51 protein-coding genes, 3 tRNA genes and 5 pseudogenes (1 of these 59 running past the window's edge) are annotated in these 56,270 nt (G+C 66.2%); 24 read left to right on the top strand and 35 right to left on the bottom strand.

The genetic code is table 11. The annotated features are described in order from the left end of the window. Positions 1-163 carry the 3' portion of a DNA-directed RNA polymerase subunit omega gene (gene rpoZ / locus OR16_RS29925; protein ID WP_006162413.1) on the top strand. 41 nt of this gene lie to the left of the window's left edge, so only the last 163 of its 204 coding nucleotides appear in the window; its start codon lies beyond the left edge, outside the window; its stop codon occupies positions 161-163. A 257-nt stretch (positions 164-420) separates the two neighbouring features. Beyond that, positions 421-2,838 carry a RelA/SpoT family protein gene (locus OR16_RS29920; RefSeq protein WP_006162412.1) on the top strand — a complete coding sequence of 806 codons (2,418 nt, stop codon included), beginning with the start codon at positions 421-423 and terminating at the stop codon, positions 2,836-2,838. 94 nt (positions 2,839-2,932) lie between these two features. Here OR16_RS29920 and greB read toward each other — a convergent pair whose 3' ends face one another. After that, entirely contained in the window at positions 2,933-3,502 is a 570-nt protein-coding gene (gene greB, locus OR16_RS29915; protein WP_006162411.1) for a transcription elongation factor GreB, read from the bottom strand. A 123-nt stretch (positions 3,503-3,625) separates the two neighbouring features. On the opposite strand from greB, the gene OR16_RS29910 reads away from it, so the two are divergent. The 4 genes from OR16_RS29910 to OR16_RS29895 all read left to right on the top strand — a co-directional run bounded on the left by OR16_RS29910 (position 3,626) and on the right by OR16_RS29895 (position 5,546). After that, positions 3,626-3,702, top strand: a tRNA-Arg gene (locus OR16_RS29910). Positions 3,703-4,189: 487 nt separating this feature from the next. Next, positions 4,190-4,831: a DUF1266 domain-containing protein gene (locus OR16_RS44185; RefSeq protein ID WP_237717278.1), complete on the top strand. Its 642-nt coding sequence runs from the start codon at positions 4,190-4,192 to the stop codon at positions 4,829-4,831. 109 nt (positions 4,832-4,940) lie between these two features. Beyond that, positions 4,941-5,222 carry a hypothetical protein gene (locus OR16_RS29900; RefSeq protein ID WP_006162409.1) on the top strand — a complete coding sequence of 94 codons (282 nt, stop codon included), beginning with the start codon at positions 4,941-4,943 and terminating at the stop codon, positions 5,220-5,222. Positions 5,223-5,470: 248 nt separating this feature from the next. After that, positions 5,471-5,546: transfer RNA gene (locus OR16_RS29895), tRNA-Met, on the top strand. A 129-nt stretch (positions 5,547-5,675) separates the two neighbouring features. Here the strand turns inward: OR16_RS29895 and OR16_RS29890 are convergent. Together OR16_RS29890 and OR16_RS29885 are read right to left on the bottom strand one after the other, a co-directional pair. After that, complete coding sequence (locus tag OR16_RS29890) at positions 5,676-6,134, bottom strand: hypothetical protein (RefSeq protein WP_006162408.1); 459 nt, start codon at positions 6,132-6,134, stop codon at positions 5,676-5,678. Between the two features lie 123 nt (positions 6,135-6,257). Then, positions 6,258-6,545, bottom strand: a complete 288-nt coding sequence (locus OR16_RS29885; protein WP_006162407.1) for a hypothetical protein — start codon at positions 6,543-6,545, stop codon at positions 6,258-6,260. 250 nt (positions 6,546-6,795) lie between these two features. Here OR16_RS29885 and OR16_RS29880 point away from each other — a divergent pair, with 250 nt between their 5' ends. After that, on the top strand, positions 6,796-7,479 hold the full coding sequence (locus OR16_RS29880) for a Fe2+-dependent dioxygenase (protein ID WP_006162406.1): 684 nt from the start codon (positions 6,796-6,798) through the stop codon (positions 7,477-7,479). 138 nt (positions 7,480-7,617) lie between these two features. Here the strand turns inward: OR16_RS29880 and OR16_RS29875 are convergent, their stop codons facing one another. Continuing rightward, positions 7,618-7,920, bottom strand: coding sequence for a hypothetical protein (locus OR16_RS29875; RefSeq protein WP_006162405.1), 303 nt, complete (start codon positions 7,918-7,920; stop codon positions 7,618-7,620). Positions 7,921-8,169: 249 nt separating this feature from the next. On the opposite strand from OR16_RS29875, the gene OR16_RS29870 reads away from it, so the two are divergent. Both OR16_RS29870 and OR16_RS29865 read left to right on the top strand, forming a co-directional pair. Next, positions 8,170-8,481: a hypothetical protein gene (locus OR16_RS29870; RefSeq protein ID WP_006162404.1), complete on the top strand. Its 312-nt coding sequence runs from the start codon at positions 8,170-8,172 to the stop codon at positions 8,479-8,481. 203 nt (positions 8,482-8,684) lie between these two features. Then, positions 8,685-9,412: pseudogene (locus OR16_RS29865) on the top strand (aspartyl/asparaginyl beta-hydroxylase domain-containing protein). An 89-nt stretch (positions 9,413-9,501) separates the two neighbouring features. Here the strand turns inward: OR16_RS29865 and OR16_RS29860 are convergent. The 3 genes from OR16_RS29860 to OR16_RS29850 form a co-directional block, all read right to left on the bottom strand. Then, positions 9,502-10,977, bottom strand: coding sequence for a sensor domain-containing diguanylate cyclase (locus OR16_RS29860; protein WP_006162403.1), 1,476 nt, complete (start codon positions 10,975-10,977; stop codon positions 9,502-9,504). Positions 10,978-11,169: 192 nt separating this feature from the next. Continuing rightward, complete coding sequence (locus tag OR16_RS29855; RefSeq protein WP_006162402.1) at positions 11,170-11,571, bottom strand: hypothetical protein; 402 nt, start codon at positions 11,569-11,571, stop codon at positions 11,170-11,172. Between the two features lie 174 nt (positions 11,572-11,745). Further along, complete coding sequence (locus OR16_RS29850) at positions 11,746-13,188, bottom strand: PLP-dependent aminotransferase family protein (RefSeq protein ID WP_006162401.1); 1,443 nt, start codon at positions 13,186-13,188, stop codon at positions 11,746-11,748. Between the two features lie 174 nt (positions 13,189-13,362). On the opposite strand from OR16_RS29850, the gene OR16_RS29845 reads away from it, so the two are divergent. Then, positions 13,363-13,728 carry a hypothetical protein gene (locus tag OR16_RS29845; RefSeq protein ID WP_006162400.1) on the top strand — a complete coding sequence of 122 codons (366 nt, stop codon included), beginning with the start codon at positions 13,363-13,365 and terminating at the stop codon, positions 13,726-13,728. Between the two features lie 26 nt (positions 13,729-13,754). On the opposite strand, the gene OR16_RS29840 is transcribed toward OR16_RS29845, so the two are convergent. Then, positions 13,755-14,060: a single-stranded DNA-binding protein gene (locus OR16_RS29840; RefSeq protein ID WP_006162399.1), complete on the bottom strand. Its 306-nt coding sequence runs from the start codon at positions 14,058-14,060 to the stop codon at positions 13,755-13,757. A gap of 187 nt (positions 14,061-14,247) precedes the next feature. Here OR16_RS29840 and OR16_RS29835 point away from each other — a divergent pair, with 187 nt between their 5' ends. Continuing rightward, entirely contained in the window at positions 14,248-15,870 is a 1,623-nt protein-coding gene (locus OR16_RS29835) for an NAD(P)/FAD-dependent oxidoreductase (protein ID WP_006162398.1), read from the top strand. 16 nt (positions 15,871-15,886) lie between these two features. On the opposite strand, the pseudogene OR16_RS29830 reads toward OR16_RS29835, so the two are convergent. Then, a pseudogene (locus OR16_RS29830) lies at positions 15,887-17,153 on the bottom strand (TIGR03862 family flavoprotein). Positions 17,154-17,289: 136 nt separating this feature from the next. Between OR16_RS29830 and OR16_RS29825 the strand changes: the two are divergent. Both OR16_RS29825 and OR16_RS29820 read left to right on the top strand, forming a co-directional pair. Further along, positions 17,290-17,682, top strand: coding sequence for a hypothetical protein (locus tag OR16_RS29825; protein ID WP_006162396.1), 393 nt, complete (start codon positions 17,290-17,292; stop codon positions 17,680-17,682). Between the two features lie 62 nt (positions 17,683-17,744). After that, positions 17,745-18,311: a DUF1415 domain-containing protein gene (locus OR16_RS29820; RefSeq protein ID WP_006162395.1), complete on the top strand. Its 567-nt coding sequence runs from the start codon at positions 17,745-17,747 to the stop codon at positions 18,309-18,311. Between the two features lie 31 nt (positions 18,312-18,342). Here OR16_RS29820 and OR16_RS29815 read toward each other — a convergent pair whose 3' ends face one another. Both OR16_RS29815 and OR16_RS29810 read right to left on the bottom strand, forming a co-directional pair. Beyond that, positions 18,343-19,230, bottom strand: coding sequence for a class I SAM-dependent methyltransferase (locus OR16_RS29815; protein WP_006162394.1), 888 nt, complete (start codon positions 19,228-19,230; stop codon positions 18,343-18,345). A gap of 160 nt (positions 19,231-19,390) precedes the next feature. Next, positions 19,391-20,344, bottom strand: coding sequence for a bestrophin family protein (locus tag OR16_RS29810; RefSeq protein ID WP_043421689.1), 954 nt, complete (start codon positions 20,342-20,344; stop codon positions 19,391-19,393). 345 nt (positions 20,345-20,689) lie between these two features. Here OR16_RS29810 and OR16_RS47870 point away from each other — a divergent pair, with 345 nt between their 5' ends. From OR16_RS47870 to OR16_RS29795, 4 genes and pseudogenes are all read left to right on the top strand, one after another. Next, positions 20,690-21,715: a FapA family protein gene (locus OR16_RS47870; RefSeq protein WP_337459881.1), complete on the top strand. Its 1,026-nt coding sequence runs from the start codon at positions 20,690-20,692 to the stop codon at positions 21,713-21,715. After that, the gene (locus tag OR16_RS47865; protein ID WP_337459880.1) at positions 21,712-22,320 is read left to right on the top strand and encodes a FapA family protein; all 609 of its coding nucleotides are present in this window, start codon (positions 21,712-21,714) and stop codon (positions 22,318-22,320) included. The genes OR16_RS47870 and OR16_RS47865 overlap by 4 nt, the downstream gene beginning before the upstream one ends. Positions 22,321-22,607: 287 nt before the next feature. Beyond that, the gene (locus OR16_RS29800) at positions 22,608-23,117 is read left to right on the top strand and encodes a response regulator transcription factor (protein ID WP_100228009.1); all 510 of its coding nucleotides are present in this window, start codon (positions 22,608-22,610) and stop codon (positions 23,115-23,117) included. Positions 23,118-23,420: 303 nt separating this feature from the next. Further along, a pseudogene (locus tag OR16_RS29795) lies at positions 23,421-25,447 on the top strand (gamma-glutamyltransferase family protein). Positions 25,448-25,711: 264 nt separating this feature from the next. Here the strand turns inward: OR16_RS29795 and OR16_RS29790 are convergent. Together OR16_RS29790 and OR16_RS29785 are read right to left on the bottom strand one after the other, a co-directional pair. Beyond that, entirely contained in the window at positions 25,712-26,347 is a 636-nt protein-coding gene (locus OR16_RS29790; protein ID WP_006162391.1) for a hypothetical protein, read from the bottom strand. A 483-nt stretch (positions 26,348-26,830) separates the two neighbouring features. After that, positions 26,831-27,700 (bottom strand): hypothetical protein, encoded by an 870-nt coding sequence (locus tag OR16_RS29785; protein ID WP_006162390.1) that lies wholly within the window; start codon positions 27,698-27,700, stop codon positions 26,831-26,833. A 655-nt stretch (positions 27,701-28,355) separates the two neighbouring features. On the opposite strand from OR16_RS29785, the gene OR16_RS44975 reads away from it, so the two are divergent. From OR16_RS44975 to OR16_RS48505, 3 genes and pseudogenes are all read left to right on the top strand, one after another. After that, positions 28,356-29,849 carry a DUF1254 domain-containing protein gene (locus OR16_RS44975; RefSeq protein ID WP_202801116.1) on the top strand — a complete coding sequence of 498 codons (1,494 nt, stop codon included), beginning with the start codon at positions 28,356-28,358 and terminating at the stop codon, positions 29,847-29,849. Between the two features lie 102 nt (positions 29,850-29,951). Next, positions 29,952-31,079, top strand: a pseudogene (locus OR16_RS29775) (DUF1254 domain-containing protein); the annotation flags it as partial. After that, the gene (locus OR16_RS48505) at positions 31,039-31,215 is read left to right on the top strand and encodes a DUF1214 domain-containing protein (protein WP_423739694.1); all 177 of its coding nucleotides are present in this window, start codon (positions 31,039-31,041) and stop codon (positions 31,213-31,215) included. The pseudogene OR16_RS29775 and the gene OR16_RS48505, both read left to right, overlap by 41 nt. A gap of 114 nt (positions 31,216-31,329) precedes the next feature. Here the strand turns inward: OR16_RS48505 and OR16_RS29770 are convergent, their stop codons facing one another. The 18 genes and pseudogenes from OR16_RS29770 to OR16_RS29685 form a co-directional block, all read right to left on the bottom strand. Continuing rightward, positions 31,330-31,695 carry a hypothetical protein gene (locus OR16_RS29770; protein WP_043421727.1) on the bottom strand — a complete coding sequence of 122 codons (366 nt, stop codon included), beginning with the start codon at positions 31,693-31,695 and terminating at the stop codon, positions 31,330-31,332. Positions 31,696-32,075: 380 nt separating this feature from the next. After that, positions 32,076-32,151 (bottom strand) — tRNA-Thr (locus OR16_RS29765). Positions 32,152-32,277: 126 nt separating this feature from the next. Further along, positions 32,278-33,726: an amino acid permease gene (locus OR16_RS29760; protein ID WP_006162386.1), complete on the bottom strand. Its 1,449-nt coding sequence runs from the start codon at positions 33,724-33,726 to the stop codon at positions 32,278-32,280. A gap of 100 nt (positions 33,727-33,826) precedes the next feature. Then, positions 33,827-34,849, bottom strand: a complete 1,023-nt coding sequence (locus OR16_RS29755; protein ID WP_006162385.1) for an amidohydrolase family protein — start codon at positions 34,847-34,849, stop codon at positions 33,827-33,829. Then, entirely contained in the window at positions 34,846-35,394 is a 549-nt protein-coding gene (locus OR16_RS29750; protein WP_006162384.1) for a 3-hydroxyanthranilate 3,4-dioxygenase, read from the bottom strand. The genes OR16_RS29755 and OR16_RS29750 overlap by 4 nt, the downstream gene beginning before the upstream one ends. Before the next feature lie 49 nt (positions 35,395-35,443). Continuing rightward, the gene (locus tag OR16_RS29745) at positions 35,444-35,866 is read right to left on the bottom strand and encodes a RidA family protein (protein WP_006162383.1); all 423 of its coding nucleotides are present in this window, start codon (positions 35,864-35,866) and stop codon (positions 35,444-35,446) included. Between the two features lie 16 nt (positions 35,867-35,882). After that, a complete protein-coding gene (locus OR16_RS29740; RefSeq protein ID WP_006162382.1) occupies positions 35,883-36,653 on the bottom strand; it encodes a 2-keto-4-pentenoate hydratase in 771 nt (256 codons plus the stop codon). Then, a pseudogene (dmpG, locus tag OR16_RS29735) lies at positions 36,650-37,526 on the bottom strand (4-hydroxy-2-oxovalerate aldolase); the annotation flags it as partial. The gene OR16_RS29740 and the pseudogene dmpG, both read right to left, overlap by 4 nt. Further along, positions 37,454-38,407, bottom strand: coding sequence for an acetaldehyde dehydrogenase (acetylating) (locus tag OR16_RS29730; RefSeq protein WP_050983150.1), 954 nt, complete (start codon positions 38,405-38,407; stop codon positions 37,454-37,456). The pseudogene dmpG and the gene OR16_RS29730, both read right to left, overlap by 73 nt. Positions 38,408-38,881: 474 nt before the next feature. Further along, complete coding sequence (locus OR16_RS29725; protein WP_006162379.1) at positions 38,882-40,351, bottom strand: 2-hydroxymuconic semialdehyde dehydrogenase; 1,470 nt, start codon at positions 40,349-40,351, stop codon at positions 38,882-38,884. Positions 40,352-40,528: 177 nt separating this feature from the next. Next, positions 40,529-41,497 carry a LysR substrate-binding domain-containing protein gene (locus tag OR16_RS29720; protein WP_006162378.1) on the bottom strand — a complete coding sequence of 323 codons (969 nt, stop codon included), beginning with the start codon at positions 41,495-41,497 and terminating at the stop codon, positions 40,529-40,531. A 131-nt stretch (positions 41,498-41,628) separates the two neighbouring features. After that, positions 41,629-42,702: a Bug family tripartite tricarboxylate transporter substrate binding protein gene (locus OR16_RS29715; protein ID WP_237717274.1), complete on the bottom strand. Its 1,074-nt coding sequence runs from the start codon at positions 42,700-42,702 to the stop codon at positions 41,629-41,631. 73 nt (positions 42,703-42,775) lie between these two features. Beyond that, positions 42,776-43,360 (bottom strand): malonic semialdehyde reductase, encoded by a 585-nt coding sequence (locus OR16_RS29710; protein ID WP_006162376.1) that lies wholly within the window; start codon positions 43,358-43,360, stop codon positions 42,776-42,778. Beyond that, positions 43,357-43,770 carry a RidA family protein gene (locus OR16_RS29705; protein WP_006162375.1) on the bottom strand — a complete coding sequence of 138 codons (414 nt, stop codon included), beginning with the start codon at positions 43,768-43,770 and terminating at the stop codon, positions 43,357-43,359. Before OR16_RS29705 ends, OR16_RS29710 begins: the two co-directional genes overlap by 4 nt. Beyond that, a complete protein-coding gene (locus tag OR16_RS29700) occupies positions 43,767-44,681 on the bottom strand; it encodes a dihydrodipicolinate synthase family protein (RefSeq protein ID WP_006162374.1) in 915 nt (304 codons plus the stop codon). The genes OR16_RS29705 and OR16_RS29700 overlap by 4 nt, the downstream gene beginning before the upstream one ends. A gap of 54 nt (positions 44,682-44,735) precedes the next feature. Next, a complete protein-coding gene (locus OR16_RS29695) occupies positions 44,736-45,704 on the bottom strand; it encodes an alpha/beta hydrolase (protein ID WP_006162373.1) in 969 nt (322 codons plus the stop codon). Next, positions 45,701-46,294, bottom strand: a complete 594-nt coding sequence (locus tag OR16_RS29690; protein WP_006162372.1) for a VOC family protein — start codon at positions 46,292-46,294, stop codon at positions 45,701-45,703. The genes OR16_RS29695 and OR16_RS29690 overlap by 4 nt, the downstream gene beginning before the upstream one ends. Before the next feature lie 82 nt (positions 46,295-46,376). Then, positions 46,377-47,315, bottom strand: a complete 939-nt coding sequence (locus tag OR16_RS29685) for a fumarylacetoacetate hydrolase family protein (protein ID WP_006162371.1) — start codon at positions 47,313-47,315, stop codon at positions 46,377-46,379. A 172-nt stretch (positions 47,316-47,487) separates the two neighbouring features. On the opposite strand from OR16_RS29685, the gene OR16_RS29680 reads away from it, so the two are divergent. Beyond that, complete coding sequence (locus OR16_RS29680) at positions 47,488-48,438, top strand: NAD(P)-dependent oxidoreductase (RefSeq protein WP_006162370.1); 951 nt, start codon at positions 47,488-47,490, stop codon at positions 48,436-48,438. Between the two features lie 44 nt (positions 48,439-48,482). Here OR16_RS29680 and OR16_RS29675 read toward each other — a convergent pair whose 3' ends face one another. Then, positions 48,483-48,956, bottom strand: a complete 474-nt coding sequence (locus OR16_RS29675) for a VOC family protein (RefSeq protein ID WP_006162365.1) — start codon at positions 48,954-48,956, stop codon at positions 48,483-48,485. Positions 48,957-49,178: 222 nt separating this feature from the next. Here OR16_RS29675 and OR16_RS29670 point away from each other — a divergent pair, with 222 nt between their 5' ends. Continuing rightward, a complete protein-coding gene (locus OR16_RS29670; RefSeq protein ID WP_237717273.1) occupies positions 49,179-49,886 on the top strand; it encodes a GntR family transcriptional regulator in 708 nt (235 codons plus the stop codon). Positions 49,887-49,993: 107 nt separating this feature from the next. Here OR16_RS29670 and OR16_RS29665 read toward each other — a convergent pair whose 3' ends face one another. After that, complete coding sequence (locus tag OR16_RS29665; protein WP_006162362.1) at positions 49,994-51,133, bottom strand: porin; 1,140 nt, start codon at positions 51,131-51,133, stop codon at positions 49,994-49,996. A gap of 582 nt (positions 51,134-51,715) precedes the next feature. On the opposite strand from OR16_RS29665, the gene OR16_RS29660 reads away from it, so the two are divergent. Both OR16_RS29660 and OR16_RS29655 read left to right on the top strand, forming a co-directional pair. After that, complete coding sequence (locus OR16_RS29660) at positions 51,716-52,783, top strand: porin (protein ID WP_085961327.1); 1,068 nt, start codon at positions 51,716-51,718, stop codon at positions 52,781-52,783. Positions 52,784-52,877: 94 nt separating this feature from the next. Further along, positions 52,878-54,731 carry a hypothetical protein gene (locus tag OR16_RS29655; RefSeq protein WP_043421685.1) on the top strand — a complete coding sequence of 618 codons (1,854 nt, stop codon included), beginning with the start codon at positions 52,878-52,880 and terminating at the stop codon, positions 54,729-54,731. A 110-nt stretch (positions 54,732-54,841) separates the two neighbouring features. On the opposite strand, the gene OR16_RS29650 is transcribed toward OR16_RS29655, so the two are convergent. Together OR16_RS29650 and OR16_RS29645 are read right to left on the bottom strand one after the other, a co-directional pair. Beyond that, entirely contained in the window at positions 54,842-55,858 is a 1,017-nt protein-coding gene (locus OR16_RS29650) for a class 1 fructose-bisphosphatase (RefSeq protein WP_006162353.1), read from the bottom strand. Between the two features lie 135 nt (positions 55,859-55,993). Next, the coding region (locus OR16_RS29645; RefSeq protein ID WP_006162352.1) for an aminopeptidase N C-terminal domain-containing protein at positions 55,994-56,270 on the bottom strand (277 nt) is incomplete at its 5' end.

Here is a 56,270-nt window from a genome sequence, read left to right as displayed (position 1 = left end):
GAATCGTTTCGAGCTCGCGCTCGCGGCGACCTACCGGGCCCGTCAGTTGGTGCAGGGTCACACTCCCAAGGTCGAGGCCAAGGACAAGCCCACGGTTGTGGCGCTGCGCGAGATCGCCTCGGGCCAGATCGGCATCGAGATGCTCAAGAAGGTACCGACCTGATTTTCGGGCGGCGGTGGCCAGTCCTAGCAACGCGTACCTTTGCATTGAGACTCTGCTAACGTACTTGTTCGCGTACTTGCTTAACCAGCCAGATTACAGAAGCCGCCCACATGTCTTCCTCCCAGCCTTCCTCCCCTGTCGCGACGGCCAGCCCCACGGCCACGCCGGCGCGATCGCGCGGAGAAGCTCCTGGCGAGGCGAGTGGCGATGCAGTGCCACCCGTTCAGCGCAAGCGCGCCGCGCCCGGTCAGTCGACCGTGACGGCGCGTACCGGCGCTCCCAATCTTCCTGATCCGCTTGGCAACGATGTGGTTGGCGAGCGCGCCGTTGCGCCCGCGATGGGTGCTGGCAAGGCGCGAGCCGCGCAGGCCGCCGCCGAAAGTGAGCTGAGCGGGGCGCCGCAGGGCGCCGCGCCGGGTGACGCGCTCTTCATTGACGCGGTGCTGGCGCAGTCCTACCGTCACTTCTTCGGCCCGACCTCGCAACCGGCAGTGCCCCCGCGCCAGCAGGTGATCTCGATCACCCGGCTGATGGAGAAGCTCGCCTATCTCAAGCCGGCGGACCAGGCGCACGTGCGCGAAGCCTTCCAGTTCTCGGATGAGGCTCACCTCGGCCAGTATCGGCAGAGCGGCGAGCCCTACATCACGCACCCGGTAGCGGTGGCGGAGTTGTGCGCGGACTGGAAGCTCGATGTGCAGTCCATCATGGCGGCGTTGCTGCACGACGTGATGGAAGACCAGGGCATCACCAAGAGCGAGCTGGCGGAAAAATTCGGCCCCAAGGTGTCCGAGCTGGTCGATGGCCTGACCAAGCTGGACAAGCTCGAATTCCAGAGCCGCGAGCAGGCGCAGGCGGAGAGCTTTCGCAAGATGCTGCTGGCGATGGCGCGCGATGTGCGGGTGATCCTGGTCAAGCTGGCCGACCGCACCCACAACATGCGCACGCTCGATTTCGTGCCGCCGGAAAAGCGGCGCCGGATTGCGCTCGAAACCATGGAGATCTACGCGCCGATCGCGCATCGGCTCGGTCTCAACACCACCTACCGCGAACTGCAGGAGCTGTCCTTCAAGGTCGGTTCGCCGTTCCGCTATGCCACGCTGGAGAAGGCGGTCAAGGCCGCTCGCGGCAACCGGCGCGAAGTGGTCAAGCGCATTCTCGAAACCGCGCAAAAGGCGCTGGGCGATGCCGGCATCGTGGCCGAGCTGTCGGGGCGTGAAAAGACGCTCTACAGCATCTACCGCAAGATGCACGACAAGCAGTTGTCGTTTTCGCAGGTGCTCGACGTGTATGGTTTCCGCGTGGTGGTGGAAACCCAGATGCACAGCTATATGGCGATGGGCGCGCTGCACGGGCTGTACAAGCCCATGCCCGGCAAGTTCAAGGACTACATCGCCATTCCCAAGATCAACGGCTACCAGTCGCTGCACACCACGCTGGTGGGCCCGTTCGGCACGCCGGTGGAATTCCAGATCCGCACCCGCGACATGCACCAGATCGCGGAAGCCGGCGTGGCCGCGCACTGGATGTACAAGCACCAGGCCGACCAGGCCAACGATATCCAGCAGCAGGCGCACCAGTGGCTGCAGTCGCTGCTCGATATCCAGAGCCAGACGGGCGACTCGCAGGAATTCCTCGAGCACGTCAAGATCGACCTGTTCCCGGATGCGGTCTACGTGTTCACGCCCAAGGGGCATATCCGCGCGTTGCCGCGTGGCGCCACCGCGCTCGACTTCGCCTATGCCGTGCACAGCGACCTTGGCAACCAGTGCGTGGCAGTCAAGATCAACAATGAGCTGCTGCCGCTGCGCACGGAGCTCAAGAGCGGCGATATCGTCGAGGTGGTGACGGCGCCGTACTCCAAGCCGAATCCGGCGTGGCTGGCGTTCGTGCGCACCGGCAAGGCGCGCGCGGCCATCCGCCACTACCTCAAGACCACCCGGCTCGACGAAGCCATCCAGCTGGGCGAACGCCTGCTCGAGCAGGCGGCGCGCCAGCTCGGCATCGAGCTCAAGGCCTTGCCGCAGTCGGTGTGGGACCGCATGGTGCAGTGGACCGGCAACAAGCACAAAGAGGACATCTTCGCCGACCTGGCGCTGGGGCGGCGCGTGCCGGCCGTGGTGGCCAAGCGCATGGAGATCCTGCTGCAGGAGCTTTCCGGCGACGTCGACAGCGCGCTGCTGGCGGCGGTGCAGACGTTTGCCGGCGAAGAGGCCCCGGCGGTGCCGATCACCGGCGACGAGGGCATGTCGATGATCTTCTCGTCATGCTGCCGTCCGATTCCCGGTGACTCCATCGTCGGTTACCTGGGCAAGGGCGAAGGTTTGCAGATCCACGTGCAGGATTGCAAGATCGCCAAGCGCCTGCACAGCAAGGATCCGGAGCACTGGATCGATGTGATGTGGGCGAAGAAGACCACGCGCTCCTTCGATGTGTCCATCAAGGTGATGGTACGCAACGTCAAGGGCATCGTGGCCCGCGTTGCGGCCGACCTGACCTCGGCCGACGCCAACGTCGCGCACGTGGCCATGGAGCAGCAGGAAGGCGGCCACCAGGAGGCCACCTACATGCAGTTCATCATCCAGGTGCAGAACCGCCTGCACCTGGCCAACGTGATGCGGGCGCTCAGGCGCAACCCGGATGTCATCCGCATCTTCCGCGACCGTAACGACGGCTGACGCTGTCGTTGCGCCCCGCAAAGCACAGAGCCCGGCCAAGCCGGGCTCTGTGCTTTTCCGGTTGCGCGGCGGCTACTGCTCCACCTGCTTCTCGCTACTGCTCCACCTGCTTCTCGGGATAGCAGACTTTCAGGATATCGATCTGCTCCACCCCGGCCGGCGTACGCAGCGGCACCGTATCGCCCTCGCGCGCCTTGAGCAGCGCGCGCGCGATCGGCGAGATCCAGCTCACGTGGTTGCTGTCCAGGTCGACCTCGTCGGTGCCGACGATCGTCACGGTGGTCTCCTCGCCCGCCTGGTCGGCGTAGGTGACGGTGGCGCCGAAAAAAATCTGGTCGTTGTCGCCCTGCAGGGAAGGGTCCACTACCTCGGCTTTCTCCAGGCGCTTGGTCAGGAAGCGGATGCGGCGGTCGATTTCGCGCAGGCGCTTCTTGCCGTAGTGATAGTCGCCGTTCTCGGAGCGGTCGCCATTGGACGCGGCCCACGAAACGATCTGGACCACTTCCGGGCGCGCCGTGTCGATCAGGTGCATCAGTTCGTCGCGCAAGCGCTGGTAGCCTTGCGCCGAGATGTAGTTCTTGGTGCCGGGAGGCAGCGGGGCGGCGCCTTCGGGAAGGTCGTCGTCCTCGTCGCTGGATGATTCTTTGACAAATGCCTTGTTCATGATCCGATCACATCTGCGGGGCTGTCATTATAGGAAGCGGTGGCTTGCCGGAGGGAAAAGCAAAAAAAGTGGGGTAGGGGGGTTCTCAAGCGCCAAAAGTACGTTATAATTTCTTTCTCGAGTGCGGCTGTAGCTCAGTTGGATAGAGTACTTGGCTACGAACCAAGGGGTCGTGGGTTCGAATCCTGCCAGCCGCACCACTCATTGCGAAAAGAGCTTCCAGAAATGGAAGCTCTTTTTTCATTTCTGCTTCGTCAATCCCGCTTCCCGGTCCGCCCTGTCCATTCTACGGCGTTCCGCGCGCGTCTACGGCAATGGCCGCGATTGAGATTCGTCTCATCGCGCGCCGATCGTCACGTCGCTAATCTTGGCCCGGTGCGTATCTCATTCGCGTTCATAAGCGGATCGCTCCCGTGCTGCTGCTTCCTGGCCCGCGAGGCCGAGCGATCGCGCTTTCCTTTGGGGAGTCTTGCGATGCGACCCTTGCCATGGTTTGCCTGTGCCGTGCTGCTGGCCATAGCCGTCAATGCCACCAATGCCGCGCGCCGCCGCCGCACGCCGGGCGTACCGCGAACCAATTTGCCGTTGGCGGCGGAGCAAAGGCCGCGCTCGCGGGGCTGTGCTTGCGGCCCGGCGCGCGGAGGCGGGCCAGTGCTGCCCGCTGGCGAGCGCACGTGCGCTTTGCTGGTGGGCCTGTTGCATGAGGCGCGGTTGAACTTCAACGTGCGCACCCTCGCCACCGGCGCCGATCCGCAAAAGCAGGTGGACGTGCTGGCAAGCGACTGGCATATCCATACGGCCGGTGAGGCGCGAGGCACGCTGGCGTGGTTGCTGGAGGAGGGGCATCGCGCGTTGTATCCGCAGGTTTGCCGGATCCTGTTCTCCGTGCCGCGCGCAGCGCGCGAGCGGGAAATCGTGCTGCTCGACGACCGCTTTGATCCGGTGCGGCTCGCCCACTGTATCGACAATCTCGAGCGCGCCATGCCGGATCTGCGCGCGAGCTGCCTGCTAGGCTCGCGGGTCGATCTTGCGCGTGGCGTGCTGGCCTGGGACATGAGCCGGGCGATTCATGTTGCGCGGGCCGCCTACGACTGCGGCATGCAAACCGAAGCGCAGGCCTGGGCCGTGATCGAGCGGGCGGCGTCGCAGGTCTTCACCCAAATGACATCCTGGCACGAGGTTGCGGTGAGCTACCTGCTGGGCCGGGCCATGTGGGCCGGGCCGGGCGCCGGGCTCCAGCGGCAGTTAACCTTTGTCCGGCATTGCCTCGATGATTCGGATAGTCCCATGCGCGACGCGCGCTATCGCCATGCGCCCCACGGCGTGTAGGCGCGTGCCGTCTTGCGGGGCCGAGGCCGGCGGCCTAGGCTGGTTGAGAGAGCCCAGGGCTACGGGCTCGATGCGTCATGCACGCGGCAAGAACCAAGGGGGGTACTCAATGAGCAGCGCGGACTGGCGGGTAGAGGCGTACCGGGGCATGGACGTCTATGTCCTGGTATCGAAGCCGGGCGACGCCGGCATCTCGGCGTTGGGCAAGGTTGCCCAGTGGGGCTACGAGGTGCGCGTCTGCCAGGAGGGGGCGGATCCGTCCGATGCGGGCGACGTCGAGCGCTTGTCGGGCGACGGGGCGCAGTTTGCTACCCGGCACGCGGCCGAAGTCGCGGCCTTCGCCGCCGCCTATCGGCTTGTGGACAAGCTTGTGGGGCCGGTGACGGACTAGCGGGCGTGCCGCCTCTGCCGCGCGGAAAAGGCGGAAGTGCACAATAGTACGTACACGCCAAGAGCAAGGAGGTACCGCATGTTGGCGTTCAACGGCTAGAAGATCCGCTATGAGGTTCAGTCCCTGCCCAGTGGGAAATGGGCAATCGTCATCGAGATCATGCGCACACGGAATGGCGGGTTTTTCACGATGGCGTCACAAAGCCATTGCATTGCGAGGCCGGATCCACCATAATCCGGCCTCTCGGACGCGGGGTGGAGCAGTTGGCAGCTCGTCGGGCTCATAACCCGAAGGTCGCAGGTTCAAGTCCTGCCCCCGCAACCAAAGACCTTTTCTGGTCTTCCGAACCAAGTCTCCGGCCGTTCTGGCCAAGTTCTGCAAATTCCAAAAGATACGAAACCCGAGCGTTGCGCCGGGCCAGCGCGCATTGCGTGCGCCGTTGACTTGCGCCGATCAGTGCCGTCCGCGGCCGCCTCCACCGCGTCCACCCCCGCTGCGCCCACCTCGCGATCCCGTGCCGCCCCAGCTGCCGCCATGGTAGTAGCCGTGCGCCATGCCGGAATGGTAGTGATAGCCGCCGTAGTATCGCGGCCAGCCCGCGTGGTAGCCGGGCCCGCGATAGTAGCCAAAGGTGCGATAGCCGCCGTAACGACCGCCGCCACCGTAACCGTAGATGAAGGCGGGGCCGTAGAACCCGCCATAGTAGGGCAGGGGGTAGTCGTAGCCATACCCGTAGCCGTAAGTACCCGGGGGATAAACTGCGCTGCCATCGTAGAACCCGTACGGATCGTAGGGGTTGTAGCTGTTGTAATTGTCGTAGGGGTCGTAGGGGCCGTAGGAAGGGAAGCCCGCGCACGCGCCGACGCATAGCACTGACACGGTGAACAACAAGCGGAGCAAGGCGCGGTGCATGGAGCTTCTGGTTCGGCAACGGATCGCGCCCGGCGGGCGCCGGGCGATAGCAATTAGAGATTGTGATCCGCAAAGAGGTTCACTGCCGCGCGGGCGCGCACACGCACCGCGCCGGCCAGGGATTCAGACGGGCGCCCGGGCCAGATCTGCCGCGCGCGAGAACGTGTCCTGCACCTGCGGCTGGCCTTCGCGCGCCGCTGCCTCGGACCGGGCCGTCAAGCGCTCGATCAGCACGCTCAGGTTATTACCCTCCGGAGCGGTCTTGCTTGCGCCGCACTGATCGACGGCCTCGCGCACTACCTGTCCGAGTTCCTCGTTGACGTCCGCGCCATCGAAGGCGCTGATCGACAGGGCGGAAATCTGCTCAAGGTAGAGGTTGACCAACGCTTCGTCGTGTACCGGTTCGGGCATTTCCGTCTCCTTGGCAATGTGGGCTGGGTGCAATCCATTGTAGTAGGCCGCATGCCCGGCGCATGTCGGCACAAGGCCTACATGGCAGTAAAGGGCGGCTCTCGCGCGTGCGACTTGCGTCAGATTAATGTGCGCGGATACTGATAATGATTCCCATTTGTATGTTTAAGGGCTTTCTCTTACAATCGGCGCTCGCCTGGGGCACGGCAAGGCCCCCCGGGCCAACTGTCTTGCCGAGGTAATCGAAATCATGATGCTGCAGATCCCCGATGTGCTGACAAAGGCGCAGGTTGCCCAATGCCGCGCCTGGATGGACGCGGCAGAATGGACCGACGGCAACGCCACTTCCGGGCATCAGTCGGCACTGGCCAAGCGCAACCTGCAACTGCCTGAAGGCTCGCCGGTAGCGCGCCAGGCAGGCGAGCTGATCCAGGATGCGCTGGGGGCCAATCCGCTGTTTATTTCTGCCGCGCTGCCGCTCAAGGTCTATCCGCCCTTGTTCAACCGCTACGAGGGCGGGCACGCGTTCGACAACCATATCGACAACGCGATCCGCCATTTGCGCGGCACCAACTTCCGCGTGCGCAGCGACCTCTCGGCAACGTTGTTCCTGACGGAACCGGAAGACTACGACGGCGGCGAACTGGTGGTGGAGGATACCTACGGGCAGCAACGCGTGAAGCTGCCAGCGGGGCACATGGTGCTGTACCCGGCCACCAGCCTGCACCACGTCAGCCCGGTCACGCGCGGCGCGCGGGTGTCGTCATTCTTCTGGATTCAAAGCATGGTGCGCGACGAAGGCCAGCGCTCGGCGCTGTTCGAGCTCGATACGCAGATCCAGCGCGTCGCCCAGGCCCTGGGGCATAAGGACGCCGCCGTGGTGGGGCTCACCGGCGTTTATCACAATCTGCTGCGGCGCTGGGCCGACGCCTGAGCGGCGCCGTGGGGAATGATGAGAGCGGGGGGAGGGGGGTGAGGCGGGAAGGTAGATGCTGAAGCTTGAGCTTGATACTCGCGAATCGCCGGCATCGGCCAGCCATTCGCGATTCCCTATGCAACAGGGCCGCCGAGGCTAACGGCGATCCCGGCGCTGCGGCGGTAACGGGACCATGGCCACGCGTCGTCGCGCAGGCTTGAGCACCCGCTGCATCGGCCAGAACACGTATTGCGTATGCGGATCCATCGGCTTGCCGAAGTAGGACACCCACACCTGCACGCCCTGTTCGGTTTCTGCAACGATGGCAGCCACTGCGCGGGCTGCGACTGCGGGAGATTTGAGCAAGGTGGCCAGTGCTTCGACACCTTGGACCACGTGGTGCTTGACACCACCGAACCATGCGTATTGACGCATGGCTGACAACAAACGCTCGGTCATGAACTCTGGTGTTTGGTTGGTAGTAAGGATCAGACCGGAGCTTACACGCTTTGTTCAGTGCCGATTGATGGGACCTGTCTATCGCTTACCCTGAGTCATCGGATGTCCCAAACACGGGGGCCACGGTGCTTGTTGCCATTGCGTCAATGCGCTAGTGCCGATCGGCCACCGCATTGACAACGCAAGGGCCGAGGATTAGCGTCATTGACAGGAACATCCGACCTGTGAAGCCTCCCTGGGAGCTTGCCGATGACCGAAGACATGCTGCTGCAACTGATGGTGGAAGTCGAGAAGGAGGATCCGATCGACTATGCCGACCTGCCCTTCGACGACGCCACGCTGCGCGCTTTGGTGTGCCGCCTGGTGGCGCAGCGCTCGAGCGCGATGGAGACGGCCGGCATGCCGGTGGACGCGTTGCTGGCGACCATGTGGGCCTCCACGGCGAAGCTGGTGCTGGAGAACATGGTGCTCAACGCGCGCCTGCTCACGCTGCAGGGTTTGCCGGATGACGCCAACGCGCTGATCGAGCGCATCGCCCGTCAGTCCCGCGGCGCGCCCTGAGCCGGACCCGCCGCTGCCCCGCCCCCTTCGGCGGCTCAGGCCACTTTCACCGCCGATCCGATGCGACGGATTGGCGTGTGGAGCATCATTCTCATCCAGCAGGCCGCCTCCCATTTCGATACACTACGGGTTTTCGCCCCCGACACCGTCGCGTTGCCCGCGTATGCAACCGCGCGCGGTACTGCTGATAGGGAGGATTTCGGGTGATCAAGTGGATAATCGTCGCGGCGTACCTGGGAGCAATCCTGTACGTGCATTTCCGCGGCAAGGTGAGGCTGCGCATCTGGCGTCAGTTGCTCGACCATTCGGCCCTGGTGGCCCCGGTCAACTGCTTCATGTACGTATTTTCCGGCGTGCCGCGCACGCCCTAGACGAAGCCCGCCATCCCTCGGCCGAGGTCCTGTGCCCGCGCACGGTGGAGCTGCTCCGCGGGCTGCCGAGCGTGAAGGCGGCGATGTTCGCCGAACTGCCGCCCGGCGGCAAGCTGAACCCGCACCGCGATCCGTTCGCGGGCTCGCTGCGTTACCACCTGGGTCTGGCCACGCCCAACGACGACCGCTGCTTTATCGAGGTTGACGGCGAGCGCCATAGCTGGCGCGATGGCGAGGGCGTGGTGTTCGACGAGACCTACCTGCACTGGGCGGAGAACAAGAGCGACAGCAACCGGCTGATCCTGTTCTGCGACATCGAGCGTCCGATGCGCTTCGGCTGGGCTGGCAAGATCAACCGCTGGCTGGGCCGCAAGGTCATGACCGCGGCGAGCTCGCCCAACGAAGAGTCCGACCAGACCGGCATGATCAACCGCCTGTTCCGCATTGTCTGGATCGGCGGCCAGTATCGCCGGCGTTTCAAGGCCTGGAGCCGGCCGGCGTACTACGTGGTCAAGTTCGGCCTGATCGCCGCCGGCGTGGCACTGATCGTGTACCTGTAACGCGCTAGCGCCATCACGCTTTTACGCTGCCACGCGCGCAAGAAGAAAGGGCCGGATGATCCGGCCCTTTTTTTCACTGCGGCGACTGGCTATCGGCGCCGCCGTTCGCGCTCGTCGTCGAGCGCCTCGTAGTGGGCGCGCTTGGCCTGGTACATGCGGGCGTCGGCCAGCTTGACGGCGTCGCTGAGGCGATCGCCGGCACTGCAGCTTGCCGTTCCGATCGACAGGCTGAGCGCGGTGCCTGGATAGAACTGGTTGTTGAGCTCTACCACCTGGTGGATCTGCTCGACCACCGTGGCCACGCTGCGCTCGTCGCGCGCCGGCAGCAGCACCATGAACTCGTCGCCCCCGACCCGCGCCACGCAGACCTGGTCGCCCACGGCCTTCTTCAGCGCCTCGCCGGTGCGGCGCAGCAGGGCGTCGCCGTCGCCGTGGCCGAGCTGGTCGTTGACCTGCTTCAGGCCGTTCAGGTCGACCGCGATCACGCTGACCGGCCACGGGCCCTTGCGGCCCAGCCGCGCGAGCTCGTCTTCGTAGTAGGCGCGGTTGTAGAGCTTGGTCAGCACGTCGTGCTTGCCGAGGAATTCGACATAGGCCTCGGCCTTCTTGCGCGCGGTGATGTCGGTCAGCGACACCAGCACCTGGTCCCATTCCGCCTCGCGGCCCGGAAACACCGACCACTGCATGAACACGTCCACGGCCCGGCCATCCAGCGCGTAATTGATGACTTCGCGCTGCTGCCAGAGCTTCTCGTTCCAGAGGTCGATCAACTGCTCGGCGAACTGGATGCGCATATTGTCGCGGAACACGTCGCCCAGGCGCGAGAGCAACTCCGCCTTGGTCGACGCGCTGAACATCAGCAGGGTTTGCTGGTTGACGTCGAGCACGCGGATTTCCTGCATGCAGCGCGAAATGAAATCCGGGTGCACGTTGAGGAAGGTGCGGAAATCCGAGATGCCCGCGCCGCGGACTTCATCGAGCAGCACCTTGACCGCGCTGAAGTCCTCGACCCACAGCGAGACCGGCGAATGCTCGAACAGGCCCAGCGCGTATTGCTCGCTGCGGCGCAGCTCGCGCTCGGTGGCCACGCGCGCGGTGATGTCCTCGATCGACAGCAGCACGCGTTCCCAGGTCGCCTCATGCCCGGGCATGACGGTGGCATCCAGGCGGATGTCCAGCCGCTTGCCTTCCAGCGTGTAGTTGACGGTCTGGCTTGAAAAGCGCGATCCGCCGTCCCACAGCTGGGCGAGCTCCTCGACGTGCTGGTCGAACATATCGTCGCGAAAGACGGTGTCCAGGTTATTGACGAGGTCGGTGAGGTCGGCGGCGCGGAAGAGGTCCAGCGTGCGCTGGTTCACGTCCAGCACGCGGATCCGTGCCGAGCAATGCGCGACTTCTTCCGGGTTGGCGCGCAGGTGGCTGCGCAGGTCGGTCACGCCCTGCGCGCGCAGGACCTGGAAGTGTTCGCGCACGGCGCTGAAGTCTTCCAGCCACAGCGAGACCGGCGCCAGCTGGAACAAGGTCTTGTATTCGTTGTCGATCCGCGACGTGTCGGTCGTTTCCATCAATGCAGTTTCTCCCTATCCCGATAAGCGCGGGCCAGGGCTGGCTGGCACGCGTGTGGCTCGGCTGGCTTTGTGCCGCCTCGAATGCGCCGGGGCGGCCGCCATGCTCGCTACGAGCGATAGCATAGGGCAGCAGGGGAGGAAATGGGGCGTGTGTGGCGTAAAAATCCACACCGGGCGCCCGCCCGGGCCTTAGCCCTGGCGCGAGAGCTCGGCGATGCGCGCGGGGGCGTAGCGGTGCTGCGTGTTCTCTTGCTCGGCAATCAATTGCAGCGTGGCCGCCTGCAACAGCGAGCCGGCGGTCAGGTGCGAGGCCAGGGTGCGCAGTTCGTGGAGCTTGCCGCTGGCAGCGGAGTTGGCATGAGTCATCTCGGTCAAGGTCTGGACAGGAACCCGGCCGATGGTATCGGCAAGCCGGGTGGGCCTGCTTTGTCCCTGGTCATGCTCCGTGCGCGTGGCGCTGTCTTTGATGTCCTGGCCGGCCCTGGCGTCGGCGCGTGCCAGGCGATGCGCCGGGTCGGCGCGGCGGGCGGTGCAAAGGCGCGGGGCGGAACCCACGGTCTCGGTGGCGAGCGGGAGGGAGGTGTGCGTCATCTTGTTCTCCTTGTGAGCGCGGCCTGCCGGTTTCGGCAATGTTGGCAAGGATGACGGTGCGCTCGGCCGCCGCCTAGCGCGCTGCGATGAACGGCGCGATGCAAGGGACGAATGGCGGCGCGAGGCGACGGAAGTGGCGCCGCATGCCCGTGTCCAGCCATCCATCCCCGGCCGCTAGGGCTTGTCCGCCAGGCGCGCCACCACCGCGGCGAGCGTGCGCAACGCGCGCTCGATCTCTGGCGTGAACGGCGTGCCGCAATTGAGCCGCAGGAAATGGTCGAAGCGGTTGGAGTTGGAGAACATCACCCCCGGCACCACCCGGATGCCGGCCGCCATGGCCTGGTCGAACACGGCCTCGGACGGGACCGAGCCGGGCAGCTCCACCCACAGGTGCAGCCCGCCGTTCGGGTTGGAGGCGCGCGTGCCCGCGGGGAACTCGGCGGCGATGGCTTGCGCCACCTGCGCGCGCTGGCTGCGCAATTGCTCACGCAGGCGCCGCAGGTGCCGCTCGAACGCGCCGGAGCCCATGAACTCGGCCGCTGCCATCTGCGCCAGCAACTCGTTGGGCCGCGACTGGCTGTACTTGAGCATTTCCACGCGTGCCTGCCACTTGCCCGCGGCGATCCAGCCCAGCCGCATGCCGGGCGCCAGGATCTTGTGCAGCGAGGCGCAATGGATCACGCCACCGCTGCGGTCCCAGGCCTTGAGCGCGGGCAGCGGGGCGTCGCTGTCGGCCAGCGCGGAGAAGCAGTCGTCCTCGATCAGCGCAATCGCGCGCGCCTCGCACCAGGCCACCAGTTGCGCCTTGTTGGCGTCCGGCATGATGCTGCCCAGCGGATTCTGCAGGTTCGGCACCACCACCACGGCGCGGATGTTGTCGTAGGTCTGCGCCGCCAGCTCCAGCGCGTCCAGCGAGATGCCGGTCTGCGGGCTGCTGGGAATTTCCAGCGCCCGCATGCCCAGGCTTTCGAGGATTTGCAGCAGGCCGTAGTAGGTGGGCGACTCCACGGCAATCACGTCACCTGGCTGTGCCACCGCGCGCAGCGCGAGGTTGAGCGCTTCGGTGCAGCCATGGGTCACCAGGATGTCGTCCGGCGCTATCGTGACGCGCGACAGCAGCGCGTGCCGCGCCAGCACGGCGCGAAAGGCTGGATGCCCGCCGGTGTCGGCCGCGCTGCCAAACAGCTGCGGGTGAAGGCGCAGCGCGCGTGCCGCCGCATTGCGCAGGTCTTGCGCCGGATACAGCGCGGGCGCGCCGCAAGCGCCGGCAAAATTCACGGCGACCGGTTGCTGGTGCCCGCGCGCGGTGATGGCGGAGATGCGCTCGTGGATGCCCACGTATTGCGCGGGGTCGGGCAGTGTGGCGGCGGGTTCTTCGATCGGTGCCAGCGGCTTGTGCCGGCGGTGCAGCACGAAATAGCCCGAGCGCGGCCTGGCCTCAAGCAAGCCATCGCTTTCCATCTGCCGGCAGGCCTGCAAGGCGGTCGACAGGCTCACGCCGTGCAACTCCATGAGCGTGCGCACGGAAGGCACGCGGTCCCCCGGCTTCAGTACGCCGGTTTCGATGGCGTGAAGGTAGTGCTGGGCAAGCTGGCGGTAGAGGGGGGCGGATTCCATGCGGCATGGTGGCGCGGCGGCGGTCGACGCAACAGATACAGATTGTGGTCTTCTGTATCGTAACAGATGGTCTGTCATGCCTCTGTTATGGTCCACAAGCCCTGGGCGTGTGCCTGTTTTGTCCCGGCCCGCATCGGTAGTCTGGAACCCTGTCAAAGCCAGGGAGCCGGCATCATGCAAAGCTATCGTTCAGACCCGATCATCCCCACGGTCCAGCCCGTGCAGCCCACGCGCGCCATGCAGGCTGGCGCCGAGCCGCAAGCGCAAGCGCTCGACCTGGAAAGTGGCCGTGTGCTGCGCTTCCATGCCAGGGCCGGCACGATCCTGTGCGTGCTGGAGGGCGAACTCGAACTCACCGAGGTGCCGCGCTGGCTGGCCGGCACCGTGTGGCGGCAGGCGCGGCGCCTGCCGGCCGGCAGCGTGGTGGCGCTGTCGCCGGGCTGGGTGGAACTGATGGCCCGGAAGGCCGCCACGTTGGGGCTGCAGGCACCCGTGGCAAGGCCCTGGTGGACCCGCTGGCTGCGGCTGGCGCAGGCCTGAAGTGGGCCTGAAGCGGGCCTGGGCGGTCAGTCCTGCTGGTCGTGCGCGCTCAGCATGGCGTGGGCCACCAGGTCCAGGGCGGGCCGGGTGTCGCCGTTCTTGTCGGTCCAGACCTTGGGCGTGAGGCTGCCCGACAGCGCGACCGACTCGCCGTCCTCCAGCGCCAGCAGGCCCGCCCGCACCTTGTCGGCAAACGCGATCACGTTGACGATGACAGTATCGCCATCGTTGATCGCGGCCTTGAGCTTGGCGGTCACGTACTGGCTGCCGCCCTGGCCGGAACGTTCGCTGGCGTGGCCGTGGAGCCGGCCGCTGACTAGTGCGTCGATCATCTTTCTTCCTTCCTGGTTATCTTGCCGGGGTGCGGAAGATCTCACAATTTCGCGCTCTCGTGGCAGAGAATGCGGACCCTGGCCCTAAAAACGATAAAATTGCGGTCCGGCCAGCCCGACGCTCAACCAGAGTGCAGTCAGCGCCCCTTCCAGGGCCGACCTACCGGCCGCAGAATTCCAGGTTCCCATGCTACGTCTAAGTGAAGTCAAACTCCCGCTCGACCACGCCGAGAGCGATCTCGAGGCCGTGGTCCTCGCCCGCCTCGCCGAACTTGGCGTCAAGGCCGATGGCCTGACCGGGTTCACCGTGTACCGCCGCGCGCACGATGCCCGCAAGCGCTCCGATATCAAGCTCACCTACATCATCGATATCGCGGTGAAGGACGAAGCCGCGGCGATCAAGCGCATGGCCGGCAAGTCGAACTGGAGCGTGACGCCGGACATGGCCTACCGCTTCGTCGCGCAGGCGCCCGCGCCGGGCACCACGCTGCGCCCGGTGGTGATCGGCATGGGCCCGTGCGGTTTGCTCGCCGGCCTGATCCTGGCGCAGATGGGCTTCAAGCCCATCATCCTGGAGCGCGGCAAGGAAGTGCGCGAGCGCACCAAGGACACCTTCGGCCTGTGGCGCAAGAGCGTGCTCAATCCCGAGTCGAACGTGCAGTTCGGCGAGGGCGGGGCGGGCACGTTCTCCGACGGCAAGCTCTACAGCCAGATCAAGGACCCGAAGCACTACGGCCGCAAGGTCCTCGATGAATTCGTCAAGGCCGGCGCGCCGGAGGACATCCTCTACCTCGCACGCCCGCACATCGGCACCTTCCGCCTGGTCAGCATGGTGGAGAAGATGCGCGCCGAGATTTTCGCGCTGGGCGGCGAGGTCCGCTTCGAGACCCGCGTCGAGGACGTGGATATCGAGGGCGGCAAGATGCGCGGGCTCAAGCTGTCCAACGGCGAGTACCTGCAGGCCGACCACGTCGTCCTGGCGGTGGGCCACAGCGCGCGCGACACCTTCGAGATGCTGCATGAGCGCGGCGTGTTCATGGAGGCCAAGCCGTTCTCGCTGGGTTTTCGCATCGAGCATCCGCAGGGCATGATCAACAGCAGCCGCTTCGGCAAGTTCGCCGGCAACAAGCTGCTGGGCGCCGCGGACTACAAGGTGGTGCACCACGCCAGCAACGGCCGCGCGGTCTACAGCTTCTGCATGTGCCCGGGCGGCACGGTGGTGGCCGCGGCCTCGGAGCCGGGCCGCGTGGTGACCAACGGCATGAGCCAGTACGTCCGCGCCGAGCGCAATGCCAATGCCGGCATCGTGGTGGGCATCACGCCGGAGGATTTCCCTGGCGGCCCACTGGCCGGCATCGCCTTCCAGCGCCACTGGGAAGAGCGCGCCTTCGAACTCGGCGGGCGCAACTACAACGCGCCGGCGCAGTTGGTGGGCGACTTCATCGCGCGCCGGCCGTCCACGGCGATGGGCGCGGTCGAGCCGTCCTACAAGCCGGGCGTCACGCCGACCGACCTGTCCACCGCGCTGCCCGACTACATCATCGAAGCCATCCGCGAAGCGCTGCCCGAACTGGACAAGAAGATCGCCGGCTTTGCCATGCATGACGCGGTGCTGACCGGCGTGGAAACGCGCACGTCGTCGCCGCTGCGCATCCGCCGCAAGGACAACTACCAGAGCATGAATGTGGAAGGGCTGTACCCTGCCGGCGAAGGCGCCGGCTATGCGGGCGGCATTTACTCCGCGGCCATCGATGGCATTGAAGTGGCAGAGGCCGTGGCGTTGAGCATTGTCAACGGCAAGGCGACCTGAGCCCGCCTGAGCCGGCTTAGCGCCCGGCAGCCCGGGCGGCTTCCAGCCAGGCCGCGACGCCTAGCCCGGCCGCGCGCCCGCTGGCAAAGCAGGCGGTCAGCAGGTAGCCGCCGGTGGGCGCTTCCCAGTCGAGCATCTCGCCGGCACAGAACACGCCCGGCACGGCGCGCAGCATCAATTGCGCGTCCATCGCCTCGAACGCGACGCCGCCCGCGCTGCTGATCACTTCATCGATCGGGCGCGCGCGCAGCAAGCGCACGGGCAGCGCCTTGAGCGCCGCCGCCAGCCGCGCGGGGTCGGCGAATTCTTCCTTTGACAAGCACTCGCGCAGCAAGCCGGCCTTCACGCCGGTGATGCCCAGCTTGCTCTGCAGGTGGCTCGACAGCGAGCGCGCGCCGCGCGGCCGCTGCACGGCCTCGGTCACGCGTTCGGCGGGCAGGCCTGGCGCCAGGTCGAGATGGATCGTGGCCTCGCCCGTGGCTTCGAGCAGGTCGCGCATTGGCGCGCTCAGCGCATAGACCAGGCTCCCTTCGATGCCGCCGGCGGTGATGACGAACTCGCCCTGGCGATAGTGCGCAACGCCGTCGCGGCCGCGCAGCGCGATGGCTACCGCTTTCAGCGGATGACCGGCAAAGCGCGAGTGAAAGTGCTCGCTCCAGGCAACGTCGAAGCCGCAGTTGGCGGGGCGCAACGGGGCGATGTTCACGCCGCGTGCTGCCAGCAGCGGCACCCAGGCGCCGTCGGAACCCAGGCGCGCCCAGCTGCCGCCGCCAAGCGCCAGTACGGTGGCATCGGCCTGGACCCGCAGTTCGCCATCCGGCGTGGCGAAACGCAGCTTGCCCGATTCATCCTCCCAGCCCAGCCAGCGATGCCGCATATGGAACTGCACGCCGGCCTCGCGCAGACGGTGCAGCCATGCACGCAGCATCGGCGCGGCTTTCATGTCGGTGGGGAAGACGCGGCCCGAGCTGCCGACAAAGGTCTCGATGCCCAGCCCGTGCACCCAGCCGCGCAGCGCCTGGGGATCGAAGCCGGCCAGCAGCGGCGCGATCTGCGCGCTACGCTTGCCATAGCGCCCGAGGAAGGGCTCGGCCGCTTCGGAATGCGTGAGGTTCATGCCGCCGCGGCCGGCCATCAGGAATTTCCGGCCGACCGAGGGCATGGCGTCGTACACGTCCACGCGAAACCCACGTGCGGCCAGCACCTCGGCGCCATCAGGCCGCGGGGCCGCCGCCGATCACGGCGACGCTGGCGGCTGGGAGGGAGGCGGTGGGTGCAGGCATATGGGTTGGATCCGGGGGAGGGCGGTCGATCGCGGAAAGGGGTGCGAGGAGAGGCTGCGGCGGATCGGATTATATAGGGCAGGGACAACTGCTAAGATCGCCCATTCCCTCGTGCCACTGGTCTTGCGCGTCTCCCATGCCCTCGCCGTCCCGCTTGTCGTTGCCTCTTCCCGCCGCGCGGGCCTTCGTGCTGGTCATGCTGGGCTTGCTGGGTCTTGTGGCCGGCGTACACCCGTCGCTCGCGCAGGAAACCGCGCAGGGGTTGCAGGAAAAGGCCATGAAAGGCGACTTCCTGTCCCAGCGCAACCTCTCGTACTGCCTGCAGTCCGGCTGCCTCGGGCTGGAGCGCGACCGCGTCAAGGCCTGCATGTGGCGCAAGGTGATCGTGCTGTCCGGCGAGCGCCATGTCACCGACCTGGACACCGCCAACCTGGAGTACGTCTGCGGCAAGCTGGGCACGGCCGAACGCGACACGGCCATGCGCCAGGCCGAGGCGCTGGCCAGGCAGATCTACGGGGTGCGCCGCTAAGTCCCTCCGGCCTGCAGGGGGCAGGAGGTTAAAATGGCGGTTTAGCGCAGTCACGCACCGCCATGCCCACCGCTTCGCCATCCCCCCAGTCCATCGTAGACGCCACCCAGCAATGGCTGGAGCGCGCGGTGATCGGCCTCAACCTGTGCCCCTTCGCCAAGGCCGTGCACGTGAAGCGGCAGATCCGCTACACGGTGAGCGAAGCCACCGATACCGAGGGCGTGCTCGCCGATCTCGAAACCGAGCTGCGCACGCTCGCCGATGCCGACCCCGCCAAGATCGACACGACCCTGCTGATCGTGCCCCAGGCGCTGGCGGAATTTCTCGACTACAACGATTTCCTCTATTTCGCCGAGCGCTTGCTCAAGAGCCTGCGCCTGGCGGGCATCCTGCAGATCGCCAGCTTCCATCCGCACTACGAGTTCGGCGGCAGCGAGCCGGACGACATCGAGAATTACACCAACCGCGCGCCTTACCCCATCCTGCACTTGCTGCGCGAGGACAGCATCGCGCGGGCCGTGGCGGCCTTTCCCGATGCGTCGGATATCTACGAGCGCAACCAGGAAACCATGCGCCGTCTTGGCCACGACGGCTGGCGCAAGCTGATGAGCGAGGCCAGCGGGGCATAACAACGCGCGGCTGGCATGGCGCTATGCAGCCTCAGCCGGCAGCGGCCGGCTCCTGCGTATAGAAGCGCGCTTCCATCTCTTCCAGTCCCAGCGTGCGCAGCACTTCGTTTAGCCGCTCGGCCGGGCGGCGGCGCGGCAGGTCCTTGTACTGCGCGATGATGAGCTCGTTCTTCATCGAGTGCTCCCAGCCCACCAGCTCGGTCACGCTGACCTGGTAGCCGTGCGCCTCCAGTTGCAGGCAGCGCAGCACGTTGGTCACCTGGCTGCCGAATTCGCGCGTATGCAGCGGGTGGCGCCAGATCTCGGTCAGCGGATTGCCGGCCAGCAGCTTGCCCTTGTTTTTGCGCAGCACGCCGGCCACCTCGGCCTGGCAGCACGGCACCACCACGATGTACTTGGCGCGCTTTTCCAGCGCGAAGCGGATCGCATCGTCCGTGGCCGTGTTGCAGGCGTGCAGCGCGGTGACGATGTCGATGGCGGGAGGGAGCCGGTCGGATGTGATCGATTCCGCTACCGACAGGTTCAGGAATGACATGCCGTCGAAGCCCAGCCGGCTGGCGAGTTCCTGCGAGCTGCGCACCAGTTCCTCGCGCGTCTCGATGCCGTAGATGTGCGACTGGTCGAGCTGCGCCTTGAAGAACAGGTCGTACAGGATGAAACCGAGGTAGGACTTGCCGGCGCCATGGTCGACCAGCGTCACGTCGGGGTGATCCTGCTTGAGGTCTTGCAGCAGCGGCTCGATGAACTGGAACAGGTGGTAGACCTGCTTGAGCTTGCGGCGGCTGTCCTGGTTCATCTTGCCGTCGCGCGTGAGGATATGCAGCGCCTTGAGCAGCTCGATGGACTGGCCGGGACGGATTTCGTGGGGGCTGGGCGCCGGTGCGGCGGGCGTCTTGGACGCCGGGGACTTCTGGGCCATCTGGGATGTCTGGAACCTGGGGAAAAGCGGTGAGGCGTGCGCCAAAGCCGGACGACGCTGCGCCGGCACAGCGGCAGTTTACCGAAAGTCGCGCGTGCTCGGGCGAGTGGCGCAACCGGCGCACGCTGGCGCGGCCGCGCCAGCGTGCCGGCCAGGCGCCCTAAAGCAGGCAGTAATCCACGGGTACGAGCGGTGGCGGCAGCTCGGTGTCGCCCAGCGCTTCCTTCATGCCGATCTCGATGGCGCGGCAGAGCGCATCGAGCGGCAGGTCGTTGGCGCTGGTGCCGAACGGCTCTTCCAGCTCATCGCCCAGCGCATCCAGGCCGAAGAAGGTGTACGCGACGATGGCCACCACGACGGGCGTGACGAAGCCGATGGTATCCACCAGCCCGAACGGCAACAAAAAACAATACAGGTAGGCGGTACGGTGCAGCAGCAGCGTGTACGAGAACGGGATCGGCGTGTGGCGGATGCGGTCGCACGCCACCGCCGTGGCCACCATGGCCGACAAGGTGTCGTCGATGCCGGCGGCGAGGCAGGGCTCGACGCGGTGCTGCCGCACGCACTGGCCCAGGTCCTCGCCCATGCGCATCATCAACTGGGCGGGCGCATTGGTGCTGCGCTGCAGGTCGGCGAACTCCGCCGGGCGCAGCCAGGCCGGGTCCAGGCCGGTGGCGGCGCTGGTGCCGCGCAACCGGTTGCGCAGCGCGTACGCATAGGCGATCGCGCGGGAGATCATGCGCACGCGCGCGTCGTTCAGGCCCGCCGGTTTATGGCCGGCGCTGTCCGGCACGTTGTCCGCGATCAGCGTGAGGCATTGCCGTGCCAGGTTCTGGCTGCGCACCACCAGATCTCCCCACAACTTGCGCCCTTCCCAGAAGCGGTCGTAGGCGGCGGTATTGCGAAAGCCCAGGAAGATGGCCAGTGGCAGGCCGATCAGCGTGAAGGGGATGGCCGTGAGCGTGACCTTGTGCTCGAAGAACGCGCCGTGGCTGATCGTCACGGCAATCGCTACCAGCAGGTTCACCAGCAGCACGCGCCAGATGCGCGACAGGATCGAGCCTCGCAGGACCAGGAACAACCTCAGTCCCGATGGGCGGTCTCGCACAATCATCTGTGATCCCCTGGCGTTGCGGCACGGTGTTCCGTCGATGGGCGGAAGTGTACATTTTTCGCCGTGGCGATGGGTTGCGGGCGGCGCTGCGGCTCAAGTTTCCGGCAAAACAGCCGATGGAGTTGTGTGCGTCAGAAGGGACCGAGATCCCGCGGCGCATCAATGACATCCCCGGCTTCAAGCGCCTGCATGGCAGGCCATGGGCACCGGGCGGCCGCGCCATGGCGCAGCGGCGGCGCGGCATCGCCGAGGCCGGGATTGCGGGCGACCCCGAGGACGGGGCGGAGCCGTCCGGACACGATCCATCAAGGGAACAATCGAATGGAAAACCGGGGACAAGATACAGTGGACGGCGGTTTGCGGGTCAGCCTGGACGAGACCGCGCGGCAGCTGCGCGCGGCCTATGCCGCCATGCCGGGCCACATGGCGCCGGACCGCGCCGCGCTGCAAGAGGCGCTGGCCGGCGGCGGCTGGGCGCAGGCGAAGCTGGACACCGCCGCGATCGGCGCCTTTCTCGCGCAATGCCAGCGCGCCGCCGAGGGGGCGCCCGTGCAGGCGCTGATCGGCGAGCTGACCGACGGCTATTTCGATCTCAGCGTCAGCAGCGACAACCTGAGCGTACGGCTCAACCTGCTGCCGCCGCAGGGCGGGCGCGAGGTGACACGCGACGAGATCCGTGCCGCGCTGGCCGAGCGCGGCGTCAAGGCCGAGCCCGACAGCGCGGCCCTGCGCGGCGCGGTCGAGGCGGGCTATTGCGACGGGCTCGAGATTGCCACGGGACGCGCGCCGCAGCCCGGCACGCCAGCGCGCTTCGAGAGCCTGCTGGCACCGCCCAAGCCGCTGGTGGCCGAGGACGAAAACGGCCGCATCGACCTGCGCGACCTAGGCACGCTGTTGCTGGTGAATCCCGGCACGCCGCTGATGCGGCGCATCCCGGCCCGCCAGGGCAGCGACGGCATCGATGTCTTTGGCAAGATCGTGCCCGCCGTGCCGGCCGCCGATCCGCCTTTTGCGGACGGCCTGACCGGCGTGGCGCCTGATCCCGCCGATCCCGAGGTCCTGGTGGCGGCGATCTCCGGCTCGCCGGCCCTGTCGGCGCAGGGCGCATCGGTGAGCCCGGTGGTCGATGTGGAAGCGGTGGACATGCACTCCGGAAACGTCACCTTCGACGGCACGCTGCGCGTCAACGGCGATATCAGGACCGGTATGACCGTACGCGTGACCGGGGATGTGATCGTCAGCGGCACGATCGAGGCTGCCCATGTGGAGGCGGGCGGCAATGTGGTGGTGAAGGGCGGCATCATCGGCAAGGCCGAGGGCACGCATCAAGGCACGCAACAGGGCGCCGAGGCGCCGCGCTGGCGCGGGTGATCTGCAAGGGCTCGCTGCATGCGCGCTTCATCGAAAGCGCGGTGGTCGAGGCCGGTACCGAGGTCAAGGTGGAAAGCGGTATCCGCCAGAGCGACGTCGCCGCCGGGCGCAGCATCATCGCGGGCAGCCCCAAGGGCGGCCAGGGCAATATCACCGGCGGGCGCTGCCGTGCGCAACTGGCGGTGCGCACCGCCACCCTTGGCGCCTCCGCGGGCACCGCGACCATCGTGCAGGTGGGCACCAACCCCTATGCCGAAGCCGAGAAGGCCGAGCTCGAGGGCCAGCGCCGCCAGTTGGAGGCGGAGCAGGCCAAGGTGCAGCAACTGGTCAGCTTCTTCGCCAAGAATCCCGAGAAAGCGGTGGGCGACTTGCGCGAGAAGGCGCGCGCTACGCTGTTCAAGCTCACCCGCGACTCGATTGCGCTCGACGCCAGGCTCGCCAAGCTTGCCGAGCAACTCCGCCCGTCCCCGGAGGCGGTGATCGAGGTGAGCCGGCGCATTCACGGCGGTTGCAGCCTGCATATCGGGCAGAAGTCGATGAAGATCATGGAGGACAAGCCGGGCGGCCACATCCGGCTGGTGGAGGACCGCATCGCGCTGGTCTGAGCCGCCTGGCTCGCCATCGCCCGCCCGCCGCCGCGCGCTTGCGCGGCGTTTTGCATCCGCCGGGCGGAACAAGATGCGGAACACGTTACGTGACGCGTAACGTGGCCCGGCCCCACCCGGCACGCGGCGCCCGAGTCCCCGCGCAAGCGCCAATCCCTTGCCCCACAAGGCCGCGCGGCCTGCCCCGCTGCGCCAGAGGGCGCGCGCTGGCGGCTGGCACGTGCCTTGCACAGTACCCTGCCAGGCGTCCCCGCTGGCGCCGTTCCAGAAAAACAAAAGGAGGAATCATGGACATGGCACTCACCAGCCGGGCAGGCGTAGACAGCACGACCTCGCGAGGCGTCTCGCCGGGTATGCCGTCGGCCATGTCGACGTGCCAGGTTGCCAGGCTGCCGCTGGCCTCGCACGGCACGGCGCAGTTCCGGGCGGTGGTGATCGACGAATGCGCGCTGCTGCGCCTCGGCCTGACCCGCATGCTGGAGAGCATGCCGGGCGTGGAGCAGGTGGATGGGGTGGATCCTGACGATCTCCCGATGCACGGGACGACGATCCGCGAGGCTGGCCTGCTGGTGTTTGGCATGCCGCAGGACGTGACCAGCGGCTGGCGTTTGCTGCGCAAGCTGCGCAGCATGTTGCCAGCCCAGCGGGTGCTGCTGCTGTCCGACAATATGTGGCTGCACATGCCGCCGCCTGAGATGGGCTACGGCATCTGCTGCTGCCTGCCCAAGACCGCCGCCCTGGTGACCCTGGAAGCGGCCATCAGCAGCATGCTCGAGGCCGAGGTGCTGGCCGCCTGAGCCGCGCATCAATCGACACCGGCAGCGCCACCCTCGCCGCGCTCAAGCGCCTGCGGCGCGGCGGGCGACTGGTGATGCGCATCTTGCGGCACTCTCAAGTATGAACCACGTTCACTTGTCTGTAAATCGAGACATATAGCTATTCAGCATCGCAAAAGGCAGGTCTATGTTGATCCTTCGCCACAACCGCTCCCCATGAACAGCGGTTGTGGCGATCGACGAGGGAAGCGTCGATTTTCTGAAGCCTCAACATAAGACAGGAAGAACATGCCACAAACTGCCTACAAAGCGATGACCTCGCCTATGCATCCGGCCGGCACCCGCTTCACGCCGACCCGGCTCAGCGCCATCGCGCTCGCCTCGCTCGCACTGACCCTGGGTGCCTGCGGCGGCGACGATCCCGTCGCGGTCACTCCGGTATCGACCACCCCCGCCGTGGTCGCGGGCTGCGAGCTGAACGGCACCACCGGCGGCGAAGCCGTGGTGCTGCCGGGCGATCCCAACGCGCCGGAAATCGCCACCGGCTATGCGCCCAAGAACACGGTTTACGCCAAGACCTATATGGCGGTGACCAACAACCCCGTTTCGACCAAGGCCGCCTGCGACGTGCTGAAGAACGGCGGCACGGCAGTGGACGCCGCCGTGGCGGCGCAGATGGTGCTGAACCTGGTGGAGCCGCAATCCTCTGGCATTGGCGGCGGCTCCTTCATCATGTACTACGACGCGGCGACCAAGAAGGTCACTGCCTACGACGGGCGCGAGACCGCCCCGGCCGCCGCAGACGGCAACTACATCCAATGGAAGTCCGCCGCCGACCAGACCGCGCCGGCGCCAAATCCCACGCACAGCGGCCGCTCCATCGGCACGCCCGGCACGCTGCGCGTGCTGGAGCTGGCGCACGGCGAGCACGGCAAGCTGGCCTGGGGAAGGACCTGTTCTCTCCCGCCATCAAGCTGGCGACCGATGGTTTCCCGATTCCGCCCCGCATGGCTGCCGCGATCGCCTCGGCGCTCAACAACCCGATCACGGCCCCCAGCATCAAGCGCGACGCCGAGATGGCCGGGTACTTCCTCAACGCCGACGGCACCCCGCGCGCGGTCAACACCGTGATCAAGAACCCGGCGCTGGCCAATGTGTTCAGCTCGGTCGCCAGCGGTGGCGCTGACGCGTTCTACAAGAATGGCCCGATCGCCCAGGCCATCGTCAACAAGATCCAGGCCACTTACGGCGGCACCGCCACGCCGGGCCTGACCACCTTGGCTGACCTGGAGAGCTACGCCGCCAAGAAGCGTACGGCGGTCTGCACGACCTACCGCGAATACGAGATCTGCGGCATGCCGCCGCCGTCCTCCGGCGGCATCGCGGTGGCGCAGATCATGGGCATCGTCGAGAACTACGAGATGTCGCGCTACGCGCCGTCGAACATGGACAAGAACGGCGGCCGCCCGAGCGTGCTTGGCACCCACCTGATGGCCGAGGCGGGCAACCTGGCCTATGCCGACCGCAACAAGTACGTGGCCGACACCGATTTCATCGGCCTGCCCGGTGGCAGCTGGGAGAGCATGCTGAACAAGCCCTACCTGCGCAAGCGGGCGGACCTGATCAGCACCGTGGGTTCGATGACGTTGCCGGTCTTGCCAGGCGACCTCGGTGCCGTGCCGCTCGCGCCGTCGATCATCGACGAACATGGCACCACGCACCTGTCGCTGACCGACAAGTACGGCAACGTCGTCTCGATGACCACCACCATCGAAGCGGGACTTGGCTCGTACCACTTCACCAACGGCTTCCTGCTCAATAACCAGCTGACCGACTTCAACCCGGCGCCCGCCGATGCCGGCGGCGTGCCGATCGCCAACCGCGTGCAGCCGGGCAAGCGCCCGCGCAGCTCGATGGCGCCCACGCTGGTGTTCAAGCGCAATGCGGACGGCTCGCGCGGCGACTTCTACATGACCACCGGCTCGCCGGGCGGCGCCTCCATCATCCAGTACGTGGCCAAGACCCTGGTCGGCGTGCTGGACTGGAAGATGGACGCGCAACAGGCGGTGTCGATGATCGACTTCGGTGGCTCCAACAGCGCGGCTAGCGGCATGATGGTCGGCGGCGAGCATCCCAACGTGGATGCCACCAAGCCGGCCGGCGGCCTGGCCGGCGACAACGACCCGCTGGTCAAGGGCCTGCGCGGGCTGGGCCACGTGGTCAACGTGACGGCGCAGTCGAGCGGCCTGAGCGCCATCATCCGCACCACCGTGGGCGGGTCGACGGCGCTGGTCGGCGGCGCCGATCCGCGTCGTGAAGGCGTGGTGCTCGGCGATACGTTCAAGCCGTAAGCCGTAAGCCAGTACGGAAGGGTTTGAGGAAATTTCTACGCATGCATTGGGATATGGCTGGTAGGCCGATGCGGGTCCGCTCGCTACAGTAGCCATATACCGCTCTCTCCCCGGGGGTGGTATTCCCGACGAGGACCTAATCCCTTGGTCCTCCTTCCGTAGCGCTGCATGCTCCCGCATGCGGCGCTTTTTTTACTTCGCCTTCCCCACCCTCCGGCCTTCCCACCACGGAAGTCGCCTAACTCGCTTTAGTCGCTAAGTCGCTTACCAGACCCGGATCTTGATCTGCAGCGAGATGCAGCCATCCACCTTTCCCCGCATCGTCGGCACGTAGATCAGGTTCGCACCCACGCGCCCATACTCGATGCTGATGACGGGCGCCGCCATCGGCGACCAGCCACCGTGATTGACATCCGGATACCCGCGCACCGCGCCTGCCGTGGCGCCGAACCGCACCGGGCCAAGATGCAGGGGCTGCCAGGTGACGGTCGCGTAGGTGGAGTGATCGCGCATGCTGTTGCGGTACTCGCCGACCGACAAGGTGAAATCCTCCGAGACGCGGACATCCGCGCCGATGCCCCAGTTGGCCGCGTTGTAGTGCGCCGCATGATTGAAGTGGTACGAGAAGAACCCGGCGTTTAGCCAGACCTGGGGGCTGAAGGCGGGCGCCGGCGTAGCCTTTGCCGAATCCGCCGGCGCTTCAATCGGCGCATCTATCGGCGCATCTATGGGCATAGCTATCGGGGTGTTCGTCGGGGTGTTCGTCGGGGTGTCTGGCAGCGTGCTGTCATCCGCGCGGGCGGCGACGGCCCACAGGGATGCGCCTAGCGCAAACACCATCAGGAGCTTGCGCGGAAAAAGGCGATACTTCGCCGCGCCAGGAACTGGATAAGCATCCATGGCCGCTTCCTTGTCGATTGTCTTGGCTGGGAGCTGGCTGGACGCGGCGGGAATCGGCGCGCGGGCGCAGCCATCCTGCGCGAGTCCGGCATGGCGCCGGCGGCCCTAGGTGGCGGCGGTATGCATGATGTTCCCCGGTTGCGTGGCAAGTGCGAACGCGTACCGCGTGCTGCGCGGCCGCTTCGTCATCGGTCCCGGTGCCAATTGGATCGGCGGGCCGGTTTTGTATTTATCGTGTTACCAGTCTGGTGCTTCGATGTGCGGGATTCAATCAATCGAAAGCCGTAAGCCTATCGAGGGGATTGGAGGGCAAGCGGAGTCAACGTCCCGGTAAAACGGGACGTTTCGAGCTTGCAGGCACGGGGTGCTTTATATGCCGCTGGCGGCTGCCAGGCGGCAGCTCCAGGGTATGGCGCGATCAGGCGAACGCGCGTTCGGCGATGCGGGCAGGCGAGCGCCGCGGCAGGGGCCGCGGCGCTCGGGTCAAGCGGGAGACGCGCTAGCGGAACTCGCCTGGCTGTGCGCCATCGCGCGCCAGGCCAGGTGCGCGGTGCCGGCGGGCGGCTCCGCACGCATGCCCTGCGCGCGCACATCCGGAAAATCCGAGGCGTCGAGCCAGACCGACAGGAAGGCGCCCATTGCATCCAGCAGCGTGTCCGAGTTGATGCCGGTCGGCCCACCCACCTTAGGGCAGATGACCAGGTTGGTGCCCTCGTGCGAATACACGCGCAGCGTCTTGACCAGGTCAGCCGGCTGCAGGTGATGCTCCGAGCAGGGCACGCCCTCAAAGCCGAACGCCAGCAGGAACTCCTCCTCCTCGGCCTGCCCCGTGCAGAGAATCACCTTGGGGCGCATGCGCTGGCGCTGCTCCGCGATAAAACGGAAGCGCCCGCCCTGGCGGCAGAATTCCACATAGCGCCAGTTCGGGCTGAGGCACGGATTGCGGCGAAACGTCTCGAGTTGCGACAGGTCCATCTGCTGCGGCTTGGGCAGGGGGTAGAGATTGATCTTGAACTCCCAGCCGCGCGGCGCGTAGAGGTACTGATCGAAGTAGCCGCGCCAGTCCAGTCCCGGCATGGCTTCACGCAACGCCGCCGCGCGCGTCGCCGCCATGATGCGGGCGAGGCGCTGGTGTGTCTGCCAGCGCGGCATGTCGTGCCGGTGGCGCTCGCGAAAGGCGCTGTCCCAGGCGGGTGGCGCATGCACTGGTGCCAGCGAGGCACCCGGCGAAGACGCAAGCAGGTGTGGCTCCTTATCGCATATCCAGACAGCCGCGCCGATGTTCCCCCCCTCCATGCCGGCGTACGAAGAGAAATACGCGTCCAACGCCTCGCTGCTGAAAACTGATGTCATTTGATCTCTCTTTCTCTCTTCGTCGTGGCCCGTCAAGCAAGCGCTTGTCGATGCGCGCAGCAAGCGGCTTCAGTGCGGTACTGCTCGCTCGCGCATGCATGACAGGGACTAGCGCAATCGCCGTGCCATCTGGCCGATGGCGCTTGCTGACCCGGCGCAGTGATGGCACGAGGCGAATGCGATTTGGCTGGAGGCCTTGTCAGGGAAGGGATTGCGGGTGATCCGCCTGGCTCGGGAATGGGGGCGGGTGCTGAGGGCCACCGCGCGGGGGATGGTGCGGCGCTGTTACGCGTTACGTAACGTGGGCGGCGTGGGGGAACGTGGCGGGCGCGAGGTGCCGTATTTTCCACAATTGACCCGGACCGGCCGGGGCGCCGCCTAACGCGAAGCGGGCGGAAGCCAGTAGGTCTCTATGGCGATCGGGTTCGCATGCATCCTGGCCCCGCCCATGCAGAGCGTCCACACCGCAAGAAAATCCGGAGGGACCAGGCGATCTGGCGTGGTTGCGCCCCGCTTAGCGCCATCTGGCCGTGCTACCAAGCGCTCCGGCACCAGAAGTTCTTTATGACGCCGAAAAAAAACTTTCAATTGGCACAGATGATGGTTACGGGGCGGTTTCACGTAGCCTGACAACTTTCCCGAGGAAGCTGTCGCGATGAAACTGTCTGGATCCGCCTTGATGACCGCCATGGTCATGACCTGTTCACTTGGATATGCGCAGCCGTCAGCGCTTGCCCGCGACGATCATCACTGGATCGGAACGGAGAATATCAAGAGCCGCGTCGGCACGTTCGCCTTCAACGGCGGCTACCCAACGCCCGCGTCTGTCGACAAGCTCCACGATCAGCTGATCTTCAATCGCGCGATCGAAGCCTACTTGCAGAACATTGCCGCTGTGTCGATGTTCAAGTTCCGCAAGGGCCTGGGTGACTTTGGCGCCAAGGTGCCGAACCAGATTGCCATCTGGCAGGAACTGCTCGATGCGAACACGCTGCTGCTCACGCCCAACGGCGACACGGTGTACACCATTACGTTTCTCGACCTGAAGCGTGACGGCCCCACGGTCGTCGAACTGCCGCCGAAGATGCTGGGCCTCTTCGACGACATGTGGATGCGATACATCGCCGACGGCGGTATTGCGGGGCCCGACAAGGGCCAGGGTGGCAAGTTGCTGTTCCTGCCGCCGGACTACAAGGGCGAGGTGCCGCAGAGCGGCTATTTCGTCTCGAAGTCCCGCACCTATGGTGTCTGGATGCTGATGCGTGCGGTGGATCCGGACCCCAGGGCGGCAGCCGAGCGCTCGCGCCAGATCAAGGTCTATCCGCTGGCGCAGGCCGCCAACGCGAAGCCAACCACGTTCCTCGATGCCTCCGGCAAGTACCTGGATACCATCCACGCCGACGACTTCACCTTCTTCGAGGAACTGAACGAACTAGTGCAGCAGGAGCCGGCGGAGGCCATCGGCTCGCTCGAGCGTTTCTACTTGGCGTCGATCGGCATCGTCAAGGGCCAGCCATTCGCGCCAGACAAGGCCCGCAAGGCGTTGCTGGTCGAGGCGGCACGCATGGGCGCAGCAATGGCGCGCATGAATGCGTACGGCGGCAAGGACCCGGACGCAATCGTGTACCCGGGCAAGCACTGGCAATGGGCGTTCGTGGGCGGCAGCTATCTGTTCGACAGCCAGGGGTACGACAACATGGATCGTCGCGGCGCGTTTGCCTACGCGGCGACTGGCAACACCCCGGCGATGGCTTCCAAGGTGGTTGGCGCGGGGTCGCAGTACATCTGGTCCGCAAGGGATGGGCGCGGCAATTTCCTCGACGGCAAGAAGCACTACAAGCTGCGCATTCCCGCCAACCCGCCGGTCAAGGACTTCTGGTCGGTGACGGTCTATGACGCCAAGAGCCGGTCCATGCTGCAGAACGGCCAGAAATTTCCCACGGTCAGCCAGTACACCAGTCCCGACAAGAATCCCGACGGCTCGATTGACATCTACTTTGGCCCCAAGGCTCCGGCAGGCAAGGAAAAGAACTGGATCCGCACACTGCCCGACCGGGGCTGGTTCCCGATCCTGCGCTTCTATGGCCCGCTGCAACCGTTCTTCGACAAGACCTGGCAGCCGGATGACATCACAGAGGTCGGCGGCTGACGGCAACCGTCCTGCAGGCCTTGATTGAACCGTTCGAAATCTGTCCACAAAGCCCAACATGACACCAGAACTCCGCAAACACATCGCATCCCGCCCTCGCAGATGCCCACCGTCTCGTGGTATCACGTCTGGAAGGGCGTCGGGTCGGCGGAGACCGGCGCGCCGGGCCAGTTCGTGATCTGGGAGTCGCTGATGGACGCGCAGACGCTGCTCCTGACCGGGAACAGCGAGACGGTCTATGCCTTGGCTGCGATCGACCTGAAGCGCGACGGGCCAACTGTGATCGAGGTGCCGCCCATGCTGCTGGGCGGCGTAAGCGATCTGCAGCAGAAGGAAGTGGTCGGCATCGGCCCGACTGGCGCGGACCACGGCAAGGGCGGCAAAGTCCTCCTGCTGCCGCCTGGCTATACCGGCACAGTGCCTAAGGGCTATATCGCCGCCAAGGCGCGCACATACAAACTCGTCTTCGGCGTGCGCGGCTTTCTCGTCGACGGCAAGCCCGATCAGGCGACGGCGCTGATGAAACGTGCCAGGATCTATCCACTAGCCCGTGCCGCCAACGCGCCGCAAATGGTGTTCGTCAATGGCTCCGGCAAGCAGATAGATACGATCTTCCCTGACACCGCGCAGTATTTCCACTCACTGAACGACATCGTCCAGACCGAGCCTGCCGAGATCTTCTCGTCGCAGGAACGGTTCTACCTGGCCTCCATCGGCATCGAGAAAGGCAAACCGTTTTCCCCGGATCAGGACCGCGAGTCCGTCTTCGCGCAGGCGGGTCAGCTAGGCGGCGCAATTGCGCGAGATATTTCCTTTGCTTCGGCCGACCCCGAGCGGATCGTCTACCCTGAGCGGCGCTGGGAGTGGCTGTTCATTGGTGGGAGTGCCACCTGGGATTCGCAGGGCTACCTCAACACGGACCGCCGCTCAGCGTTCTCCTATGGCGCAATCGGGATGTCCCCGGCCATGGTGGCGAAGGTCGTTGGCCAGGGATCGCAATATCTGTGGGCGACGCGCGCCGCCGACGGCTCGTACCTCGACGGCGGCAAGAACTATCGCCTGCGCATTCCGGCAAATGTTCCGGTGAAGAATTTCTGGTCGCTGGTCGTCTACGACGCGCAGAGCCGCTCCATGCTGCGCAACGAGCAGCGTTTCCCGTCGGTCAGTCAGTACACGGGGCCGGCAAAAAATGCGGACGGATCGGTCGACATTTTTTTTTGGCCCGAGCGCACCGCAGGGCAAGGAGAAGAACTGGGTACAAACGGTGGGGGGGAAGGGCTGGTTCCCGCTCCTCCGATTCTACGGACCCCTTCAACCATTCTTTGACAAGAGCTGGAAGCCAGGCGACATAGAGGAAGCCAAGTAAGTTCGCGGCATCGACAGCGGGCGTGCGGGGTCTATCCGTGTGTTCTGCTGCCTTCGGGCGCGCATACCTACGAGACCAGCGGGCGCCGTTCCAAACGGGCCCGTCGCCCCGGTGTCAGCGCTTCCAGGCCATCGGCGCGGAGGCCGAGCAGCTGGCGAACTTGCCAGACCAAGCCCTGCTGGTGGCGACCTGGATGCGTTGCTCGTTGACCGGCTCGAGCTGCCGTTGTCGGCGCTCGGCCAGGCTGTTGGCCACACTGGTCAGCGCCGACTTGCATGCCGCCTGCGCCGCGCTGGAGCGCACGAAGAACTGCGGGTAGCGATAGTTGACCATGAGGGTGAACCCGTCCGCGACATACTCCACCGTGTATTCGGTGTCGCTGTCATAGGTCGACATCTGTCGGCCGGTGGATGGCGCGGGCGTCGTGCAAGCCGCTGATATCAGGCAGGCCGCTGCTGCCAGCACCTTCGTGTATTTCACAGCGTGATCTCCATGGATTTGGTGGCAGGATGCGAAGCGCATCTCAGGCGTGTGCGAGTTTGGCGGTGGATGGTACCAAGTCAGGCCGCCGCTGGGCCGCAGTTCCTGGAAGAGGCCTGCGCCGTCCCGGAGCCGATTTCCGCCATCGCCGCCGTACTTGGCCTGGCGGCACTGCGCATCGGTCAGGGGAAGGATCCGCTTGGGCATCCGGGGCTCCGTGAGCTCATACGCCAAAGACTCATACCCCATACCCTCAAACATACCCCCAAACAATGTGGCAAACGCTGGGCAAGGTTTGCAAACGCTGGGCAACAAAAAACCCAGAGAGCTTTACGCTGTCTGGGCTTCTAGGCAATGCTGGTCAAACTTTGGAATTCTTATGGTGCCGAAGAGAGGAATCGAACCCCCGACCTTCTCATTACGAATGAGCTGCTCTACCGACTGAGCTACTTCGGCCCACCATCCGTCAACAACTGGATGAAGCCCGCAATCATAGCAGCGTTTTTTTTCACTGGGAAGCCCCGGCGAAAAAAATCTGCCAGGAGCCTCCGCAGGCGCGCCGCCAGGTGGCGGCGCGGTCATTCAGGCCGCGTCGTTGGCGGCCAGTGGCGCGGGTTCGGCGCGCTGGCGGAACCAGAGCAGGTAGGCCACGCTGAGCACCGCCAGGAAGGGGATGCCGGTGAGCAGCGTCATGCGGAAGGCTTCGGTGAACAGGGTGGTCGCCATGATGGCCAGCAGCATGCCGGCGCCTAGCAGCGTGAGCAGGGGGAAGCCGCGCATGCGGAAGGCCAGCGGGCGGTTGCCGCTGGCGACCCATTGGCGGCGGAAGCGGTAGTGGGTGAGGAAGATCATGAACCAGGTGAAGAGGGCGCCGAACATGGAGATGGCCATCATCAGCAGGAAGGCGTCGCCGGGGTAGAACACGTTGAGGCCGGTGGCGAGCGCGATGCCGATGCTGGAGAGCAACAGCGCGCGCACGGGGATGCCGCGCTTGCTGACTTCGCCGAAGCTGCGCGGGGCTTGCCCTGCGCGGGCCAGGCTGAACATGGTGCGGGTGGTGATGTAGAGCTGGCTGTTCATGGCGGACAGCGCGGCGATCAGCACGACGAAGTTGATGATGGCGGCGGCGCCCGGCACGTGGATGGCTTCCATCACCTGGACGAAGGGGCTTTTTTGCGCGCCGGCCTGGTTCCAGGGAACGATGGCGAGCATCAGCGCGAGCGTGAGCAGGTAGAACAGGCCGAGCCGGATCATGGTGGAGCGGAACGCTTGCAGCACGGCGCGCTCGGGGTCCTGGGCTTCGCCGGCGGCGACCGCGATCATCTCGATGCTGAGGTAGCTGAAGATCGAGACGATCACCGCTACCCACATGCCCCACAAACCGTTCGGCAGGAAGCCGCCGTGCGCCGTGTAGTGGTGGAAGCCTGCGCCGGCCGCGCCGCTGCCAGTGCTGCCGGGCGTGCCGAAGACGACGTAGGCGGCCACCAGGATAAAGGCGACGATGGCGACGATCTTGACCATCGAGAACAGGTACTCGACGGCGCCGAATATGCCCACGCCGACCAGGTTGATGAGGATCAGCGCGGCGGAGAACGAGACGATCCAGAACCAGGCGGGCACCTGCGGGAACCAGTACCCCATGTAGAGCGCCACGGCGGTGACTTCGGTGCCGACCGCGAGCACGATGGAGGCCCAGTAGGCGTAGCGCACCAGGAAGCCGGCGAGCGGGCTGACATAGTGCTCGGCATAGGCGCCGAAGGAGCCGGAGGTGGGGTGGGCTACCGTCATCTCGGCCAGGCAGCCCATCAGCAGCAGCGTGACCAGCGCGCCGATGCCGTAGCTGAGCAGCACGCCGGGGCCGGCGAAGCCGATGGCAAAGCCGCTGCCCATGAACAGCCCGGTGCCGATGGCACCGCCAATGGCGATCATGGCGAGCTGGGCGGGTTTGAGGCTGCGGTGCAGGCCTTGCTCACGCTGGACGATTTGCTGGAAGCCTCCGCTTGCGTTGCGTTGCCCGTTTCCTTGTTCCATGTCTCCTCCTTGGTTTGCCCGCCGCCCTTGCCTTGTCGGGCATGAGCCGGGTCATTTGTGGCTGCGTGCTTGTGGCTGGTTGCTTGTTACTTGTTACTTGTTACTTGTTATCCCCGAGCCCGAAGAATGCCGCGGCATTGCCGCCCAGCAGCTTGTGCCGCGCCGTGTCGGCAAGATCGGTCCCGCGGATCAGCGCGCCGACCTGTTGCTCGCCGAGCGGATAGGGGTAGTCCGAGCCCAGCATGACCCGGTCCTCGCCCATCACGTCGACCAGCAGCTTGAGCGCGCGCGGGTCGAACACGGCGGAGTCCACGAAGAAGCGGTTGACGTAGGACGAGGGCGGGTGCGGGCAGTCTTCGCGCACGATGTCGCGATGGCGCCAGGCGTTATCGACGCGGCCGAGCAGGAAGGCAAAGCTGCCGCCGCCATGCGCGAAACACAGTTTGAGCGAGGCCGGGATGCGCTCGAACGCGCCGGACAGGATCAGCGACAGGATGCCGAGCTGCGTCTCCGCCGGCATCGACACCAGCCAGGGCAGCATCCACTTTTTCATGCGCGGGGCGCCCATCATGTCCCACGGGTGCACCAGCACCGGAATGCCTTCGTTGGCGCAGTGGACGAGGAACGTGATCAGGCCTTCGTCGTCGAGGTCGCGCTCGCCGAGATGGTTGCCGATCTGCACGCCGGCGTGGCCGCAGGCCCTGGCGCGCGAGGCCTCGCGGCATGCCGCGTCGATATCCTGCAGCGGCACCTGGGCCAGCGCCTTGAGCCGCGCGGGACGGTGCGCGCAGAGTTCCAGCGCGTAGTCGTTCATGCGCTGCGACCAGGGCACCGCGACGTCTGCCGGATAGCGGTAGCCGAACATCACCGGCGTGGCGCACATCAGCTGGATGTCGACACCGCAGCGGTCCATTTCCTCGATGCGGCGCGCGGGGTCCCAGAGCGCGGAGTAGACCGGGCGGAACGGCTGGTCGCCGGTCATGATCATGGCGCTGCCGTCTTCGAGATCGCTGCCCTCGGTGCGCAGCCACGGCGCGGCGGCCGGGTCCAGCGCGGCGGCCTCCTGGCGGGTGATGGGCGGGAAGAAGTGGCTGTGGATATCCACCACGCAGTTGGTGCTCATTTAGGGTCCTTGCTGGCCGGTGCCACGGCGCGGCCCGGATGCACCGTGCCACATTGCCCGCAGCGGCGCAGTGCGGCGTTGTCGTAGAAGCCGGCGAACAGCGGGGGCAGGTCGGTGACGATGCTCTTGAGCTGCACTTCCACGCGGTGCACCAGCGCGCTGCACGCGGGGCAAAACCACTCGAAGCCGTCCACCATGCCTGCGGGGCGCTGGCGCTCGATCACCAGGCAGCGGCTGTCGGCCTCGGGGCGTTGCGGGGAATGCCGCACGTGCGCGGGCAACAGGAAAATGTCGCCTTCCCTGAGGTCCACGCGCTCGCGCTTGCCGCGGTCCATGATGTTCAGCCAGGCATTGCCCTTGAACTGGTAGAAAAATTCTTCGAGCGGATCGTCATGGAAATCCGTGCGCTGGTTGGGGCCGCCCACCACCGTGACGATGGTGTCGGCGTCCTGCCAGATCTGCTGATTGCCAACGGGCGGCTTGAGCCTATGCGCGTGCTCGTCCAGCCAGCGCGGGAAGTTCAGGGGCATGCCGTAGGTGAACATGGCGTGAGTCTCTTGTGCGTTTGCGTGTGCGGGGGCGGGGTTGGGCGCGTCAGCGCGGCAGCGGCTGGTAGGCCACGGCCTTGATCTCGATCAGCAGATGCGGGTGCGGCAACTGGTGCACGGCCACGGTGGTGCGGGTCGGGCCGTCGTAGTCGAAGTACTCGCCATAGACCTCGTTGTAGCCGCCGAAATCGTTCATGTTGACGAGGAAGGTGGTGATCTCCACCAGGTCGGACAGATCGCAGCCGACGCTTTGCAGGATCTCGCGGATATTGAGGATCACGGCGCGGGTCTGCTCGCGGATGTCGAGCGCGGTCACGCCCATGGCGTCGGCGCTGGCGCCGGCGAAGCTGTTGTCCGCACGGCGCGAGCTGGTGCCGGAGACGAACAGGAAGTCGCCGGCCCGCTTCACGTGGGGGAAGCGGCCGCGCGGGGTGGCCTTGCCGGTCAGGACTTTGGAAAGCGTGGTCATGTGTGGTCTCCGGTTGTCAGCGTGTGCTCAGTTCGACTTGTCCCAGGCCGCTCACGCGGGTGCGCACGTGGCAGCCGGCACGCAGCGGCTCGGCCGCGGTGGCCGCGCCGGCCATGATCAGCGAGCCGGCGGGAAGCACCATGGCGGCCCGTGCCAGCAGTCGCGAGGCCTGCACCAGCGCGCGCAGCGGGTTGCCGAGGATGGCCGCGGTGGTGCCAAGCTGCGCCGGGCGGCCGTCGATCTCGAGCTGCACGCCGCAGTTGGCCAGCACGCAATCCGGGCGCGACCACGGTCCCACCACCAGCGCGGCGGACGAGCAGTTGTCGGCGACCACGTCGGCCAGCGAGAACTTGAAGTTGCGGTAGCGCGAGTCGATGATCTCCATGGCCGGGGCCACGGCTTCGATGTAGCCGCCGGCATCGAGCAAGGAGAGCGGGCCGTGGATGTCGCGCGCGGTCAGGAAGCACACCTCGGGCTCGATGCGCGGATGGATGAAGGCATCGAGCGCGAGCGCGGCGCCTTCCTCGCACAGCATGGCATCGGTGAGTTGGCCCCAGATCAGGCTGTCCACACCCATCTGGACCATCTTGGCGCGGCTGGTGAAGCCGAGCTTGATGCCGATCGGTTGCTCGCCGCGCTCGAGGCGCAGCGCGATGGCGCCGGCCTGGATGGCATAGGCGTCCTCGATGGAAAAGGGCGTGGCGCCGCCCAGCGGGTCGATGGCTTCACGCTGGCGCGCGGCGTCGTCGAGGCGGGTGGCGCAACGGGTAATCTGATCGGCAATCATGCGGCACTCGCGAGCGGGTTGTTGACGGGATTGGCGGACGCATCGCGCTGGCGCAGCAGGTCCAGCGCCACGTCCACGATCATGTCTTCCTGTCCGCCGACCATGCGGCGGCGTCCGAGCTCGACCAGGATGTCGACGGTGGCTATGCCGTAGCGCGCGGAGGCGGCCTCGGCGTGGCGCAGGAAGCTGGAGTACACGCCGGCATAGCCAAGCGCCAGCGTTTCGCGGTCGACGCGCACGGGGCGGTCCTGCAGCGGGCGAACCAGGTCGTCCGCGGCGTCCATCAGCGCGTAGAGATCGGTGCCGTGCGCAATGCCCGCGCGGTCGATCGCCGCGATAAAGACCTCCAGCGGCGCGTTGCCCGCACCCGCGCCCATGCCGGCAAGCGAGGCATCCACGCGGTCGCAGCCATGCTCCAGCGCCACCATGGAATTAGCCACGCCCAGCAACAGGTTGTGGTGGGCGTGCATGCCGGTCTCGGTGGCGGGATCGAGCACTTGCTTGAACGCATCGAAGCGCTCGGCCACGTCGCGCATCGACAGCGCACCGCCGGAGTCCACCACGTACACGCACTGCGCGCCGTAGGATTCCATCAGCCTGGCTTGCTGTGCCAGCGCCGCCGGCGTGGTCATGTGCGACATCATCAGGAAGCCCACGGTATCCATGCCGAGCTGGCGCGCGTACTCGATATGCTGGCTCGGCCTCGGTGCAGTGGGTGGCGACGCGCACGGTGCGGGCGCCGGCATCGTAGGCGGCACGCAGGTCGTGGATGGTGCCGATGCCAGGCAGCAGCAGCGTGGCTACGCGTGCGTGCTTGAGCTCCGCGGCCACCGCGGCGATCCATTCGAGATCGGTGTGCGCGCCAAAGTCATGATGTCGAGATTGCCGGCGTAGGCCGGCAGGTAGTGCGCGGCGCCTTCCACTTCCAGGAACACCGAGACCTTGAGGCCGTCCAGGCGGCCGATGCCCGGCAGCGTGAGCGGGCGGGCCGGGTCGATGCGCTCGAACTGGACTTGCTGCTTGAGCCGGTAGCCGGGCACATAGGCGGCCACCCGCGCCACCATGCGCTCGACCGAGGCGCGGATGGCGTCCTGGTCGGCATCGGCCGCGGTCAGGCAGAACACCGTGTCGCGCATCAGCAGCGGCGGCTCCGCCGGGTTCAGCACGATGATGGCCTTGCCGTGCGCGGCGCCGCCCACTTCCACGATGGCGTTGGAGGTGGTCTGCGTGAATTCATCGATATTGGCGCGTGTGCCGGGACCGGCCGAGCGGCTCGCGATGGACGCCACGATTTCGGCGTAGCTCACCGGCGCGACTTGCGACACGGCACGCACGATGGGGATCGTGGCCTGCCCGCCGCAAGTGACCATATTGATGTTGGGCGCATCGAGGTGGGCGTCCAGGTTGACCACCGGCACCACATACGGGCCGATTGCCGCCGGGGTCAGGTCGATCACCTGGATGCCGTGCTTCTGCAGCACGGCGTTGTGATGCATATGGGCGCCGGCCGAGGTGGCGTCGAAGGCCACGCGGATGTCCGCGAAGCCGGGCATGTCAAGCAGCCCTTCGATGCCCCGATGCGTGGTGGGCACGCCCAGGCGCTGCGCGCGGGCGAGGCCGTCGGAGGCGGCATCGATGCCGATCATGGCGCCGACCTCCAGATGCTGGCCGTGGCGCAGGATCTTGATCATCAGGTCGGTGCCGATATTGCCGGAGCCGATGATGGCGTCGGCAATCGTGTCGACCAGGCGGATATCCCAGTTGGCCACGCGGCTGCCGACGATCTCGGCAGCGGGTAGCGCGTAGGCGGTGGCGCGGATCAGGTCGGCGATGGTGTGGCGCTCATGCGCCAGCGGATGCGCCAGCACCAGCGCGATCTCGGCCTCGATCTTGGGCTGCAGCACGCGGCGCAGGTCGATCTCCTCGCCCTCGGCCACGGCCATGTCGGCGAACAGCATGCCGAAATCCGGCTCGCCCACGCCCAGTTGCTGCTGCACGGCGCGCGAGGTCAGGCCGATCTTGCGGCCCACCAGGCGGCGGCCCTGCGCGAGCCAGCGCTGCGTGTTGATCTCCTGCACCTGATAGGCCGCCTGCGCATCGGCGTCGCCGATCAGCGTGCGCACCGGCGCGCACGGCGCATGTCCGGCATGCGCCTGCCAGAGCAGCTCGGCGGCGGCGCGGATGGCGTCGTCGGGGTTGGTTGCTTGTTTGGTCTCGTTCGTCATGGCTCAGAGCTTGATGCAGATGTTCGCCACTTCCGAGTAGAAGTCGAGCGAGTGGCGGCCGCCTTCGCGGCCCAGGCCCGAGAGGCCGACGCCGCCGAAGGGTGTGCGCAGGTCGCGCAGGTACCAGGTGTTGACCCAGGTCAGCCCCACCCGCACCTGGCGCGCTACGCGGTGGGCGCGTGTCAGGTTGGTGGTCCACAGCGCGCAGGCCAGGCCGTAGGCGCTGTCGTTGACGCGGGCGACGACGTCCTCCTCGCTGTCGAATGGCGCGATATGGCAGACTGGGCCGAAGATCTCCTCGGTGACGCAGCGCGCGCTGTCCGGCAGGCCGGTCCAGATGGTGGGCATCACGTACGCGCCGTCGTCGCGCGCATCGCCAAACACCGGCACCTTGCCGCCGCAGACCACGGTGGCGCCTTCCTCCACCGCGAGGCGGAAATACGATTCCACCTTCTCCCGGTGGCCGCGCGAGATCAGCGGGCCCATGTCGACGCCCTCGTCGCCGGGATAGCCGACCTTGAGTGCTTGCGTGCGGGCCTTGAGCGCCGCCACGAAGGCATCGAAGATGGGCCGCTCGACAAACACGCGCTCGGAGCACAGGCAAACCTGGCCGGCGTTGGTAAAGGAAGAGCGCAGCACGCCCGCCACCGCGGCGTCGAAATCGGCATCGGCGAACACAACTGCGGCGTTCTTGCCGCCGAGCTCGAAGGAGATTTCCTTCACGCCGTCGGCCACCGCACGCATGATGGTGCTGCCGGTCTTGGACTCGCCCGTGAACGTGATGGCGTCGATGCCATCGTGGCGGGTGAGGAATTCCCCTGCGGAGCCGCCGCCGAAGCCGTGCAGCAGGTTGAACACGCCGTGCGGCACGCCCGCCTCGTGGATGACCTCGGCCAGCAGCGCGGCCGAGGCCGGGGTCTCCTCCGATGGCTTGGCCACCACGGTGTTGCCGCACGCGAGCGCGGGCGCCACCTTCCAGGTCAGCAGCAGCAGCGGCAGGTTCCACGGCGAGATGATGCCGACCACGCCCACGGGCTTGCGCACCGTGTAGTTGAGCGCGCCGGCGCCATCCGCCGTGGGCGTCTCGTACAGTTCGTTGCCGGCGGTCTTGGCAAGGTCGGCGAAGGTGCGGAAGTTGGTGACGGCGCGCGCCACGTCCAGCGTGCGGGCCTGGTGCTCGGGGCGGCCGGTGTCTTCCACCTCGGCGGCCACGAACGCGTCGAAGCGGGCTTCGATGCCGTCGGCGATGCGGTGCAGCAGCGCGGCGCGCTGTTGTACGTCGAGTTGTCCCCAGGGGCCTCGCAGCGCGCGCCGCGCGGCTTGCACGGCACGGTCCACGAGCGCCGCGTCGGCTTCGCACACGTTGGCGACAAGGTGGCCGTCGACCGGGCAGGTGTCGGGAAAGGTGCCGGCGCTGGCGACGAACTCGCCGTCGATATAGTGCCGGATCAGTGGAATGTTTTGCTTGGGCACGGGTTGGTCTCCGTGCTGCGCGGGGTGGGGGAAGGGTGCGCAGCGAGGACCAGTATATGGAGCGTCCCCAGGCCTTGCATAATGAAGAAGAAGGCCCCTGGTATTCCAAAATGGCATGTCTGGAGGCGGCCAGGGTGGCCCGCCTCGGGATGGCGCCAGGGCGGCATCAGGCGAGCCTCAGGGTTCTGGCGGCAACGCGGCGGCTTCGCGCAGGCAGGCGATGAAATGCGCGGCAGCGGGGGCCGGCGCGCGGTCCGCGCGCACCGAATACCCGATGGTGCCAAAGCGGCCGATATCGCCCAGGTCGAGGATGGCCAGCAGCCCGAGGCGCGCGAAATGATCGGCCACGTCGCGCGCCATCAGGCCGATGGCGCCAAGGTCCTGCATCAGCCCGATATTGGTCAGCAGCGAGAGCGACTCCACCAGGTTGGCCGGCACCTGCAGGCCGGCGTCGAGGAACATGCGCTCGGCGACCAGGCGCGCGGGCGATTCGTTCAGCGGCAGGATCCACGGGTGCGCGGTCAGCTCGGCAAGGCGCAGGCCCGCACCCGCCGCCAACGGGTTGTCGCGGGCCACCACCACGCACATGGCGGTGTCGTACAGCGCGGTATGCGTGAGCGCGAACATGCGGGCGAGCGGCAGGTCGCTCTCCGGCAGGCGGCCGATGACGAGATCGAGCTCGCCGGTGGCCAGGGCGGGGAAGAGGCGGTCGGTGGGGGCTTCGCGCACGGTCACCAGGATGCCGGGGCGCCGCGTCTTCATCAGCGCGATGGTGCGCGGCAGCAGCCGGGCCGAGGCGGAGATGAGCGTGCCGACGATGACGTTGCCGGTGTCGCCCGAGCGGAAGCTGTTGAGCTCGTCGGTGAGGTAGCGCAGCTCGGCAATCACCGACTTCACGCGCTCGCCTAGCAGCAGGCCGTAGCTGGTGGCCACCACGCCGCGGTTGGTGCGCTCGAACAAGGGGACTTCGAGGTCTTCTTCCAGTTCCTGGATCGCCTTGGTGACGGCGGGCTGGGTCAGGCTCAGCTCACGCGCCGCACGCACGATCGAGCCCGACTGCAGCACGCGATCGAAGATCAACAGGGGCTTGAGCTTGAGGCGGCGCAGCATCACGTCGCTCAAGGTAACGGTGGGACGGCTGGACATGAGGCACATTGCTTTGACCGCCTGGTGGGGCGGAAGACCATGCGCCGATTATAGAGTGGGCACCGGTGCCGCCATATTGAGGTTTACCGCCGGCGCGTTTTGCGTGGCCGCGCCGGTGTGCCTGCCGTCGCCTACTCCGGCTGGATGCCGGCCGCTTCGATCACCGGTTTCCACTTCTTCTGGTCCTGCTTGATGCGCTGCGCGAACGGCTCGTGCGTCTCACCCAGCGGGATGATGCCGGCCTTCTCCAGATGTGCGCGGAATTCCGGCTCGGCGATGATCTTCTTCGCCTCGGCGCCGATCTTGTCGACGATCTCAGGCGGCATCTTCGCAGGGCCGACCAGGCCGTTCCACGTATCCACCTGGTGGCCGGGATAGCTCTCGGCGATGGTGGGCAGCGACGGCAGCTGCGGCAGGCGCTTGTCGCTGGACACCGCGAGCAGGCTGAGCTTGCCGGTGCCCGCGTACGGCATCACCTCGGACACGCTGGCGCTGTACAGGTCGATCTGGCCGGCCAGCACATCGGCCAGCGCGGGCGCGCCGCCGCGGTATGGCACCATGGTGGCCTGCACGCCGGCGCGGCTCAGGAACAGCAGCGCTGAGAGCTGGGTCAGGCCGCCGTTGCCGGCGTGGCCCACGTTCAGCTTGCCGGGGTTCTCCTTGCCATAGCGCACCAGGTCCGCCACCGTCTTGAAGTTGTGCCGGGTGCTGGCGGCAAGGATGAAGGGGTTGCCGCCAACATTGATGATGGGCACGAAGTCTCGCACCGGGTCGTAGCGGATCTTGTTGGTCATGGGAGCGGTGACGATCTGCGTCATCGTCGACATGAACAGCACATAGCCGTCGGCCGGTGCGCGCGCGACATACTCCGCTGCGATCAGGCCGCCCGCGCCACCGCGGTTGTCTACCACGAACGGCTTGCCAAAGCTCTTGCCCAGGCGTTCCGCCAGCAAGCGGGCAATCATGTCGGTATTGCCGCCGGGGGCGAATGGCACCACGATGGTGACCGGACGCACGGGCCAGGGCTCCTGCGCGTGGACCAGCGCGGGCAGGGCAGCCGCGAAGGCCAGCGCCAGGCCTGCGGCAAGGCGGCCGCCAAGTTTGCCTGCGATGCCGACCTTCCTTGCCGTGCGGGCGGTTTGGGTTGGCGGCGCACCTGCTGCCCGTTGCGTCCATGTGCAGTGGACGCTGTGTGTCTTCATCATGTGTCTCCTCCGTGGTTGTTGCCGGCGTTCTTCGCGTGAGGGGGAAGCGCGGCGCGGATTTTTTTTCGGAAATCTACTCGATGCGGCAGGCTTGCCCAAATGCGAGCCGGGGCAGCCGAGGGAACAGGCGCGCCGGGTCACCGCGGCCGAGATTGCAAAGGAAATTCACGCGCCAGCGGCCGTCGGCAAAGAAGGCCTGGTTGACGGCCCCGGCGTCGAAGCCCGAGAGCGGCCCGCAGTCCAGCCCCAGCGCGCGGGCGGCAAGGATCAGATAGCCGCCCTGCATGGCGCTGTTGCGCGTTGCGGTTTCCTGCGACAACGCGGCGTTGGCGGCGAACATCTCGTACATCGCCGGGCGGTGCGGGAACAGGGTCTCGGCCAGCGCATGGAACTGCGTGTCGTAGGCCACGATAGCGGTTACCGGCGCCTGCCTGACCTTGTCCACGTTGGCGGGCGCCAGCGTGGGCAAGAGCCTGGCCTTGGCCTCGGGCGAGCGTACGAACACCAGCCGCATGGGACAGCAGTTGGCGCTGGTCGGGCCTTGCCGCACGAGTTCGTACAGGCGCTCCAGCGTGGCGTCGTCGATGTCGCCGGCCAGCCAGCCGTTGTGGCTGCGGGCCGCCATGAATAGCGTGTCGAGCGTGGCGGTGTCGATCATGCGATCTCCTCGTCGCGCCATGCGGTGGCGGTGATCTCCACGCGCATGTCCGGATGGGGCAAGGCGGCCACCGCCAGGCATGTGCGCGTGGGCACGGCCGTGGGGAAGTGGCGCGCGTAGGCGGCGTTGAAGGTGTCGTAGTCGGCCATGTCGATGAGGTAGCAGGTCATGGCCACGCAATCCGCCAGGCCCATGCCCTCGCTGGCGAGCGCGCGCCCGATCTTGTCCAGCACGTAGTCGGTCTGCGCGGCAACGTCATACACGCGCGTGCCGTCGGCGCGCATGCTGACGCCGGCGCAGCCATCGGCCGTGCGTGCGCTCATGCCGCTGACATGCACGTGCCGCCCGGCGCGGCGGCTGGCCGTGTAGCGCGCCAGCGGTGGCGGGTCCTGGCGCGCCGGCGCGTTCATGCCGGCTGCGCCATGCCGCGCAGTGCCGGCATGGCGGTGGCCATGGATTGCGATAGCTGCGCGGCGGCATCGGCCGCAAGCGGCACCAGCGGCGGGCGCACGCGGCGCCAGCCCGCATCGCCCGTGAGCAGCGTCAAGGTGCCCTTGACCGCAGCCACCATCGGGAAGCGCTCGGCGGTCTTGCGCACCGCCGTGATGCTGTCGTTCAGGCGAGCGGCCTCGGTCACCGAGCCGTAGGCCAGCGCGATATCGCGTGCGTTGATGTTGTTGGTGGCGGAGATGCAGCCGGCGGCGCCCAGCGCCAGGCTGCGCAGCATCAGGATCTCCGAGGCGGGGAAGATCGACAGCATGGGAAAACGTTCCAGCATCGCCACCACGTTGCCCCAGTCGCCGCTGCTGTCCTTCACGCCGGCGATATTCGCGGGGAAGGCCGCCACCAGCCGTTCGATCAATGGCAAGGTGATGGGCACGCCAGACATGGCGGGGATGTGATACAGCACGACGCGCAGCGCGGGATCGTCCACGCGCTGGATCAGTTCGCGGTAGTAGGCGAACACGCCATCCTCTTGCACGTTCTTGAAGAAGAACGGCGGCAGCACCAGCACGCCCGCGCAGCCGCGGTCGATGGCATGGCGGGTCAACGCCACGGCGTCGCCAATGGCACAGCAGCCCGTGCCGACCAGCACGCGCTCGCCCGGGATGCCGGCATCGATCACGGCGTCGACCAGCGCCATGCGCTCCTCGAAGGTTTCCGAGCAGGCTTCGCTATTGGTGCCGGAAATCGCCACGCCGGCGCCGTCGGCCACCAGGCGCTGGCAGTGCGCGACGAAGGCCGGCAGGTTGATCGAGAAATCGTCATTGAAAGGCGTGACCACGGGCGCGAATACGCCGCGTAGTTTGTCTGTTGCCATTGGGAAGTCTCCTGTCTTGTTTCTTGTTTCTTGTTTCTTGTTTCTTGTTATTCGTTACTTCGAGGTGGCGCGGTGCATGACGACGGATTCGATGAAGTCGCTCAGCCCATCGGCCAGCGCGGTATCCGCGCTGCCGAGATGCGTCACCACGGAGGTATGGTTGTGGTGCGGCACCTGGACCACGCGCGGCGCGCGCCGCCGCACTTCGGCGACACGCGCGGCGTACTGCAGGGCGTAGAGGTCGAGGCAGGGGTTTTCATGCTCGGCGAACACCACCATCAGCGGCACCGCCAGGCGCCGCGCAAAGGCCATCGGTGCCCGTTGTTGCTGCTGGGCACTGTCCGCGCCGTAGTAGGCGACAACGCCGGCAGCGTTGGGGTTGTCCGGCAACGTGTCGGCCTGCAGGCGCGCACTGATCAACACCGCGCCAGCCACGCCCGCGGCCTCGCCATCAAATAGCGGGTCGCTCAGCGCGCTGGCCACGTGGCTGCCGCCGGCGGAGTGGCCGATGAGCACGATGCGCCGCGCGTCGCCACCATAGGCGCCCACCGATGCGCGCAGCCATGCCAGCGCCGCTACCACATCCTGCGCGCCGGCCGGATAGGGCGCCTGCGGCGCGAGCCGGTATTCCAGGTTCACGCCCACATAGCCTAGCCGCGCGAACAGGCGCGCAACGTTGGCGTAGATGTAGGGGCTGGCGTCCTTGTCGCCACGCAGGAACGCGCCACCGTGCACGAACACCACCACGGGCAGCGCGCTGGCCGGCGTGGCATCCGCGGGCAGGTAGAGGTCCAGCAGCTGGCGTGGATCGTCGCCGTAGGGCCGGCTCTGCACGCGGCGCACGCCGTCGGCGGGCAGCGCCGCGTGGACGGCGTCATAGATCTCGCAAACCTGCTTGCGGTTGCCCTGGATATCCCGCGCCCAGTCACGCCCCAGCGCGCGCATGGCATCGCGCTGCGCGGGCGAGAGGCCTGGCAGCGCGTCGTCGCCCGGCGGGCACAGCGGGCTGGCACCCGGGCTCATGCCGCGTCTCCGGCTTGCGGGTCCGCGGCCTTGTCTTCGTCCTTGGCCGGCCGCTTGCCATTCTTGGCGGCGAGCATGGCGGCGGGTGGGGCTACCACGAAGTGCTCCAGGCGATGGCGGTCGAAGGATTCGAGGTTGCGTGCCCAGGTTTGCGGTTCGTGCTCGGCGTCGGTGGCGATGCGCTCCATGTCGGTGTAGATCTCGACGTTGTTGCCGTCCGGGTCCTTGAACACCAGGAACCAGTTGCCGCCCGGTCCGTGCTGGCCAATGCCGCGCTCGATCATCACGCCGTGGCTGCGCGCCACGTCCACCGCGCGCTTCATCTCATCGAGAGACTCCACGTAGTAGGAGAAATGTTCGAGGCCTGGGCGCGTGTAGCGCGGCAGGTCATCGCGCTCGGCGCTGTCCTCGGGCAGGCGCGAGAGCGCCAGGTCGTGGTGGTCCTCGCCGGCGCGCAGGAACACCATCTGGTCGGCGATGCGGTCCGAGACCTTGAGGCCCATCACTTCCGTATAGAAGCGGGTGGATTGCTCAAGGTCGCGCACCATCAGCACCAGGTGGCCCAGCTTGCGGGTACGTATCGGGTTCATGCCAGTCTCCTCCAGGTCGCCGTGGCGATGCGTGTGGGCGCAGTGTGCCTGCGCCGCCCGCGCTTTGCCACGGCGGTGGTGTTCAACGCGCGGCCGGCGCCTCTAGCGCCACTGCGTTCTCGATCGAGCCAATGCCTTCGACCCAGGCCACCATGTTGTCGCCGGGCTTGAGGAACACGCCGCGTCCCATGCCGACGCCATCCGGTGTGCCGGTGGCGATCAGGTCACCCGGCTGCAGCGTCAGGATGCGCGACAGGTAGGCGATCTGCTCGGCCACCGAGAAGATCATCTGCGAGGTATTGCCGTCCTGCATGGTTTCGCCGTTCACGGTCAGCGACATACGCAGGTTCTGCGGGTCGGCGATGCAGCCCGCCGGCACCACCCACGGGCCCATGGGGCCGAAGGTATCGAAGCTCTTGCCGCGGAACCAGTCGTGGGTGAAGGGGTAGTCGGTGCGCCGGTTGAGGTCGCGCGCGCTGATGTCGTTGAAGACGGTATAGCCGGCGATGACCGATCGCGCGTCTTCCACCGAAACGTGGCGGCAGCGCTGGCCGATGATCACGCCAAGCTCCACTTCCCAGTCGAGCTTGGCGGTTTCCGGCGGCATCAGCACGGTGGCGCCGGTGGGGATCACGCTGGTTTCCGCCTTCATGAAGGCATAAGGCTGACTTTCGCTGCGCGCCGCCAGCTTGGTGCCCATCTCGTCGGCGTGGTCGTAGAAGTTCGACGCCACGCCAAAGATGCGGGCTGGCTGGTAGGGCACCGCGTAGGTGGCGGCCGCATCCACCGCGGCGAGCTTGCCGCTGGCTGCCAGTGCTGCCGCGCGGGCGGCCATGTCGGCCAGCAACGGCGCGTGTTGCGCCCATTGCGCAAACACCTGGTTCATGTCGCCGGGCAGGCTGGCGGGATCGATCTCGCCAGCGCGGCCGAGCGCGGCCAGGTCATACAGCGTATCTGCGACTACCAGGCCGGCACGCTTGGTACCGGCGAGTTCATAGGTTGCGAGGCTGTGCCAGTTCACCTTGTCTCCTTGTCATTTGTGGTCAGGGTGACGGAAAGCACTGGCTTTCCATTGCCATGCATTTTCGTCTATGAGAATACTTTAAGTGTTATGTGTATACACGTCAACGTCTTCGTGATAATTTTGTTCAATACCGCTTCCGGGCGGATTCGATCACGGAGGAAACAAGAAGATGGCTAGCGGATCGCATGGCGAACAGCAGGTACTGGTGTTGACGCGACTGGCGCTGGACGCCGCGTGGCTGGCGGCGCAGGCATCGCGCTATCGCTTCCTGGCGTGGCACGAAGCCGACGACGCGGCGCGTGCCAGCGCGCGCGCCGTGCTGACCAATGGCTCGACCGGCTTGTCGGCCGCGGAACTGGCAGCGCTGCCGGCGCTGGAACTGGTAGCGAGTTTTGGTGCTGGCTACGAGAACATCGACCTGGCCGCAGCAAGGGCGCGCGGCGTGCGCGTGTGCCATGCCCCCGACACCAATAGCCAGGTGGTGGCCGACCACGCGCTCACGCTGATGCTGGCGCTGTCGCGCGGGATTGCCGCGCTCGATCGCGGCGTCAAGTCAGGCCAGTGGGAAAGCCTGCGCGCACCGCGCCCGGGTGTGCGCGGCCAGACGCTGGGCATCGTCGGGCTGGGCAATATCGGCGGCAAGCTGGCCGTGCTGGCGCAGGCCATGGGCATGCAGGTGGCCTACCTGCGGCGCAGCGCGCCGGCCGCAGCGCACTACACACCGTATCCCGACCCGATTGCGCTGGCAGCCGCAAGCGACGTGCTCGTGCTGACCTGTCCGGGCGGCGCGGCCACGCATCATCTGGTCGACGCGGCGGTGCTGCGGGCGCTGGGGCCGCGCGGCCTGCTGGTGAACGTGGCGCGCGGCAGCGTGGTGGATACGGTAGCGCTGGTCGAGGCGCTGGCGCGCGGGAAAATCGCCGGTGCCGCGCTCGACGTCATCGAAACGGAGCCGCTGGTGCCCGCGGCCTTGCGCGAGATGGACCAGGTCATTCTGACGCCGCACTTGGCCGGCCGCTCCCCGGAAACACGGGTGGCGCAGTACGCGGCGCTGGCGGGCAATCTCGATGGCTGGTTCCTGCACGGCGAACCTGCGCATCCGGTGGTGTTGCCAGCCTGAACGCGTCCCCGCGGCGCGGGGACGCAAACGTTGCGGCGAGGTGCCTACAGGCCTTCGCGATCCGCCTTGAGGTCCGGGTTGCGCAGCGCCGGGCCGGCGTCGCCACCGCTGCCTTCCTTGGAAGCGCCGCCCCAGCCGTGATCGGTCAGGTCGATGATGATGTCGTGCGGGTCGCGGTACTTTACTTCGTAGAAGATGTTGCCCTTGACCGGCACTTCGCCCATGTAATAGCGGCCACCCGCTTCTTCCACGGTCTTGCGCGCCTCGGCGATGTCGTCGACCCACACGCCGATGTGGTGCAGGCCGATGAAGTCCTTGCCGCGCTCTTCCCCGGCAGCCTCGTCGGTTTTGTAGTTCAACAGCGCAATGCTCATGGTCCCGTCCGTCAGGTAGACGCCACGCGCCAGCGAGGAGTCGGTCTCGCCGACTTTGCGAAAGCCGAATGCCTTTTGGTAGAACTCGGCCGCGGCCCAGGGATCGGGGACGGACAGGGCAATGTGGCGCAGTTTGCTGGTCATGTTTGTGCTCCTCGCATGGCGATTGATTGTCGGCACGGCAGGATTGCCGTTGGCTTATATATCCGTTGGCTTATATGTATACACTCAATGTAAAGTGTATTCAATAAGTACTATGGGGAACATTTTAGGCGTCGATTGGCGAGGTGAAGGGCGCGCCGCGTATAATTGCGCCCATATCCGGGGCAATGGCTGCCTTGCGATGCCCTAAACCGGGGGCGCGCCATGCCGAACGCTTCGATCAAGGACCAGCACACAAGGACAACAGTGACCACCATTGCCGCCCAAATCAGCCAGAAGCTTGCCGATGAAATCATCGCCGGCACCTTGCCTCCCGGCGAGAGGCTCGAGGAGCCCGCGCTGGCGGAGCGCTTCCAGGTGTCACGCACGCCAGTGCGCGAGGCGCTGCGCCTGCTGGACGCGCGCGGGCTGATCGAACTCGTGCCGCGGCGCGGCGGCGTGGTGGCCAATGTGGGTGCCGAGCAGTTGGCCGACATGCTGGAGGCGCTGTGCGAGCTGGAGTCGCTGTGCTGCCGCATCGCTACCCAGCGCATGAGCGCCATGCAGCGCCGCCAGCTGGAGCTGCTGCACGAGCAGACCGAAGCCGTGGGCGAGCGCCACGATGCGCAGGCGTACCTGGAGCTCAACCATCGTTTCCACCAGCTGATCTGCCAAGGCACGCAGAACGAGACGCTGATGGCCGCGGTCGAGAACCTGCGTGACCGGCTGGCGCCGTTCCGTGCCGCGCAGTCCGGCGTGGAGCGCCGCTTCGAGACTTCGCACCGGGAGCACCAGAAGATTGTCGAGGCAATTCTCGCGGGGCAGCCGGAGGAAGCCTACCTGGCGATGCGCAGCCACACGACGCGCCTCACACTCAATGTGATGGAACTGATCGAGGCGCAGCGCGCCGACGGCACGGCCAAGCGCAACTAGGCGCAACCAGGCCAGCAGCAAAGGCGGCTAAGGCGGCTAAGGCAGCAAGAAGGGCGCACCACATGGTGCGCCTTTCTTTATTCAAGACGGCCGCGCGCGGCCTTGCTTCAGAACTTATGCGTGATCCCCAGCCCCACGCCGGTGGCCGAGTCGCCCGGCTTCAGGCCCGGCACCGAATTGCCGGAGAGGTTGTAGCTTGCCGTCGAGTGGTTCACCAGGCGCGTCCATGCTGCCCACAGTTCGGTTCGCTTCGACAGCGTGTAGCCATAGCCGAGCGAAACCTGCCAGGCGCCGGAATCCGTGCCCGGCAGGCCGATGCCGCCTAGCGCCGCCTTGCTGCTGCCGTGGGCGTTGCCGCCCGAGGTGTACGACGCGCGGAACTCATGCGCGCCGACGGCATGCGTGGCCGCGACCTGCCACGCATCGCGCCGCACCGATTGCCCCGGCGCCGGCTCGTAGGCGAGGCGTTCGTAGGCACCGCGCAGCTTGGTGCCGCCAAACGCGTACACCACGCCGAGCCGGTCCGCGTGGTCGCGCGAGCCGTTGTAGAAGTAGTCGCCGTGATACTCGTGGCCCCACGCCACGTACCAGCTCTTGTCTTCATAGGACAGCAGGCCGGACCAGGCGATCGGGTTGGTGGTGGGGGTGCGGTCCTCGGGCATCGACAGCGCCAGCCGTCCGGAAACGCCGCCCCAGTGCGGTGTGCTGTATTGCACCAGGTTTTTCTGGCGACGGTCGAACGACTCCGGCGCGGCGCCGTTGGCGCCTGTCGTAAAGCCGTTGCCCATGATCGAGTTCGAGGCAAAGATGCCCGCGGTAAACGGGTCGACCTTGTACACGGAGACAAAGCGCAGCGGCATTTCCCACTGCCCCATCAGGATCTGGCCCCAAGGGCTGCGCAAGCCCACGCCGGTATTGCGGTCACCGATCTGCGACGTGCCGGTGCCGTCCATGCGCAGGTTGGTTTCGATCTGGAAGAAGGCCTCCAGCCCGCCGCCGAGCGACTCGCGGCCGCGAAAACCCAGCACTGACAGATCGTTCGACAGGCGCGACACCGAAGCGGTACGGCCGTTGCCCGAGAGCCGCACCTGTTCCACGTTTTCCTTGATGAAGCCGTAAATCTGCACGCTGTCGCTCTGCGCCCGGGCGAGCTCGGGGACCGCGCCGGCGAGGGCTGCCAGTGCGGGGAGGGTGGCGAAGCGAGAGATGGCGCGCGCGGCGCGCCGGCTAGGGCAGGGCGTGGTCATGGTGTCTCCTTGTTGTTGAAGTACATATACTAGTTGTTTGTAAACATGCTGTAATATGTGTATACACTTAGTCTGAAGTGAGTGCAAAAAGAAAAAAGTATGTAGTGAGGCGCATTGCTCGCGCGTAGCGAGAGGATCGCGACGACAGCGGCATGGCTGTGGCACGTGGAAAGAGAAGGGAGAGGGCGAAGAAACCAGGGGAGCAAGCAGGGGAGCAAGCCGGCAAATCCGCGTTTGCGCCGAACCCGGGCGAGTGCCATTCGCACGCGCTGGAGGGTGCCGGCGCAACGTGGTTTTTTCAGCGTAAACGAGGCTGTTTTCTCATCGCGTGGAGGCGGTGCGGAGGCGCTCGTTCCGCCGTTTTTCGGCCATAAATTAAAGGCATCCCGGAGGCGGAATATTTCATTTTCGCCGCATGCCGCCCCTCTCCATACTGCGGCTGAACATTGCGCAAGAAAGGCCCCGAACAAGCGGGTCGTGCATGACCAGGGCACCGGCAAGAGCCAGCCGGTGCAGGCAGCAGGCATGCACGCATGCACGTGCAGCGCGACGGCCAACCACAAGAGAGGAAGAGGAGAGGAAATGAGAAGAGCTGACAAGGTGTCGTATGCCCGGGCCATGATGTCCTGCGTGCTGGCAATGGGGGGCGCGCAGGTCTGTGCCGAGGAGTCCTGGGTCAAGCTGTCAGGCTTCGTCGATATCAGCGTGGAGCGCCTCGCGCAGTCCGGCAAGGGGGGCTCGGTATATCGCGTGTCCAGCGGCCAGTTGAGCGCGTCACGGATCAACTTCAGCGGGCAGGAAGTGCTCAGCAGCGACCTGAAGGCCATCTTCACCTACGAGCCGCAATTCTCGGCCGATACCGGCACGGCGGCGGCGCAGGCGCGCCAGTCGTTCATCGGGCTGCACAGCAATAAATTCGGCGTGCTGACCATGGGGCGCCAGAACACGCCGTCGTACTGGATTGCCGGCTACGCCGACCCGAGCTTCTCGGCGGACTACAGCATGGTCAGCAACATGCAGTTCTTCTACGCAGCCTATCGCGTGGACAACTCGATCCAGTACAACACTCCGCGCTTGTATGGCTTCATGGGCCGTTTCATGGTGACTACCGGCCTGGAGGACACCACCCGGGCCGGCCGCTACCTCAGTACCGGCATCGAGTACCGCGACGACAAGCTCTACGCGGGCTTTGTCAGCGACCTGCGCTACACGCGCAATATCAACAACGCCGGCAGCGTGCCCTCGTCGCGCGACAACTACGCCTCGCTGGCCTACAAGTTCGGCGATTTCGAGCCGACGTTGGTCTACCACACCTACAACGGCTATTACGCGTATCCGCCCTATGCGGATTTCCAGTCCAAAGGCTGGGATATCCAGATCGGTGCGCGCTACCGGCTCAACCCGACGAACCGCTTCTACGCCAGCTTCGTTCATCGCAAGGATGACAACAACACCAAGCTATCGGACGCCAATGGCTTTGTGCTCGGCTATATCTACAGCCTGTCCAAGCGCAGCGAGATCTACGCCACGTATGCCCACGTGCAGCACAAGCATGACAGCCCGATCCGCTATCCGGTCACGTTCTCGGCCACGCCGACCAGCCAGCAGAACCCGTCCGGCATGGCGATCGGCATCCGCCACGCGTTTTGAGCACCGGGCCTGAACCCGGCGGCCAGGGATGCGCCGCGACCCGCCGGCGAGGTTGCGGCGGGTGAGGGAATTGTCAATATAAAAGGAGGAAACCATGCTTCGAATCAAGACGTTCAGATCCGTCCTGGCAACAGGTACAGCTTCAGCGGCCATATTCATGATGGCTTGCGCAAACGCGGACACGGTGAAGGCTACGGCGGCGCCTGGGGCCTCCGCAACGCAGGGAGCGCCGGTGACGCAGGTAGCGCAAGTAGCGCAGGTAGCGCAGGTAGCGCCAGGCACGCCCGCTGTTCAGGATCCCTATCTCGCCGCCTGGCTGCGGCTGACGCCTGATCGCTCGCCCGCGCCGCTCAAGCCGGGTGTCGACTACGGGATGGACCCGGCTACCGGACAGTTCGTCTGGCCGAAGGCAACGCCCGAGGTACACAAGGGGCAGCGTTTCCCCGGTGAAATGACCACATGGGACAAGAAGAGCTTCGCCAAGAACGTCGAGGTTCTGGCCTTTTATCCCGCCGTCGGCTCACCCTTCCATGCCTGGAACAATATCGCCGACTTCGAGGGGCGTCGCTACCTGTACATTCATGACCGGGACTATCTGCGGATCATGGACGTCACCGATCCCGCCCATGGCAAGGTAGTCTATTCCAAGGGCGGTGTCTGGGGACCGAAAGGGTCGAGCGAGAATTACGATCCGCGCAACGTCGACGACTACCTGGGTGGCGCGACCATCGCCTGGAGCAAGACACTGGGCAAGCCGGTACTCGTCGCATCGTTTGAAATTGGGCGCTACGGCCTGATGAATGACAAGACGCAGCAGCCTGACCAGGTCGCGGCGCAGCGTCGCTACAACTCGCTGAAAGGGTTCAAGGTTTTCGCCATGGATGGCCCGCTGCCAAGCCAGTGGCGGCTGCTGGCAACCCGCACAACCGACTACAAGCATGCCGATGCGCCAATCGGGCAACAGCAGGGGTCCGGGTCGCTCGATTCGCCTGAATACCATGGCGGCAAGTACATGATCCTGGCGTCGGCGCCGGATGACACCTATGGCCTGACCGAATATCCCAACTATCTTTATTCGCCGGGCTATCAGGTCTGGGACATGTCCGATCCAGCGAATCCGATCTTTGTTTCCCAGATATCCGTGCCGGGGCAGATCCTCGGCAACGAAGCCCACGAGCAGGCTTATCTGATGAATCAGCGGGCCGGCAACCGTACCTCATGGATGGGGGCGCGCATTCCAATCTTCCTGCCCAAGCCATTGGAAGACGGCGGCAAGATCGGCTTTGGCGCGATGGGTGGCCTCGGTCTCTATGCGTTCGACCTCTCCAACCCGGCAAAGCCGAAGGTGCTCGGCAATGTCAACACGCCGCCCAGCTTCGCCGGTACCGAATACGACAACGCCGATGTCAGCCAGTACGCGCGCACCGGCTATGTCCTGACCGGCGGCTATCCGATGAACCGCGACTGCTATGAGCCATACAAGGACATTTTCGTCGTCGACGCACGCGATCCGTCGCACTTGAAGGTGGCCGGAAAACTGCCGCAGCCGCAGGTGCCGGAGGGTGCGTCATTCACGAGCTTCTGTCAGCGTGGCGGCAATTTCGGCCCGAAGCGGGCGAACTCCATCGGCCAGCCTGGCCAATGGCGCCAGGGCATCGTTCCCTATTCTTTCTACAATGCCGGCGTGCAGATTTTTGATGTCAGCCATCCGGAAAAGGCGACGATTGCGGGCTATTTCGTGCCTGCATTGGCGGACGAGACAGAGTTGCCGAACTACACGCTCGGCAAGGGCGTATTCGCGATCTACACCGAGTACGACCGCAACATCATCTGGGCCTTTACCGAGAACGGTGCCTACGCGTTGTCGACCCCCCTGCTTGGCAAGCCGGTGCTGGGTGCGTCCGCTACGCCTTGGCCGCCGCGCAAGGTGGCCGCGCGGGCTCGTTGAGCGGATGCCTAGCGTGCTGAGGAGAGCGTGACGCGCTCCGACGAACCCGCCATGGAGAAAGGGACGCCGCGGCGTCCCTTTTTTCGTCGGATCGGTGAAGCCGCCAGCGATCAGCCTGCCGCTTTCTCTTCCTGGTGGTAGCGGGTTGCGCGTTCCACTTCGTTCTTCGAGCCGAGGATCACCGACACGCGCTGGTGCAGCTTTTCCGGCTGGATGTCGAGGATGCGCTCATGGCCGTTGGTGGCCGCGCCGCCGGCCTGCTCGATCAGCATCGCCATCGGGTTGGCTTCGTACATCAGGCGCAGCTTGCCGGGTTTCTCCGGTTCGCGCTTGTCCCACGGGTACATGAACACGCCGCCGCGGGTCAGGATGCGGTGCACGTCGGCCACCATCGAGGCGATCCAGCGCATGTTGAAGTTCTTGCCGCGCGGGCCCTCGTCGCCGGCCAGGCATTCGTCGATATAACGGCGCACGGGCGGGGCCCAGTGCCGCATATTGGACATGTTGATCGCGAATTCCTTGGTGTCTTCCGGGATCTTTACGTCCGACTGCGTCAGCACGAAGCTGCCGGCCTCGCGGTCCAGCGTGAACATGTGCACGCCGTTGCCAACCGTCAGCACCAGCGTGGTCTGCGGCCCGTACACGGCGTAGCCGGCGGCGACCTGGCGGCTGCCGGCCTGCATGAAGTCGGCCTCGGTCACGGTATGGCCCGGCTTGGGCATGTGCAGCACCGAGAAGATGGTGCCGATCGACACGTTCACGTCGATGTTGGACGAGCCGTCCAGCGGATCGAACAGCAGCAGGTACTCGCCCTTGGGATAGCGGTTCGGGATCTCGTAGAAACTGTCCATTTCCTCGGACGCCATGGCGGCGAGGTGGCCGCCCCATTCATTGGCGTCGAGCAGGACTTCGTTGGCGATCACGTCCAGCTTTTGCTGGGTCTCGCCTTGCACGTTGCCGGTGCCGGCCGAGCCGAGGATGCCGGCGAGGGCGCCCTTGCTGACAGAGTTTGAAATGGCCTTGCAGGCGCGTGCCACCACTTCGATCAGGAGCCGCAGTTCTGGCTCGATCGTGTTGTGCTGGCGCTGCTCCTCGACCAGGTAGCGGGTGAGGCTGATGCGACTCATGGGGATTCTCCTTGAATGGCCGCAATTCTACATGGGCACCAGCCCGGCAGGCCATTGCCACCGGCCGGTGGGGTACGGTTGGCGGGGCCGGCGCACGGTGCTGCCAGCCCCGCGCCGGGCCCGCCTGGCGCAGGCTTACGGCGCCAGCGCCTTGCTCACGATCTCGCGCACGTCGCGAGACAGGTCGCTGGCCGCCGCTACCTGTTCCAGCGCTGCGCGCATGCGGTCGCGCAGCGGCAGGGCGTACTTCTGCCAGCGATCCATCACCCGTGCCAGGCGCGAGGCCACCTGCGGGTTGATGGCGTCCAGCGCCAGCACCTGCTCGGCCCAGAAGGCGTAGCCCGAGCCATCCTCGGCGTGGAACTGCGCCGGGTTGGCGGCGCAGAAGCTGAAGATCAACGAGCGCGCGCGA

Source organism: Cupriavidus basilensis OR16, assembly GCF_000243095.1.
Classification (GTDB): Bacteria; Pseudomonadota; Gammaproteobacteria; order Burkholderiales; family Burkholderiaceae; genus Cupriavidus; species Cupriavidus basilensis_D.
The sequence above is the reverse complement of the archived record's forward strand: the minus strand, read 5'-3'. Positions and strand labels throughout refer to the sequence as shown.

Coding starts and splice junctions, on each gene's coding strand:
- OR16_RS29650 (WP_006162353.1), bottom strand. CDS start 55,858: ATGAGTCGCATCAGCCTCACCCGCTACCTGGTCGAGGAGCAGCGCCAG.
- OR16_RS29890 (WP_006162408.1), bottom strand. CDS start 6,134: ATGCACCGCGCCTTGCTCCGCTTGTTGTTCACCGTGTCAGTGCTATGC.
- OR16_RS48505 (WP_423739694.1), top strand. CDS start 31,039: ATGCGGACGGATCGGTCGACATTTTTTTTTGGCCCGAGCGCACCGCAG.
- OR16_RS29670 (WP_237717273.1), top strand. CDS start 49,179: ATGCCGAACGCTTCGATCAAGGACCAGCACACAAGGACAACAGTGACC.
- OR16_RS29855 (WP_006162402.1), bottom strand. CDS start 11,571: ATGACGCACACCTCCCTCCCGCTCGCCACCGAGACCGTGGGTTCCGCC.
- OR16_RS29715 (WP_237717274.1), bottom strand. CDS start 42,702: ATGATGAAGACACACAGCGTCCACTGCACATGGACGCAACGGGCAGCA.
- OR16_RS29845 (WP_006162400.1), top strand. CDS start 13,363: ATGCAAAGCTATCGTTCAGACCCGATCATCCCCACGGTCCAGCCCGTG.
- OR16_RS29690 (WP_006162372.1), bottom strand. CDS start 46,294: ATGAACCCGATACGTACCCGCAAGCTGGGCCACCTGGTGCTGATGGTG.
- OR16_RS29820 (WP_006162395.1), top strand. CDS start 17,745: ATGCCCACCGCTTCGCCATCCCCCCAGTCCATCGTAGACGCCACCCAG.
- OR16_RS29710 (WP_006162376.1), bottom strand. CDS start 43,360: ATGATCGACACCGCCACGCTCGACACGCTATTCATGGCGGCCCGCAGC.
- OR16_RS29850 (WP_006162401.1), bottom strand. CDS start 13,188: ATGGAATCCGCCCCCCTCTACCGCCAGCTTGCCCAGCACTACCTTCAC.
- OR16_RS29785 (WP_006162390.1), bottom strand. CDS start 27,700: ATGACATCAGTTTTCAGCAGCGAGGCGTTGGACGCGTATTTCTCTTCG.
- OR16_RS29815 (WP_006162394.1), bottom strand. CDS start 19,230: ATGGCCCAGAAGTCCCCGGCGTCCAAGACGCCCGCCGCACCGGCGCCC.
- OR16_RS29750 (WP_006162384.1), bottom strand. CDS start 35,394: ATGTTCACCTACGGCATGCCCCTGAACTTCCCGCGCTGGCTGGACGAG.
- OR16_RS29755 (WP_006162385.1), bottom strand. CDS start 34,849: ATGAGCACCAACTGCGTGGTGGATATCCACAGCCACTTCTTCCCGCCC.
- OR16_RS29840 (WP_006162399.1), bottom strand. CDS start 14,060: ATGATCGACGCACTAGTCAGCGGCCGGCTCCACGGCCACGCCAGCGAA.
- OR16_RS29880 (WP_006162406.1), top strand. CDS start 6,796: ATGATGCTGCAGATCCCCGATGTGCTGACAAAGGCGCAGGTTGCCCAA.
- OR16_RS29695 (WP_006162373.1), bottom strand. CDS start 45,704: ATGAGCCCGGGTGCCAGCCCGCTGTGCCCGCCGGGCGACGACGCGCTG.
- OR16_RS29655 (WP_043421685.1), top strand. CDS start 52,878: ATGCTTCGAATCAAGACGTTCAGATCCGTCCTGGCAACAGGTACAGCT.
- greB (WP_006162411.1), bottom strand. CDS start 3,502: ATGAACAAGGCATTTGTCAAAGAATCATCCAGCGACGAGGACGACGAC.
- OR16_RS29860 (WP_006162403.1), bottom strand. CDS start 10,977: ATGGAAACGACCGACACGTCGCGGATCGACAACGAATACAAGACCTTG.
- OR16_RS29745 (WP_006162383.1), bottom strand. CDS start 35,866: ATGACCACGCTTTCCAAAGTCCTGACCGGCAAGGCCACCCCGCGCGGC.
- OR16_RS29740 (WP_006162382.1), bottom strand. CDS start 36,653: ATGATTGCCGATCAGATTACCCGTTGCGCCACCCGCCTCGACGACGCC.
- OR16_RS29835 (WP_006162398.1), top strand. CDS start 14,248: ATGCTACGTCTAAGTGAAGTCAAACTCCCGCTCGACCACGCCGAGAGC.
- OR16_RS29825 (WP_006162396.1), top strand. CDS start 17,290: ATGCCCTCGCCGTCCCGCTTGTCGTTGCCTCTTCCCGCCGCGCGGGCC.
- OR16_RS29705 (WP_006162375.1), bottom strand. CDS start 43,770: ATGAACGCGCCGGCGCGCCAGGACCCGCCACCGCTGGCGCGCTACACG.
- OR16_RS29720 (WP_006162378.1), bottom strand. CDS start 41,497: ATGTCCAGCCGTCCCACCGTTACCTTGAGCGACGTGATGCTGCGCCGC.
- OR16_RS29760 (WP_006162386.1), bottom strand. CDS start 33,726: ATGGAACAAGGAAACGGGCAACGCAACGCAAGCGGAGGCTTCCAGCAA.
- OR16_RS29665 (WP_006162362.1), bottom strand. CDS start 51,133: ATGACCACGCCCTGCCCTAGCCGGCGCGCCGCGCGCGCCATCTCTCGC.
- OR16_RS29790 (WP_006162391.1), bottom strand. CDS start 26,347: ATGGATGCTTATCCAGTTCCTGGCGCGGCGAAGTATCGCCTTTTTCCG.
- OR16_RS29810 (WP_043421689.1), bottom strand. CDS start 20,344: ATGATTGTGCGAGACCGCCCATCGGGACTGAGGTTGTTCCTGGTCCTG.
- OR16_RS29800 (WP_100228009.1), top strand. CDS start 22,608: ATGGACATGGCACTCACCAGCCGGGCAGGCGTAGACAGCACGACCTCG.
- OR16_RS29675 (WP_006162365.1), bottom strand. CDS start 48,956: ATGACCAGCAAACTGCGCCACATTGCCCTGTCCGTCCCCGATCCCTGG.
- OR16_RS29885 (WP_006162407.1), bottom strand. CDS start 6,545: ATGCCCGAACCGGTACACGACGAAGCGTTGGTCAACCTCTACCTTGAG.
- OR16_RS29870 (WP_006162404.1), top strand. CDS start 8,170: ATGACCGAAGACATGCTGCTGCAACTGATGGTGGAAGTCGAGAAGGAG.
- OR16_RS44975 (WP_202801116.1), top strand. CDS start 28,356: ATGAAACTGTCTGGATCCGCCTTGATGACCGCCATGGTCATGACCTGT.
- OR16_RS29875 (WP_006162405.1), bottom strand. CDS start 7,920: ATGACCGAGCGTTTGTTGTCAGCCATGCGTCAATACGCATGGTTCGGT.
- OR16_RS29680 (WP_006162370.1), top strand. CDS start 47,488: ATGGCTAGCGGATCGCATGGCGAACAGCAGGTACTGGTGTTGACGCGA.
- OR16_RS29900 (WP_006162409.1), top strand. CDS start 4,941: ATGAGCAGCGCGGACTGGCGGGTAGAGGCGTACCGGGGCATGGACGTC.
- OR16_RS29700 (WP_006162374.1), bottom strand. CDS start 44,681: ATGGCAACAGACAAACTACGCGGCGTATTCGCGCCCGTGGTCACGCCT.
- OR16_RS29660 (WP_085961327.1), top strand. CDS start 51,716: ATGAGAAGAGCTGACAAGGTGTCGTATGCCCGGGCCATGATGTCCTGC.